The organism is Pantoea cypripedii, assembly GCF_011395035.1.
GTDB classification, from domain to species: Bacteria; Pseudomonadota; Gammaproteobacteria; order Enterobacterales; family Enterobacteriaceae; genus Pantoea; species Pantoea cypripedii_A.
In genome coordinates, this window is record NZ_CP024770.1 from 488,816 (window position 1) to 546,486 (window position 57,671).

54 protein-coding genes and 3 pseudogenes (1 of these 57 cut by a window edge) are annotated in these 57,671 nt (G+C 51.5%); 36 read left to right on the top strand and 21 right to left on the bottom strand.

Translation table 11 applies throughout. The features are described from left to right. Positions 1-233: 233 nt before the first annotated feature. The gene (gene nifJ, locus CUN67_RS25545; protein WP_208718275.1) at positions 234-3,752 is read left to right on the top strand and encodes a pyruvate:ferredoxin (flavodoxin) oxidoreductase; all 3,519 of its coding nucleotides are present in this window, start codon (positions 234-236) and stop codon (positions 3,750-3,752) included. A gap of 27 nt (positions 3,753-3,779) precedes the next feature. Here the strand turns inward: nifJ and CUN67_RS25550 are convergent, their stop codons facing one another. Further along, on the bottom strand, positions 3,780-4,505 hold the full coding sequence (locus CUN67_RS25550) for an HNH endonuclease (protein ID WP_254711482.1): 726 nt from the start codon (positions 4,503-4,505) through the stop codon (positions 3,780-3,782). A 196-nt stretch (positions 4,506-4,701) separates the two neighbouring features. On the opposite strand from CUN67_RS25550, the gene CUN67_RS25555 reads away from it, so the two are divergent. After that, a complete protein-coding gene (locus tag CUN67_RS25555; RefSeq protein WP_208718277.1) occupies positions 4,702-5,022 on the top strand; it encodes a type II toxin-antitoxin system RelE/ParE family toxin in 321 nt (106 codons plus the stop codon). After that, positions 5,019-5,354, top strand: a complete 336-nt coding sequence (locus CUN67_RS25560; protein WP_208718278.1) for a helix-turn-helix domain-containing protein — start codon at positions 5,019-5,021, stop codon at positions 5,352-5,354. Before CUN67_RS25555 ends, CUN67_RS25560 begins: the two co-directional genes overlap by 4 nt. A gap of 107 nt (positions 5,355-5,461) precedes the next feature. Here CUN67_RS25560 and CUN67_RS25565 read toward each other — a convergent pair whose 3' ends face one another. The 3 genes from CUN67_RS25565 to pxpB are packed head-to-tail and all read right to left on the bottom strand — an operon-like array spanning position 5,462 to position 8,095. Further along, positions 5,462-6,388 (bottom strand): dihydrodipicolinate synthase family protein, encoded by a 927-nt coding sequence (locus CUN67_RS25565; protein ID WP_208719485.1) that lies wholly within the window; start codon positions 6,386-6,388, stop codon positions 5,462-5,464. A gap of 31 nt (positions 6,389-6,419) precedes the next feature. After that, positions 6,420-7,367, bottom strand: coding sequence for a biotin-dependent carboxyltransferase family protein (locus CUN67_RS25570; RefSeq protein WP_208718279.1), 948 nt, complete (start codon positions 7,365-7,367; stop codon positions 6,420-6,422). Then, positions 7,364-8,095 (bottom strand): 5-oxoprolinase subunit PxpB, encoded by a 732-nt coding sequence (gene pxpB, locus CUN67_RS25575; protein ID WP_254711483.1) that lies wholly within the window; start codon positions 8,093-8,095, stop codon positions 7,364-7,366. Before pxpB ends, CUN67_RS25570 begins: the two co-directional genes overlap by 4 nt. A 146-nt stretch (positions 8,096-8,241) precedes the next feature. On the opposite strand from pxpB, the gene CUN67_RS25580 reads away from it, so the two are divergent. Then, a complete protein-coding gene (locus tag CUN67_RS25580) occupies positions 8,242-9,021 on the top strand; it encodes a LamB/YcsF family protein (RefSeq protein ID WP_208718280.1) in 780 nt (259 codons plus the stop codon). An 11-nt stretch (positions 9,022-9,032) separates the two neighbouring features. On the opposite strand, the gene CUN67_RS25585 is transcribed toward CUN67_RS25580, so the two are convergent. Next, complete coding sequence (locus CUN67_RS25585; protein WP_208718281.1) at positions 9,033-9,998, bottom strand: hydroxyacid dehydrogenase; 966 nt, start codon at positions 9,996-9,998, stop codon at positions 9,033-9,035. Between the two features lie 109 nt (positions 9,999-10,107). Here CUN67_RS25585 and CUN67_RS25590 point away from each other — a divergent pair, with 109 nt between their 5' ends. From CUN67_RS25590 to CUN67_RS25605, 4 genes are all read left to right on the top strand, one after another. After that, positions 10,108-10,911, top strand: a complete 804-nt coding sequence (locus CUN67_RS25590) for an amino acid ABC transporter ATP-binding protein (RefSeq protein WP_208718282.1) — start codon at positions 10,108-10,110, stop codon at positions 10,909-10,911. Next, positions 10,908-11,564: an amino acid ABC transporter permease gene (locus CUN67_RS25595; RefSeq protein ID WP_208718283.1), complete on the top strand. Its 657-nt coding sequence runs from the start codon at positions 10,908-10,910 to the stop codon at positions 11,562-11,564. The genes CUN67_RS25590 and CUN67_RS25595 overlap by 4 nt, the downstream gene beginning before the upstream one ends. 47 nt (positions 11,565-11,611) lie before the next feature. Beyond that, on the top strand, positions 11,612-12,409 hold the full coding sequence (locus tag CUN67_RS25600) for a transporter substrate-binding domain-containing protein (RefSeq protein ID WP_208718284.1): 798 nt from the start codon (positions 11,612-11,614) through the stop codon (positions 12,407-12,409). A gap of 136 nt (positions 12,410-12,545) precedes the next feature. Continuing rightward, a complete protein-coding gene (locus CUN67_RS25605) occupies positions 12,546-13,217 on the top strand; it encodes a GntR family transcriptional regulator (protein WP_084879076.1) in 672 nt (223 codons plus the stop codon). Here CUN67_RS25605 and CUN67_RS25610 read toward each other — a convergent pair. The 3 genes from CUN67_RS25610 to CUN67_RS25620 all read right to left on the bottom strand — a co-directional run bounded on the left by CUN67_RS25610 (position 13,208) and on the right by CUN67_RS25620 (position 16,255). Next, positions 13,208-14,491 carry a Zn-dependent hydrolase gene (locus CUN67_RS25610; RefSeq protein ID WP_254711484.1) on the bottom strand — a complete coding sequence of 428 codons (1,284 nt, stop codon included), beginning with the start codon at positions 14,489-14,491 and terminating at the stop codon, positions 13,208-13,210. The two genes, CUN67_RS25605 and CUN67_RS25610, sit on opposite strands and share 10 nt — an antisense overlap. Then, positions 14,488-15,705, bottom strand: coding sequence for a pyridoxal phosphate-dependent aminotransferase (locus CUN67_RS25615; protein WP_208718285.1), 1,218 nt, complete (start codon positions 15,703-15,705; stop codon positions 14,488-14,490). The genes CUN67_RS25610 and CUN67_RS25615 overlap by 4 nt, the downstream gene beginning before the upstream one ends. 136 nt (positions 15,706-15,841) lie before the next feature. Continuing rightward, positions 15,842-16,255, bottom strand: a complete 414-nt coding sequence (locus CUN67_RS25620; RefSeq protein ID WP_208718286.1) for a VOC family protein — start codon at positions 16,253-16,255, stop codon at positions 15,842-15,844. A gap of 91 nt (positions 16,256-16,346) precedes the next feature. On the opposite strand from CUN67_RS25620, the gene CUN67_RS25625 reads away from it, so the two are divergent. Then, a complete protein-coding gene (locus CUN67_RS25625; RefSeq protein ID WP_208718287.1) occupies positions 16,347-17,207 on the top strand; it encodes a LysR family transcriptional regulator in 861 nt (286 codons plus the stop codon). Positions 17,208-17,365: 158 nt separating this feature from the next. On the opposite strand, the gene CUN67_RS25630 is transcribed toward CUN67_RS25625, so the two are convergent. Continuing rightward, entirely contained in the window at positions 17,366-18,763 is a 1,398-nt protein-coding gene (locus tag CUN67_RS25630) for an aminopeptidase P family protein (protein ID WP_208718288.1), read from the bottom strand. 25 nt (positions 18,764-18,788) lie between these two features. Beyond that, entirely contained in the window at positions 18,789-19,730 is a 942-nt protein-coding gene (locus CUN67_RS25635; RefSeq protein ID WP_208718289.1) for a LacI family DNA-binding transcriptional regulator, read from the bottom strand. A gap of 258 nt (positions 19,731-19,988) precedes the next feature. Between CUN67_RS25635 and CUN67_RS25640 the strand changes: the two genes are divergently transcribed. Genes CUN67_RS25640 through CUN67_RS25655 form a run of 4 tightly spaced genes read left to right on the top strand, consistent with a single transcriptional unit; the run spans position 19,989 to position 23,351 of the window. Then, a complete protein-coding gene (locus CUN67_RS25640; protein WP_208719491.1) occupies positions 19,989-20,303 on the top strand; it encodes a PTS sugar transporter subunit IIB in 315 nt (104 codons plus the stop codon). Positions 20,304-20,315: 12 nt separating this feature from the next. Further along, entirely contained in the window at positions 20,316-21,671 is a 1,356-nt protein-coding gene (locus tag CUN67_RS25645) for a PTS sugar transporter subunit IIC (protein WP_208718290.1), read from the top strand. Next, positions 21,652-23,052, top strand: a complete 1,401-nt coding sequence (locus tag CUN67_RS25650) for a glycoside hydrolase family 1 protein (protein ID WP_208718291.1) — start codon at positions 21,652-21,654, stop codon at positions 23,050-23,052. The genes CUN67_RS25645 and CUN67_RS25650 overlap by 20 nt, the downstream gene beginning before the upstream one ends. Beyond that, entirely contained in the window at positions 23,049-23,351 is a 303-nt protein-coding gene (locus CUN67_RS25655) for a PTS lactose/cellobiose transporter subunit IIA (protein ID WP_208718292.1), read from the top strand. The genes CUN67_RS25650 and CUN67_RS25655 overlap by 4 nt, the downstream gene beginning before the upstream one ends. Before the next feature lie 37 nt (positions 23,352-23,388). On the opposite strand, the gene CUN67_RS25660 is transcribed toward CUN67_RS25655, so the two are convergent. After that, entirely contained in the window at positions 23,389-23,655 is a 267-nt protein-coding gene (locus CUN67_RS25660; protein ID WP_208718293.1) for a DksA/TraR family C4-type zinc finger protein, read from the bottom strand. Positions 23,656-23,748: 93 nt separating this feature from the next. Here CUN67_RS25660 and CUN67_RS25665 point away from each other — a divergent pair, with 93 nt between their 5' ends. After that, positions 23,749-24,084: a hypothetical protein gene (locus tag CUN67_RS25665; RefSeq protein WP_084879092.1), complete on the top strand. Its 336-nt coding sequence runs from the start codon at positions 23,749-23,751 to the stop codon at positions 24,082-24,084. Positions 24,085-24,113: 29 nt separating this feature from the next. Here the strand turns inward: CUN67_RS25665 and CUN67_RS25670 are convergent, their stop codons facing one another. Further along, a complete protein-coding gene (locus tag CUN67_RS25670) occupies positions 24,114-25,277 on the bottom strand; it encodes an AAA family ATPase (RefSeq protein ID WP_208719493.1) in 1,164 nt (387 codons plus the stop codon). A 330-nt stretch (positions 25,278-25,607) separates the two neighbouring features. Between CUN67_RS25670 and CUN67_RS25675 the strand changes: the two genes are divergently transcribed. After that, positions 25,608-26,123 (top strand): hypothetical protein, encoded by a 516-nt coding sequence (locus CUN67_RS25675; protein WP_208718294.1) that lies wholly within the window; start codon positions 25,608-25,610, stop codon positions 26,121-26,123. 56 nt (positions 26,124-26,179) lie between these two features. On the opposite strand, the gene CUN67_RS25680 is transcribed toward CUN67_RS25675, so the two are convergent. From CUN67_RS25680 to CUN67_RS25690, 3 genes are all read right to left on the bottom strand, one after another. Beyond that, the gene (locus CUN67_RS25680) at positions 26,180-27,253 is read right to left on the bottom strand and encodes an FUSC family protein (protein WP_208718295.1); all 1,074 of its coding nucleotides are present in this window, start codon (positions 27,251-27,253) and stop codon (positions 26,180-26,182) included. Between the two features lie 163 nt (positions 27,254-27,416). Further along, complete coding sequence (locus CUN67_RS25685) at positions 27,417-27,824, bottom strand: DoxX family protein (RefSeq protein WP_208718296.1); 408 nt, start codon at positions 27,822-27,824, stop codon at positions 27,417-27,419. A 98-nt stretch (positions 27,825-27,922) separates the two neighbouring features. Next, entirely contained in the window at positions 27,923-28,837 is a 915-nt protein-coding gene (locus CUN67_RS25690; protein ID WP_208718297.1) for a LysR family transcriptional regulator, read from the bottom strand. Positions 28,838-29,419: 582 nt separating this feature from the next. On the opposite strand from CUN67_RS25690, the gene CUN67_RS25695 reads away from it, so the two are divergent. From CUN67_RS25695 to CUN67_RS25710, 4 genes and pseudogenes are all read left to right on the top strand, one after another. Continuing rightward, positions 29,420-30,538 carry an alpha/beta hydrolase gene (locus CUN67_RS25695; protein WP_208718298.1) on the top strand — a complete coding sequence of 373 codons (1,119 nt, stop codon included), beginning with the start codon at positions 29,420-29,422 and terminating at the stop codon, positions 30,536-30,538. Positions 30,539-30,696: 158 nt separating this feature from the next. After that, positions 30,697-30,855: pseudogene (locus tag CUN67_RS25700) on the top strand (cyclophilin-like fold protein); the annotation flags it as partial. A gap of 111 nt (positions 30,856-30,966) precedes the next feature. Beyond that, positions 30,967-31,857, top strand: coding sequence for an NADP-dependent oxidoreductase (locus CUN67_RS25705; protein ID WP_254711486.1), 891 nt, complete (start codon positions 30,967-30,969; stop codon positions 31,855-31,857). Positions 31,858-31,862: 5 nt separating this feature from the next. Further along, positions 31,863-32,000: pseudogene (locus CUN67_RS25710) on the top strand (MFS transporter); the annotation flags it as partial. Between the two features lie 74 nt (positions 32,001-32,074). On the opposite strand, the gene CUN67_RS25715 reads toward CUN67_RS25710, so the two are convergent. Continuing rightward, a complete protein-coding gene (locus CUN67_RS25715; RefSeq protein ID WP_208718300.1) occupies positions 32,075-32,407 on the bottom strand; it encodes a helix-turn-helix domain-containing protein in 333 nt (110 codons plus the stop codon). Positions 32,408-32,785: 378 nt separating this feature from the next. Beyond that, positions 32,786-33,727: an AraC family transcriptional regulator gene (locus CUN67_RS25720; protein WP_208718301.1), complete on the bottom strand. Its 942-nt coding sequence runs from the start codon at positions 33,725-33,727 to the stop codon at positions 32,786-32,788. Positions 33,728-34,033: 306 nt separating this feature from the next. On the opposite strand from CUN67_RS25720, the gene CUN67_RS25725 reads away from it, so the two are divergent. The 6 genes from CUN67_RS25725 (at position 34,034) to CUN67_RS25750 (ending at position 40,497) form a co-directional block, all read left to right on the top strand. Continuing rightward, complete coding sequence (locus CUN67_RS25725; protein ID WP_208718302.1) at positions 34,034-35,209, top strand: NAD(P)-dependent alcohol dehydrogenase; 1,176 nt, start codon at positions 34,034-34,036, stop codon at positions 35,207-35,209. 377 nt (positions 35,210-35,586) lie between these two features. Beyond that, a complete protein-coding gene (locus tag CUN67_RS25730) occupies positions 35,587-36,462 on the top strand; it encodes an SDR family NAD(P)-dependent oxidoreductase (RefSeq protein WP_254711487.1) in 876 nt (291 codons plus the stop codon). Positions 36,463-36,484: 22 nt separating this feature from the next. Continuing rightward, positions 36,485-37,645 carry an MBL fold metallo-hydrolase gene (locus CUN67_RS25735; RefSeq protein WP_208718303.1) on the top strand — a complete coding sequence of 387 codons (1,161 nt, stop codon included), beginning with the start codon at positions 36,485-36,487 and terminating at the stop codon, positions 37,643-37,645. Beyond that, the gene (locus CUN67_RS25740; protein ID WP_208718304.1) at positions 37,638-38,945 is read left to right on the top strand and encodes an NTP/NDP exchange transporter; all 1,308 of its coding nucleotides are present in this window, start codon (positions 37,638-37,640) and stop codon (positions 38,943-38,945) included. Before CUN67_RS25735 ends, CUN67_RS25740 begins: the two co-directional genes overlap by 8 nt. Before the next feature lie 12 nt (positions 38,946-38,957). Next, positions 38,958-39,683 carry an NADPH-dependent F420 reductase gene (locus tag CUN67_RS25745; RefSeq protein ID WP_208718305.1) on the top strand — a complete coding sequence of 242 codons (726 nt, stop codon included), beginning with the start codon at positions 38,958-38,960 and terminating at the stop codon, positions 39,681-39,683. 70 nt (positions 39,684-39,753) lie between these two features. Then, positions 39,754-40,497, top strand: a complete 744-nt coding sequence (locus tag CUN67_RS25750; RefSeq protein WP_208718306.1) for an SDR family oxidoreductase — start codon at positions 39,754-39,756, stop codon at positions 40,495-40,497. A 108-nt stretch (positions 40,498-40,605) separates the two neighbouring features. Here CUN67_RS25750 and CUN67_RS25755 read toward each other — a convergent pair. From CUN67_RS25755 to CUN67_RS25770, 3 genes and pseudogenes are all read right to left on the bottom strand, one after another. Continuing rightward, positions 40,606-41,662 (bottom strand): annotated as a pseudogene (locus CUN67_RS25755) (NAD(P)-dependent alcohol dehydrogenase). A gap of 10 nt (positions 41,663-41,672) precedes the next feature. Continuing rightward, the gene (locus CUN67_RS25760) at positions 41,673-42,713 is read right to left on the bottom strand and encodes an MFS transporter (protein ID WP_302882928.1); all 1,041 of its coding nucleotides are present in this window, start codon (positions 42,711-42,713) and stop codon (positions 41,673-41,675) included. Between the two features lie 428 nt (positions 42,714-43,141). Beyond that, positions 43,142-44,098, bottom strand: coding sequence for a LysR substrate-binding domain-containing protein (locus tag CUN67_RS25770; protein ID WP_208718309.1), 957 nt, complete (start codon positions 44,096-44,098; stop codon positions 43,142-43,144). Between the two features lie 154 nt (positions 44,099-44,252). On the opposite strand from CUN67_RS25770, the gene CUN67_RS25775 reads away from it, so the two are divergent. The 4 genes from CUN67_RS25775 to CUN67_RS25790 all read left to right on the top strand — a co-directional run bounded on the left by CUN67_RS25775 (position 44,253) and on the right by CUN67_RS25790 (position 47,563). After that, entirely contained in the window at positions 44,253-44,810 is a 558-nt protein-coding gene (locus CUN67_RS25775) for a flavodoxin family protein (RefSeq protein ID WP_208718310.1), read from the top strand. A 21-nt stretch (positions 44,811-44,831) separates the two neighbouring features. Next, complete coding sequence (locus CUN67_RS25780; RefSeq protein WP_208718311.1) at positions 44,832-45,875, top strand: NAD(P)-dependent alcohol dehydrogenase; 1,044 nt, start codon at positions 44,832-44,834, stop codon at positions 45,873-45,875. Positions 45,876-45,936: 61 nt separating this feature from the next. Further along, the gene (locus tag CUN67_RS25785; RefSeq protein ID WP_208718312.1) at positions 45,937-46,329 is read left to right on the top strand and encodes a nuclear transport factor 2 family protein; all 393 of its coding nucleotides are present in this window, start codon (positions 45,937-45,939) and stop codon (positions 46,327-46,329) included. 322 nt (positions 46,330-46,651) lie between these two features. Continuing rightward, a complete protein-coding gene (locus CUN67_RS25790; RefSeq protein WP_208718313.1) occupies positions 46,652-47,563 on the top strand; it encodes a LysR family transcriptional regulator in 912 nt (303 codons plus the stop codon). 53 nt (positions 47,564-47,616) lie between these two features. Here the strand turns inward: CUN67_RS25790 and CUN67_RS25795 are convergent, their stop codons facing one another. Next, positions 47,617-48,591: an XdhC family protein gene (locus CUN67_RS25795; protein WP_208718314.1), complete on the bottom strand. Its 975-nt coding sequence runs from the start codon at positions 48,589-48,591 to the stop codon at positions 47,617-47,619. Positions 48,592-48,936: 345 nt separating this feature from the next. Here CUN67_RS25795 and CUN67_RS25800 point away from each other — a divergent pair, with 345 nt between their 5' ends. The 7 genes from CUN67_RS25800 to CUN67_RS25830 form a co-directional block, all read left to right on the top strand. Beyond that, positions 48,937-50,130 (top strand): MFS transporter, encoded by a 1,194-nt coding sequence (locus CUN67_RS25800; RefSeq protein WP_254711488.1) that lies wholly within the window; start codon positions 48,937-48,939, stop codon positions 50,128-50,130. Between the two features lie 86 nt (positions 50,131-50,216). After that, positions 50,217-50,675 (top strand): (2Fe-2S)-binding protein, encoded by a 459-nt coding sequence (locus CUN67_RS25805; protein ID WP_208718315.1) that lies wholly within the window; start codon positions 50,217-50,219, stop codon positions 50,673-50,675. Beyond that, complete coding sequence (locus CUN67_RS25810) at positions 50,672-52,930, top strand: xanthine dehydrogenase family protein molybdopterin-binding subunit (RefSeq protein ID WP_208718316.1); 2,259 nt, start codon at positions 50,672-50,674, stop codon at positions 52,928-52,930. Before CUN67_RS25805 ends, CUN67_RS25810 begins: the two co-directional genes overlap by 4 nt. Before the next feature lie 28 nt (positions 52,931-52,958). Further along, a complete protein-coding gene (locus tag CUN67_RS25815; protein ID WP_208718317.1) occupies positions 52,959-54,308 on the top strand; it encodes a c-type cytochrome in 1,350 nt (449 codons plus the stop codon). 862 nt (positions 54,309-55,170) lie between these two features. After that, on the top strand, positions 55,171-56,157 hold the full coding sequence (locus CUN67_RS25820; RefSeq protein ID WP_208718318.1) for an aldo/keto reductase: 987 nt from the start codon (positions 55,171-55,173) through the stop codon (positions 56,155-56,157). 53 nt (positions 56,158-56,210) lie between these two features. Next, positions 56,211-57,077: a DUF3737 family protein gene (locus CUN67_RS25825; protein ID WP_208718319.1), complete on the top strand. Its 867-nt coding sequence runs from the start codon at positions 56,211-56,213 to the stop codon at positions 57,075-57,077. Continuing rightward, positions 57,061-57,671, top strand: the 5' portion of a protein-coding gene (locus CUN67_RS25830) for a MalY/PatB family protein (protein ID WP_208718320.1). Its footprint extends 580 nt past the window's final position; 611 of the gene's 1,191 nt are visible here — the first part of the coding sequence; the start codon lies at positions 57,061-57,063; the stop codon falls past the right edge of the window. The genes CUN67_RS25825 and CUN67_RS25830 overlap by 17 nt, the downstream gene beginning before the upstream one ends.

Consider the following 57,671-nt stretch of genomic DNA (forward strand, 5'->3'; position numbering starts at 1 on the left):
CAAAACAAACAGGAAACAATCGCCAGACCAATTGTTGCAAACAGGACAATTCCGGCGTGCCGATCACTTTGTCAGCTGTTCAACAGGTTGTCGGGTTGGCTGTGCTGTTCCGCGCAATGCATCCGGCGCCATACGGCAGGCTGTTCTGCCATCTCATTGTTTTTATTCAGAACAGGCAAACTGGCACAGGCTGTGCTTCGGGCAAGGTCACGACGGTTTTTGAGGAAACAGACATGTCCGGAACAATGAGAACGATGGATGGCAACGCGGCGGCGGCCTGGATCTCCTATGCCTTTACCGATGTGGCGGCGATTTACCCCATCACCCCTTCCACGCCGATGGCAGAAAATGTTGATGAGTGGGCCGCTGCCGGGAAGAAGAACCTGTTTGGTCAACCGGTGCGGGTGATGGAGATGCAATCGGAAGCGGGTGCCGCCGGGGCGGTACACGGTGCGCTCCAGGCGGGGGCACTCACCACCACCTACACCGCCTCGCAGGGCCTGCTGCTGATGATCCCGAATCTCTACAAAATCGCCGGGGAGCTGTTGCCTGGGGTGTTTCATGTCAGCGCCAGGGCGCTGGCGACCAATTCGCTCAATATCTTTGGCGATCATCAGGACGTAATGGCGGTACGTCAGACCGGCTGTGCGATGCTGGCCGAAAGCAATGTGCAGCAGGTGATGGATTTGTCGGCGGTGGCGCATCTTGCCGCCATTAAAGGGCGGGTGCCGTTTATCAACTTTTTTGACGGTTTTCGTACCTCACATGAAATCCAGAAAATCGAAGTGCTGGATTACGATGAACTGGCTCCGCTGCTGGACAGGGACGCGCTGGACCGTTTCCGCCGTAATGCCCTCAACCCGGATCACCCGGTGATTCGCGGCACCGCGCAGAACCCGGATATTTATTTTCAGGAACGCGAAGCCGCCAACGGTTTCTATGCGGCGTTGCCGGACATCGTGGAAAACACCATGGCTGAGATCACCGCCATCACCGGTCGTGAATACCATCTGTTTGATTATTATGGTGCCGATGATGCCGAACAGATCATTATCGCCATGGGATCGGTATGCGACACCATCCAGGATGTGGTGGATGCGCTGCTCGACAGTGGCGAAAAGGTGGGGGTGCTGATGGTCCATTTGTTCCGCCCCTTTTCTTTAACGCACTTTTTTGCCCGCATTCCCGCCAGTGTAAAACGCATCGCCGTACTGGATCGCACCAAAGAACCCGGCGCGCAGGCCGAACCGTTGTGCCTGGATGTGAAAAACGCCTTTTATCAGCGCGACCATGCGCCATTGATTGTTGGCGGACGCTATGCCCTCGGCGGCAAGGACGTGCTGCCGGACCATATCCTTTCCGTATTTGAGAACCTGAAAAAACCGACGCCGCAGGATGGTTTTACCGTGGGGATTTTTGATGACGTCACCCATACTTCGCTGCCGTTGCCGGTCAATGAGGTACAGGTTTCCACCGAGGGGATCACCGCCTGTAAATTCTGGGGATTGGGTTCGGATGGCACGGTGGGTGCCAACAAAAGTGCGATCAAAATCATCGGTGATAAAACGCCGATGTATGCCCAGGCCTATTTCGCCTATGACTCGAAAAAATCCGGCGGGATTACCGTTTCTCACCTGCGTTTTGGTCAGCGTCCCATCAATGCCCCGTATTTGATCCACCGGGCCGATTTTATATCCTGCTCGCAGCAATCCTATGTCGATAAATACGACTTGCTGGAGGGGTTAAACCCGGGCGGAACCTTTCTGCTTAACTGCACCTGGTTTGGCGAGGAGCTGGAAGAGAAGTTGCCCGCAAATATCAAACGTTACATCGCCCGTAATAGCATTCGTTTTTACACCCTTAACGCGGTGGAGATTGCGCGTCGGCTGGGACTGGGCGGACGTTTCAATATGCTGATGCAGGCGGCTTTCTTTAAACTCACCGGCATTATTGCGCCCGCAACCGCAGCGGCCTATTTAAAGCAGGCGGTGGAAAAATCCTATGGCAGCAAAGGGCAAAACGTTATCGATATGAATAATGCCGCCATTGATTTGGGGATGGAGGCGATTCAGGAGGTGATGGTGCCGGAGCGCTGGGCCACACAGCTGGATGCGCCCGCCACGCCGATGATGATGCCCGATTTTATCAGTGACGTCCTTGCCCCGATGAATCGCCAGTGTGGCGACAAACTGCCGGTAAGCGCCTTCGCCGGGATGGAAGACGGTACGTTTCCCACCGGCACATCGGCCTGGGAAAAACGGGGGATCGCGCTGGAGGTGCCGGTGTGGAATCCTGAAGGCTGCACCCAATGTAATCAATGCGCGTTTATCTGCCCCCACGCGGCCGTTCGTCCGGCGCTGCTGACCCATGAAGAACGTTATTTTGCGGTGCCGGAGCTGTTAAGCAAGACAGCCCAGGGGGCGACGGATTATGAGTATCATCTGGCGATCTCCCCGCTGGATTGTTCCGGTTGTGGTAACTGCGTTGATATCTGCCCGGCCAAAGGCAAGGCGCTCAGCATGCAGCCGCTGGAAACGCAGCGTCATATGAGCACGGTCTGGGATTATGCGATGGGACTGTCGCCAAAAACCAATCCCTTCGGCAAAACCTCGGTGAAAGGCAGCCAGTTTGAAACCCCGCTGCTGGAGTTCTCGGGTGCCTGCGCCGGTTGCGGTGAAACGCCCTATGCCCGGCTGGTGACACAGCTGTTTGGTGACCGGATGATGATCGCCAATGCCACCGGCTGTTCCTCTATCTGGGGAGCCAGCGCGCCCTCCATCCCCTGGACCACCAACCATAAAGGGCAGGGTCCCGCCTGGGCAAATTCGCTGTTCGAGGATAACGCCGAGTTTGGTCTGGGTATGATGCTGGGAGGCCGGGCGATCCGTGAGCAACTGGCCCAGTGTGCCAGCGAGGCGCTGCATCTGCCATTGAGTGGCGAACTGCATCAGGCTCTGCATCAGTGGCTGGAACTGAAAGACCGGGGCGAGGGCACACGCGAACGGGGAGAGAAACTCAGTGGGCTGCTGGCAGCAGAAAAGGGTGATGATGCGCTGCTGAACCGCCTCTATCAAAATCAGGACTATTTCGCCAAACGATCTCAGTGGATTTTCGGCGGTGATGGCTGGGCTTACGATATTGGCTTTGGCGGCCTGGACCATGTGCTGGCATCGGGCGAGGACGTTAATGTGCTGGTCTACGATACCGAGGTGTATTCCAATACCGGTGGGCAGTCTTCGAAATCCACCCCTGCCGCGGCGATTGCAAAATTTGCCGCAGAAGGGAAACGCACCCGTAAAAAAGATCTCGGCATGATGGCGGTGAGTTACGGCAATGTTTATGTGGCTCAGATTGCGATGGGCGCGGATAAAGCGCAGACCTTGCGCGCAATCGCCGAGGCGGAGGCCTGGCCGGGTCCGTCGCTGGTGATTGCTTACGCCGCCTGCATCAATCACGGGTTAAAAGCCGGGATGGGGTGCAGCCAGCGAGAGGCGAAGCGCGCTGTCGAGGCGGGATACTGGCACTTGTGGCGCTACAATCCTCAGCTGGTCCAGCGTGGCAAAAATCCGTTTATCCTCGATTCGGAAGAACCCGAAGAAAGTTTCCGTGATTTTCTGATGGGCGAGGTACGTTATGCCTCGTTAGTCCGTACTGCCCCGGAAACCGCGGATCAGTTACTGCAGCAGACGGAACTGGATGCGAAGCAGCGTTTTGAACAGTATCGGCGCATGGCGGGTGAGCTGGATAGTTAAGTGCTGACAGCACCGTCCCCTTGAGGGTCAGGGGGACGAGTGACGGCGAATCCCCATAAACTCGCTGCGTAATTGTTTAATGTTCTGGCCGTAGTGCGCTTTGCGGTGATCATTTGGGCACAACACGATCAGGTTATACGCCTCATCTGCGCCGCCTTCACTCAGTGGGACGATGTGATGTACCTCGGCGAAAATCGCCCCCTGCTGGGTCCGAAAGCCGGGCTGACCGCAATACTCACATTTTCCGCCACTTCTTTTTAACGCGAGCAGCCGTAAGGTCCGGTTACGTTTCGCGGCACTGGATTCATGCGTGCCGGAAGGGAAGCTGACCTCGCCATGCTGGTCAGCAAATTGGTCATCACCACCCCGCACCAGGGAAAGCGTGCCGGTGTGCTCATCATAGGTGGCACTCCATACTTCCGTATCCAGTGCCCGTTTGTAGGTATTTTTAACTTTGAGAATCACACGCACCGGAAGATTGCGACCAATGATCTCCTGATAAATACCATCAACCTGCTCGCCTTTGGCCTGCTGCCCGCGTGCGGTGTATTGCGTGGTATAGGGTTCTCCTGGCACGGTGGGGGCGACAAGTTTGTGCACCCAGACATTCACCACCGCGATATCACCCTCCAGCCACGCCCAGCGCTGATTACGGCTCGGGTCATTCGCATGAGGCCAGTCATGCAGCTGCATACCTGCCTCTTTGAGCAGGTCATAGATGCGCTTGCCTTTTCTAATCGGTGGCAGGTCCATCAACATCTCCGATTGGGGTTTTTAGAGATATCGGCACGCGTGGGATGAGGTTGAGGGTTAAATGAGTACGGATTTTGCTATCGACGGCGCATTCTGTGTGTTGAGTGAGCGTTGATTTCCCCATCGCGAATGTATAAAATTTTATACGGATAATAACTGGAGACGGTATGGATACCAGGCAGGCAAAAAGAATTGAATGGCGGGTCGTTCTCGTGATGACTTGATTGATTTTCCTGAAGATGCGAGGAAGGAGGCTGGCAAAGCCTTACGCAAAATCCAGTTTAATGAAGAACCTTCAGACTGGAAACCCATCACTGATTGGGGGGCGGGTGTAGCTGAAATACGTATCAAAACGGAGGATGGAGCTTTCCGTGTTGTGTATGTTGCCTGTTTTGAGGAGGCTATTTATGTCCTTCATAGCTTCCAGAAAAAGTCACAAAAAACTGCACAAAAGGATGTGAACCTCATTAAGGATCGCTATAAAGCGTTAGTTGATGAACGGAGTAAAAAACCATGAAAGATACAGATAAAATCACTACATATATTACTCGTCCTGAAGACAATATCTTTGCTGATCTGGGATTTGAACCGGATGAAGCAGCCGCACTGCTGGCGGAAACTGATCGCGAGATTGCACAGGCAATTGAATTAAAAAAGCAACTCATGGTAGCCATTAAAAACTGGATGAAAGCCAGCGGACACAAACAAGTCGAAGCGGCTAAATTACTGCATGTTTCTCGCCCTCGACTTTCTGATGCTGTGAATCAAAAAACAGACAAATTTACGATTGATGCCTTGGTTGGCATGGTGCAACACACTGGTAAAACTGTTCGTATGATTGTTGAGTGAAGATTTGCATGTACTCACCCCCGCAGATGTGGGGGTTTTTGTTGGGCCAAAAGATTTCTCCGGCGAGGAACCTGGCACAGCTTCTCGCCAGGCTCTGCGAGGTTGTACTAACGCAGTTGTGCCAGCTTCGCTTCCTGGCGGGCGATAAGGTATTCAACCTCGTGAATCGCTGCACTGCTGAGCACACTACCGGGACGGCGCTGTGAGGCGTGGGCAATGGCACCACGGCGCGCCAGAATGTGTTTTCTGATCGCCAGCCCCAGACCAGGCTGTTGCTCATAGCGCATCAGCGGCAGATACACATCAAAAATATCCTGCGCTAAATTGCGCTGGCGGTTACTGACCAGCCGTGTCACCTCAACCATCATTTCCGGATAGCCGAAACCGGTCATGGCACCGTCGGCACCGCGCGCCATCTCTTCCGGTAAAAACATCCCTGCGTTGCCGCACAGGATAGAGACGCGACGGCTGCCGTCTGCTTCCGACTGACGAATATCGCTGATCTTTTGCAGGCCAGGCCAGTCCTCATGTTTCAGCATCACGATGCTCGGATGTGCAGCGAACAGCCTGATAAGCACCGCTGACGAGATCTGTACGCCGGTGGCAAGCGGGAAATCCTGTAGTACCACGGGCACGTCCGGCCCCAGCGTCTCGATGACGTTGCGGTAGTAGTTGATGATCTGTTCGTCGGTGCGCAACGCAGCAGGGGGCGCGACCATCACCCCGGCAGCTCCGGCCTCCATTACCCGGTTCGATAGCTCACCGATCGCCGCCAGACCCGGCGCGGACACGCCAACAATCACCGGTTTACCCGCTGCCCGTTTCAGCGTCTGGCGGGTAATTGCCACGGATTCTTCCAGCGTCAGCTTAGGTGCTTCACCCATCATGCCGAGGATCGTCAGGCCATCCGCACCCTGATCAAAGTAAAAGTCGGTGACGCTGTCGATGCTGCTGCGATCGATGGCGCCATCCGGTAAAAACGGCGTGACCGCAATAACATAAACGCCTTTCGTCTGGTTAGTAATCAGAGACATCATGGTTTCCTTGTTTCTCAGCGACAGGCAATCACTGCTGATCCAGCGCGGCCCGCGTTTCGTTTAAAATCGCCTGGCGACCCCGCCAGATCTCTTCCGCTTTCTCAACCGATACCGCTTCGAAGCGTACAGCATCGCCCGGCTTCAACTGGCCCAGGCGCGCCAGGTCGGCACGAATCACGGTAGCGATTTTCGGGTATCCGCCGGTGGTCTGCCGATCGTTCATTGCCACGATCGGCAAGCCGTCGCCAGGGATCTGAATGCTGCCATGAGCAATGGCATCGGAAATAATATTGAAACCCCGGGTGTGGCTGAGTGGCTCGCCATGCAGGCGATACCCCATACGGTCGCACTGGGGGGATAACGTATAGGTCTGGGACTGAAAACGGTCGCGCGCCGCATCATCAAAATAACTGTCCTGCGGTCCCCATATCACCCGCACCGGGCGTTTTTCCATCTGTGGAAAAATACGGTCGCTGCGGAGGCCAGGACGTAACTGCCGTATCGGTGAGGCCAGCGGTAACCGGTCATTTTTCTGTACCGGGCGTCCGTCAAAACCTCCCAGCCTGGCCCTGATCAGCGTTGAGACACTGCCCAATTGTGGCTGCACCGCAAAGCCACCGGCGACGGCAAGATAACCGCGCGCGCCGGAGCGCAGGCGCTGTATGGCAAGAACGTCTCCGGGCAGCATTTGCAGGGACTGATAAATCGTGCAGGGCATATCGTTCAACGTTGCCACCGCATCGCCGGTAATGGCGAAGAGGCAGGGTTCATCGCCGCACAGCTTCAGCCTCGGCCCGGTCAGGGTGAATTCGATGGCGCCGGTGTTGGCGGGGTTGCCCACCAGCGCATTGGCGAGGGCAAAGCTTAGTTCATCCATGACCCCCGAAGGCGGCACGCCACGATCCTCGTAACCGATGCGCCCCATATCCTGCAAGGTTGACATGACGCCTGGCGACAGCACCTCGAAATATTTCATGGCAGCAGACTCCATTCAGGCTGGTAATGCCGATCGGCGAGTAGCGTCTGGTAATCATGTTCGCTGACGGGAACAAAACGCACTTCCTCGCCCGCGTTAAATAAAAAAGGCTGTTCGCGCTGCGGATCGAAACTTTTCACCGGCGTGCGTGCCAGCAAATGCCAGCCGCTGGGCGCGGCGACGGAACCGATAGCCGACTGAACCCCACCGATACTGATGCTGCCGCCGGGCACTTCCTGGCGCGGTGATGTGCGTCGCGCGAGATGTAAACGCGGATCGAGTCCACCCAGATAAGCGAAACCCGGCATAAAACCAATCATATAGATGCGATAGGGCTGAGCGCTGTGAATCTCAATCAGTTCGGCGGGTGTCAGGCCCAGGCAAGTTGCCGAGCTGGCCAGATCGATGCCGTAGTCACCGCCGTAACAAGCGGGTATCAGCCAGCACTTGCGAGGTGGCGTGTGCAGCATGTCGGTGTTGAGCAGCAACTCTAACGCCTGGATCAGTTCCCTCTGCCGGATAACGACCGAGTCATAAGTCACCGTCAGTGAGCGGTAGGTCGGAATACAACCCGTGACGCCCGCTATGTTTTGTTGCCTGATGGCTGCCGCTAACGACGTCACGCGCTGATTCACCTGCGCGTCAATAACTTCACCAAAATCGATATTCACCGCCTGATCGGCGATGGTCTGAATCGCCCAGCTCAGCGGCATGCCGGCATCATTCACGTTCGCTTCCTGACATACATTTTCGTTATTTGCATCATGGAATACTTTTGGCATACCATAAAAATGTTGTCAATAAACGCTGTCAGATTAAATACTTATTGCCTGAATAAACAGACGAATAATCAGTAGCCTGGAGTGAAGTTTGAATGTTGATTGACCTGAACTGTGACATGGGAGAGAGCTTCGGCGTCTGGAAGATGGGAGCCGATGAAGAGATGCTGTCGATCGTGACCTCCGCCAATATCGCCTGCGGATTTCACGCCGGTGACCCGGATGTGATGTTCTCAACGTTACAAAATGCCCGACAGCAAAACGTCGCAGTGGGTGCCCATCCCGGCTTCCTCGATCTGGCCGGTTTTGGCCGCAGACCGATCTACGGCTACACGCCACAGCAGATCCGCAACATGGTTACTTACCAGATCGGTGCGCTGAAGGCGCTGGCGGAAAGTCAGGGCTTTTCCCTGCAACATGTCAAAACCCATGGGGCATTTGGCAACATGGCGGCGGAGAACAGTGAATGGGCGATGGCGGTGGCAGAAGCCATTTATCAGGTGGATAAGGATCTGATTATGGTGGTGATGCCGGGGATGTGCACCGAGGCGGCCGCCGTGCAGCAGGGGCTCAGGGTCATAAGAGAAATTTATGTCGATCGTGCTTACGCTGAAAACGGCAATCTGCTTTCCCGCCAGCTGCCCGGCGCGGTGCTGCACGATCCACAGCTCGCCAGCGAGCGCATCCTGCGCATGATTGATCAATCCGCCATCACCACGATAAACGGCAGCAACATTCCGGTTGAGATCGACTCGCTCTGCGTACACGGCGACTCACCCGGCGCGGTAGAGATGGCCCGCGCCGTTCGCAGCCTGCTGGAAGGACGGGGCATCCAGTTTGCCCCGATGGCGCAGGTGCTGGCGGCTAAAGGCTGAAGCACCGCTGATTACTGACGCCGCGTCGGCCAGACTGCCGGGTTGATCAGCGAGAGTGGCAGCTGATGATTCAGCACCGTAACCACCCCCTGTGCTGCCGCCAGAGCTATATTGCGCATCGCGCTATCCGAAGAAGCGGCGGTGTGCGGGGTGAGTATCAGGTTCGGGGCGGTCATCAGCGGAGAATCAGACGCCAGTGGCTCCTGTTCGAATACATCCAGCCCCGCGCCCGCGAGCTCGCCTTGCGTTAAGGCGTCAGCCAGAGCATTTTCGTCGATCAGTGAACCCCGGCTGGTATTGATCAGGCAGGCACTGCGCTTCATCAGTGCCAGACGCTGGCGATCCATCAGGTGATAAGTGTCTGCGGTGGCAGGTGCATGCAGGGAGACAAAATCACTCTCTCGCAGCAGGCTAGCTAAATCAGCGGCTTTACTGCACCCCGCCTGGGCAATGACTTCCGCGGGCTGGCTGGTGTGAACCACTACCTTCATGCCCAGCGCCACGGCCATCCGGGCCAGAATCTGTCCGATTGCGCCATAACCGACAATGCCCAGCGTCAGGCCATAAATCTCCTGAAAACCGCTGGTGTATTTAATCGCCATGTACTGCTGCTGGTGGACGGCACGGTCACAAATCGTCAGACGTTTCGCCAGATCGAACAGCAGGGCGAGGGCGTGTTCCGCCACCGAGCGGCTATTCATGCCTGGCGTATTGAGTACCACGATGCCGTTTTCAGTGGCGGCAGCGAGATCAATGCCGTCCGTTCCAACACCGTGCACCGCAATGACTCTCAGGTGCGGAAATTGCTCCATCATCGTGCGCGTGAATTTTCCGCTACGAAAAATGGCCGCCACGATCTGCTGACGCTGCAGCGGATCCTCGGGTGAATTTTCGGTGGAAACAGCCAGTCCATTTTCTTCCAGGTAATTGATTCCTGATGAGTTTATCGGGTGCGGTGCCCAACATATCTGTTTCATTAAGTTTCCCTGATGGTGTTTAAGATTATTGGCATTCTCTTTGCATTTCTTTGGAATGCCAAGAAAAAACATTATGGCTAAGTATCGAATAACGCACAGGAGTCCCCGTATGAGCGAGGCCAATACACCTTTACTGAAAATCCGCGAGCTAAACAAAAGTTTTGGCGATCTTCACGTGCTGAAGAACGTGGCGCTTGAGGTCCAGCAGGGCGAGGTCGTTTCGATCATCGGCGCCAGTGGCTCAGGCAAAAGCACCTTTTTGCGCTGCCTGAACGTGATGGAAATGCCGCAGAGCGGCTTTATGGATTTCGGCGAGTTTTCGTTTGATTTTCGCGATGGCGCACGCGCTCAGCCGGACCAGCAACAACTGCAACTGCTGCGCCAGCAGATCGGCATGGTGTTTCAGAACTATCACCTGTGGCCACACATGACCGTGCTGGAAAACGTCATTGAAGCGCCGATGCGGGTGAAAAAAATGACGCGCAGCGCAGCGGTAAAAATTGCAGAAGAACTGCTGAACCGGGTGGGCATGTTTGAAAAAAGATTTCAGTACCCGGCACGGCTGTCCGGCGGACAGCAGCAGCGCGTGGCCATTGCGCGTGCGCTGGCGATGAAACCCAAAATGATGTTGTTTGATGAGGCAACCTCCGCGCTCGACCCTGAGCTGGTGGGCGAGGTGCTGGCGCTGATTGCCATGCTGGCAGAAGAAGGCATGACGATGTTGCTGGTCACCCATGAAATCGCCTTTGCGCGGGAAGTCTCGTCGCGCGTGTTGTTTTTTGATCAGGGCGTGATGGCGGTTGACGGTCCCCCGGAAAAAGTCCTGGCCGAGCCGGAAAGTCCACGCCTGCGCCAGTTCCTCAGCCGCATTTTACACGACGATATTAAAGCCATTAAAGGAAACGCCGCATGATGCAGCTTTATCAGGATCTTCAGGATTATGGCAGCGGCTTTCTGACTGCCGCGATTATCGTGCTGGGTATCACCCTGCTGACCATTGTCCTGAGCTGGATATTTGGCTTGCTGGCCGCGCTGGCAAAGCGATCACACATCGTCGCATTGAGAAAAATTGCTGAATTTTATATCTGGTTTATTCGCGGCACGCCGGCACTGATTCAGGTATTTATCATCTATTTTGGTCTGCCGCAGTTTGGCCTTAGCTTCTCGCCTTTTTTTGCTGGCGTGATTGCGCTGGCGCTCAACGGTGGCGCGTATGTCGCTGAAATCATCCGCACCGGCCTGAACGCGATCCCGAAAAGCCAGATCGAGACCTCTTACGCATTGGGTATGTCCAAAAGCGACGTGATGCGTCGCATTATCCTGCCCCAGGTGTTCCGCATCATTCTGCCATCGCTGACCAATGAGGCGATCTCGGCGCTGAAAAACACCTCGCTGCTCTCCACGATTACCGTGATGGACGTGACCTTATATGCACAGACCATTATCTCCAGCACCTTCCGTCCTTTTGAGTTTTACATCGCGGCATCAGTGATTTACCTGGTGATGACCACGCTGCTGACGCGACTGACTGGCTGGCTGGAACGTCGCCAGGAGAGATACGTTTAATCCGCCTTGTTTTGCTACCACACCATCATCCTAATGGGAGTTTTTGCATGAAATTGAAGTCTTTTATTTGCGGTCTTTTACTCACTTCACTGCTGAGTTCGACAGCCGCCCTGGCGGAAGGGGATAAACAGCTGGAACTGCTGACTCCGGGCGAACTGCGCGTCGCCACCGAGGGCACGGCACCGCCGTACAGCATGCGTGGTCCGGGCGGCCAGATCTCCGGTCTGGAAATCGCGGTGATGACCGAAGTCGCGAAACGTCTGCACCTGAAACTGGTGCCGGTGGTGACCAAGTGGGACTCAATTCTGATCGGCTTACAGGCAAACAAGTTTGATATGAGTATGGCCGCCATCGATATCACCCCGGAACGCCAGAAATCCGTGGTCTTTGCTGACGCCTGGATTGAGTCCGGCGGCAGAATCCTCGCACCGAAAGACACCAGCATCAAAACGCCGGACGATCTTAAAGGGAAGAAAATCGGTGCGCAGGTGTCATCCACCTATGCCCGACTGGCCGAAGAACACGGGGCGCAGCTGAAAAACTACAGCGACATCACCTCTGCGGTGCAGGATATGATCAATGGGAATCTTGATGGCGTGATTAACGACTCCATCGGCAACGCCTACCTGATCGAGCATAACCACCTGCCGTTCGCGCAGGTACCTGGCTTCCTGAGCCAGGTGCAGAAAGGCTTCACCTTCGCCAAAGGCAAACCCAACCTGGTGGCGGCGGTGAACAAGGCGCTGGCCGATATGAAAAGTGACGGGACCTTTGCCCGCCTGACGATTCCGATTGTCGGTCTCGATCCTGCCCCGAAGAATCCGGTACTGACACTGCCGCAATAATCCTGAACCGGCCCTGAGCGCATCCGGAATGCGCCAGGGCTTCTCTGTGAAGATAAAAACTCATATCATCGCCGTTAACGGTAATCGAGCGGCCACGACAATGGCGGGGAAGGAAACATAATGCGGGTGATCAATCATGGCGCTGGCTGACCAGTTATTAAAAGAGGCGGATGACGGCGAGCAGAATTTAAGCCAGAAAGCCTATGAAACCATCCTGAATAAAATCATCAGCCGTGAATTTGCGGTCAACACCGTGCTGCAGGAACGACGCCTGGCAGAGATGCTGGATATCTCCCGCACACCGGTGCGTAACGCGCTGAACCGGCTGGAAAATGAAGGTTTTATCGCCCGCAACGGCGGCAGAACGCCGGTGGTCAAAGAGTTTTCCATTCAGGAATTAATTGAAACTCTGCATATCCGGCGCGTGCTGGAGGCCGAGGCGACACGTCTGGCGACCGGTAAAATTCCACTGAGCGAGCTGGATGCGATTCAGACGCTGGTCGAAGGACTATTGATCAAGAAAGTGCCGGATACGGAAGAGGACTGGGCTGCTGATTCGCGCATTCATGAGACCATCGCCTTTTACAGCGGCAACAAGACCATGGCCGATTACATCAAAACCCTGCGCCTGAAAACGCATATGTTCAATTTGAGCGAAGTGCCGGAACGCTTTGAAGCTGGCCATCGCGAGCACCTGCAAATCATTCAGGCGCTGCGCGACAACCAGCCCGATCTGGCACAAAGTCTGGTTGCCGCGCATATCGATAACGTCCGTCAGGGCATTATCAAACGCCTGAGTCAGTTCTGATCCCGGAACATCATCGTGAACAGGGTTTGATTCAGCACCTGGACGGCAAGTGCAAAATCTGAGAACTCCATCGCCTCATCAGGATTGTGGCTGCCGTTCTGGTTACGGACAAACAACATCGCGCCGGGCACGCCGCAGTTCACGAACTGCGCACAATCGTGGCCCGCACCGCTTGGCATCACCTGGGTGTTAATCGCCAGCTCATCTGCCGCATTCTGCAATGCCACCACCAGCCCCGGATCCATCAGGGCTGGTGTACTGCGGCTCTGCTCGCCGAAATCAAAACGTACCCCGTGACGTTGCGTGATTGCCGCGGCGGTCTGTTGCAGATGTGCATCAATGGTCTGCAGCGTCTGCGTATTACGCGAGCGAAAATCAATGGAGAAATCCACCAGCCCGCTGACCTTACTCATATCGGCATCGACGGCATCGGTAAAGAAGCGGCCAAAGGTCACGGTGAGTTCGTGTCCGGCTTTCTCCAGTTCATGCCAGTAACGGTGCATCTCGGTCACCAGTTCCGCTGCCGCGATGACCGCATCCTGGCGGCACCACGAAGGACAGGCACCGGAGTGCGCGTATTGTCCGTATGCCCGGGCAAAACGGTAGCGCAAACTGCCGCAAATGCCGCTGACGATACCGACCGGGATCTCCGCACTTTCCAGTACCGGCCCCTGTTCAATATGGATTTCCAGGAAAGCACGTAACCGCGCTGGCCCAAATAAAGGCGGTTCATCCACCACCTTATCGGGATTGCCGCCACAGTTGATCATGTGTTGCGCGATGGAGATCTGATTGTCCCGGCGCAGGATGGCCAGATCCGGACGGGTCAGTTGCCCCAGCACCGTCTTGCTTCCCAGATAGGAGATGGGGAACCATGCGCTTTCTTCAGCCCGAATCGCAATCAGCATCAGATCGCAGGGTGGCACCAGGCCTGCCGCTTTCCAGCCTGCCAGGATCGCCAGACCGGCCAGCACGCCTGCCGCACCATCGTAGTTACCCCCGGCGGGCACTGAGTCAAGGTGCGAACCGACAACCACTTTCGGCGCATTGCGGTCTGCACCCGGCAGGATGATATAAAGATTGACCGCAGCATCGGTCATCACTTCAAAGCCCAGCTGGCGGGCAAGCTGGCTGACCCGATCATGGGCGCGTTGCTCGCCGGGGCCGTAGGCATCGCGGGTGATGCCTTTGCCGTCAAAACTCATTTCACGCAGCTCGGCAAACAACGCTTCGGCCAGCGACAGGTCAGGTACCGGGAGGGTCGCAGGCATCATTTCAACGTCTCCATTGCGGCGACGATCGCTTTACAGGCTGCGGTCACATCTTCACTGGCGATGCTGAAGGCCAGCCTGAAGTGACCCGACATGCCAAAGGCGCTACCCGGCACCACGGCCACGCTGGCGTGCTCGATCAGGAAGCGGGCGATATCGAGGTCATCAGCCAGCACGCTGCCATCGACCAGGGTTTTTCCCAGTGCCGACTGACAATCAACAAACAGATAAAATGCGCCCTGCGGTTTTTGCAAATTCAGCAGGGAAGAGGCCGCCAGAATGTCACACGCCTCGTCGCGGCGTTTGACCAGAATCTCACGCCAGCCGGTCAGAAATGCGGCATCGCCCATCAGCGCAGTGGCAGCAGCGGCCTGGCTGACGGAACTCGGGTTCGAGGTGCTTTGCGCCTGGATCTTCTCCATCGCCTTGATCAGCCATTCCGGGCCCGCTGCATATCCCAGACGCCAGCCGGTCATCGCGTAGCCCTTAGAGACGCCGTTCAGCGTCAGGGTGCGATCTTTCAGTTCCGGGGCCGCCGTGGCGAACGAGATGAACGGCACATCGTAGGTGAGGGGTTCATAGATATCGTCAGAGAGCACCAGCACGCGCGGATAGTCTTTCAGCACGTCAGCCAGTGACTGCAGTTCCTCACGCGAATATATCGCCCCGGTCGGGTTACCTGGCGAGTTAATCAGCAGCCATTTGGTCTGTGGTGTCAGGGTCGAGCGAAGCTGGTCCGGGGTGATTTTATAACCACTCTCAACCGTGGTGGTAACGGTAACCGGTGTGCCGTCGGCCAGCCTCACCATATCCGGGTAGGACACCCAGTAAGGGGCCGGGATGATCACTTCGTCGTTCTCATCGACGGTCGCCTGCAAGGCGTTGAACAGCAGTTGCTTGGCACCGGTGCCAGCAATGATTTCGCTCAGCCCATAGGAGAGCTGGTTTTCGCGCTGGAATTTTTGCTGAATCGCCTGCGTGAGCGCGGTAGTGCCCCCGACGTTGGTGTAACGGGTCTGCCCCTCCAGAATGCCCTTGATCGCCCCCAGCTTGATGTATTCCGGCGTATCAAAATCCAGCTCACCGGCACCCATATTGATAATTTTCTTACCCTGCGCCTGTAATTCGCGGGCGCGCTGAGCGATTTTAACCGTCATTGACAGCCCAATGCGCGAGACTCGTTTTGCCAGTCGGCTGTCGATATTTTGCTGAGACATCCTTAACCCTTACGTAATGTGATCGTATCTGCGCACGTCGGCGCATTTCTTTGGCATACCAAAGAAATGCAATAATAATGCCAATGTAATTCAGAATGGTGGGTGGGTAACGGCACGCGTTCTGAGTTCCATCAGATTATTTAGCAAACACACGGTCCCAGTCAGAAAATCCTTTGATTTCAATCGGGTTACCTGACGGATCCTGCATAAACATGATCGCCTGTTCACCCGGTTCACCGACGAAGCGTTTTTGTGGTGGCAGGATGAATGCAACGCCAGCCTGTTGCAGTCGGGCGGCCAGCGGTTCCCACTCCGTCATCTCCAGCACCAGCCCCAGATGGGGCATCGGCACCATGTGATCGCCAACCTTACCGGTATTGGTAACCGCGAAGGGTTCACCGAGATGCAGGGAAATCTGATGACCAAAAAAGTCGAAGTCTACCCAGGTGTCAGTGCTGCGCCCTTCGGTACAACCCAGTAATTCACCGTAAAAACGGCGGCTTTCATCGAGATCGGTGACGTGATAGGCAAGGTGAAATGCAGATTTCATGTTCTGTCTCCATTTAAAGATTGAGGCAGAATCTCAAATCACGTACAAAAGCGTTAGCATGTTTTTATGCATTCAATCGTAAGGAATAGTTTTGGATAGTAAGTACCTTGCCAGTCTGATTGCCGCGATTGAATGCGGCTCCATTGCCGAAGCGGCGCGTCGTCAGGGGATTACCGCTGCTGCGGTGAGTCAGCGTATTCAGGTACTGGAGCGGGAGCTGGATACCCCGTTGCTGAATCGGGTAGGGCACACTGCCAGACCCACCGATGCCGCGATGGCAATGTTGACCCGCGCCAGGCGCATTGTGCGCGAAGTGGAACTCCTGAGTAGCGATGTTCATGCCAATGCACTGAGCGGGACGCTGAAGATTGGTGCCATCTCAACCGCGCTGACCGGGATTCTGCCCGGGGCTTTGCTGACGCTACATCGTCAGGCACCGGATGTCAGGCCGCAGATTACTCCCGGCACCTCCACTACGCTGTACGATGCGCTGGCTCGCGAAGCTATCGATGCGGCGATTATGGTCCAGCCGCCGTTTGAAATCCCGAAACGATACCGCTGGCAACCACTGCATCATGAGGAGCTGATTCTGCTGTCCAGCACACCGCTGGAGCGGGATGTTGCCCACGCCCTCAGCACGCTGCCGTACATCAGTTATGACCCGAATTCCTGGGGTGGGCGGCTGGCGCAGCAGTATCTGAATGATCACGACCTGCATCCCCGCCTGTTGCTGGAGCTGGACGGTATCGAAGCGATTTCCCTGCTGGTAAAAGAAAAGATGGGGGTAAGCCTGCTGCCACGCTGGCCGGGTCTCGCCGCGATTTCACAGCACCTGGTACAGACCTCGGTTGGCGGCGGTTACGATCGCAAAATTATTCTGCTGGTGCGCCCGGAGTCGATCAACGAGCAACTGCTTACCCTGTTAATCTCTGCGCTGAGTCCCGCCCAGTGATCGTTCATTACGCCCGATGGTTGCGCATCGGGTGCGTATAAAGGGTGCAGGAATGTTAACCTCAGCAGAGCGAAAGCATTAATGGCAGCAAAAATTCATTAATAAAACGCCAGTTCTAAACGAAAACGTTAATGAGAGCAGGATTAGTGCGGCTCTTATCAGTTCGCCACTTTTACCAGCGCCTCAGACTTGCTCAGCAGATACGGGCGCAGATAACCCACCGTATTTGAGAGCAACAAAACGTCCTGATGCAGCTGAATATGGAGTACCTGCTCAACATATTGCCGCCGCGCCTGCATACGCTGCCAGACATCCGGCCAGGCCAGTGCAATCTCCGCCTGAAGTTGGGTATCCGCCAGCGCCACGGTGTCTTCGATGCTGCATCCACCGTAACCTTTGACGGAAGGAATAATATCGATCTGCAACAGCATGCCGCTGCCAAGCAACGCTTTGGAGCCACTGCTGACTGGTGAACACAGCCATTCTTCATCCGCCACCAGGTGACCGGGATTGAGATGCCAGTGCCAGCGCTCCTTTGGCAGCACATGCTCAACAATCTGGTACAACTCGCCACCCGTCAGGCCGCATCGGAGACTCTCAAGCCAGGTGACGACGGCGTGATAATAAGGCTGAGCAACACGCGGCAGATAATCCGCCACTGCGGCAGGTAATTCCTCCGCTGCGGCGACAACGTAGGCCGCGCGGCTGCTTAATCCACCTTTGTAACCTACCGTCAGTGAGAATTTATCACCCAGCGCGATTAACTTATCGCGCGGATAGAGCGTGGCGTGGGAAAAACGATCGCCGGTGGCTGCGATGGAGATAACGGTCGATGGCTGTCCCGCGGCGGCCAGCAACTGCCCAATCGACTTTTCACTTTTGCCAACCTCGATGGCATCGAGCGCGCTCAGCAGGCAGGTGGAGGCCAGATTGGCACCGTATTCGTAGAATGCCACTTCCGCTGCGCTGTTATGGATACGGACGCCACTTTCCGGCGAGATAAACAGTCCGGTGGCGTTAATCACGTTATGTTTACCGCCACAAGCCTGAAAAACCGCGTCCGCGACGAATGCCGGGACATCGAACAGTTGATTTGACGCACTCAGGCCGGTAAACAATTTCCAGCCCACGATACCGGTACGTGACGACGCCGTGATACCACAGCGTGCCAGCAACGTGTGTAACGGTTGATCGCCGTCCATCGGCTGATTCGGCAGGGAAAAAATGGGGGCATGCAGGCAGTTACCTGCGTTGCGGGCAAACGGCACCAGCTTGAGGTTCTCATTGCCCATAATGTAGCTCAGCGTTCCCTCAGCGCTGATGACCAGTAAGGCTTCCTCAAAGCGGGGAATAAAGCCGGAGAGATATTCAAAGTTGCCGCCGTGTTCTTTGTCGGCATAGATGACCAGAAACTCAAGCCCCTGTGCGCTCATTGCCGAGATAACGTTCGCGAGGCGCTGATGCATCACTGCATCCGGGATCACCGGCGTTGTGATATCCGGAAAGGTGGGAGGAGCCGGTTTCTTCATGAGCCTGTATTCGTATTGCTGCGTCATTTACCGTCTCCTCAACATTCTCGTGTCAGCGAGGAACGAACAGGTCTCCCCGTAGCGTGTAACAACCCAGCATGTCCTGGGTCTTTTTCGTCAGCCAGCCCACAATGCGGGTTGCCAGCGCATCCATTGAATATTCAATCGCCGGAATGGTGGGAAGGCCGGGCAAATGGACGGAACCGGCCAGGCTAAACACCATGATGTCGCCCGGCACCGATTTATTAAATGCCTGTAGCTGCGTAATCACCTGCCGCGCTTCCTGATCGTTCGCCACTAACAGGGCATTAAAATTCAGGGTGCTGGCATTGTTGAGCAGCACCTGCAGCGCCACCGACGAAGAGGGCGAGTCCATCAGCACCAGATTACGATTATAGGGCAGGAGGTTATTTTCCAGCGCCAGTTTGTAACCGAATAACACCTGTTCCCCTGCGTTGCCGGCATCCGGATAGATCAAGGCGATTTGCCGCTTTCCCTGGCTAATCAGGTAATTACAGGCGGTCTCGGCGGCGAAGGCGTGATCAAACTGGAGGCTGTTTGGCCATGCGGTTTCGGCACAATCCACCAGGATGACATTGTCGTCCTGAATATCAAGCGGGAAGCGGGCACCAATGATCAGCACATCATCACACAGCCCGCAGGTCAGCTCATCAAGTGCATTCATGACATCGGTTTTGCTACTGGCAAACCGCAACAACAGATGTTTTTGATGCTGGCTCAGTTGCTTTTCCAGCGCATAGAGATAACCGGTGGTTTGATTGATATTTTCCTGCGCGCAGATCACACCAATGCAACCGGTGGACTGGCTGAACAACGATTGAGCAATAACGTTAGGCCGGTATTTCAGCTCCTCCACCGCTTTCAGTACCGCCAGGCGGCTGGCTTCCTTCACGCCGCGCGAACCACTCAACACCCGAGACACTGTGGCTTTTGATACCCCAGCTAAGCGCGATACATCGTTGATCGTAGACATCTTTCTCCCCGGACACTCTGAACAAACTTTCGCCAGCGGCAGTATAGCGATTTCGATTCTGGATGGAAACCGGATTTCCATTCCTGCATCAAACCCATCCATATTGCCGGTATTTTGTGATGGGAATCTAATAAAAAAACCACCGATTAATAATAAATTGACCGCTATCACATTTCACTGACACCCGAATGGAAACCGGTTTCCGTATGATATCCAATCATAACCACATTGAGGCATATCACTGAAGGATGGATGACGATGGTCAGGATCATGTTGTGTTGTTCGGCTGGGATGTCCACCAGCATGCTGGTGCGCAAAATGCAGGATGTGGCGCAGGAAAGGGGGTTAGCTGTTGAGATTGCCGCCTATGGCATCACCGAATTCGACGAGCAATTTGGGCGTTATCAGGTGGTTTTGCTGGGGCCGCAGGTGAAATACATGCTGAAAACACTGGCGGATAAAGCAGCCAGCGCGGGGATCCCCGTCCAGCCAATCGAGATGATGGACTACGGTATGCAGCGCGGTGACAAAGTGCTGGATTACGCGCTGTCGCTTATTGAGGCAGCTCACTAAAAAGGTGATGGTATGAGCTCGTTATATCAGTCGATGATTACCGTTATCGAGCAATCGATAACGCCGTTAGCCGGACGTCTCGGGCAACAGAAATACATCATTGCGATCCGCGACGGCTTCACCGCCGCGCTGCCGTTTATGATCATCGGTTCGTTCATGCTGGTCTTTATCTTTCCACCGTTCTCCGCCACGACGACCAACGGTTTTGCCCGCGCCTGGCTGGATTTCTCCGCGACTTACCGTGAACAACTGATGCTGCCGTTTTACCTCAGCATGGGCGTGATGACATTTTTTATCTCGGTAGGGATCGGCGCAAGCCTCGGGCGACAGTTCTCGCTGGACCCGGTGATGTCCGGCCTGCTGGCATTTATGGCGTTTCTGCTGGTCGCCGCACCTTACTCCAACGGCACCATCTCCACCGCCTATCTTTCCGGGCAGGGGATTTTCACCGCGCTGATTACCGCTATTTATTCAACGCGCGTCTATGCGTGGCTTAAGCAGAAAAACATCACCATCCGCTTGCCTAAGGAAGTCCCGACCGGTGTTGCCCGCTCTTTTGAAATATTGATTCCGGTGGTGGTGATTATTGGCACCCTGCATCCCCTGAATTTATTTATCCAGGCGCAGACCGGCATGATTATCCCCGAGGCGATCATGCACCTGCTGGGACCACTGGTTTCGGCGTCAGATTCCCTGCCGGCGATTTTACTGTCGGTGCTGCTTTGCCAGCTGTTCTGGTTCGCCGGTATCCACGGTGCGTTGATCGTAACCGGGATTATGAATCCGTTCTGGATGGCGAATCTCTCGGCCAATCAGGCGGCACTGGCGGCAGGTACGGCGCTGCCGCATATCTATCTGCAGGGTTTCTGGGATCACTATCTGTTGATTGGTGGTGTGGGTTCCACCTTGCCGTTGGCGTTCCTGTTGTTACGTAGCCGCGCTACCCATCTGCGTACCATTGGCAAGATGGGCATCGTGCCGAGCTTCTTCAACATCAACGAACCGATCATGTTCGGTGCGCCGATCATCATGAATCCCATGCTGTTTATTCCTTTTGTCTGCGTGCCGATGATTAACGCCATTCTCGCCTGGACGGCCACCAAAATGGGTTGGCTGGCACAGGTGGTGTCACTCACGCCCTGGACGACGCCCGCGCCGATCGGTGCGTCATGGGCCGCCAACTGGGCCATCAGCCCGGTGGTGATGTGCCTGATTTGCATGGCGATGTCGGCCCTGATGTACCTGCCTTTCCTGCGCGCGTATGAACGTTCGCTGCTGAAGGCAGAAGAACAAAAAGCACAGGACAACACCGTGGCACCTCTGACTAACAAATCCGGAGATAAGCGTAATGAAGTATCAGTTTCCTGAGAATTTCTGGTGGGGTAGCGCCAGCTCGGCTCTGCAAACCGAAGGGGCGAGTCTGTCTGGCGGTAAAAGTGCCACTACCTGGGATCACTGGTTTGAGCAGCAACCGTGGCGCTTTCATCAGCAGGTCGGCCCTGGAGAGACCTCAACCTTTTATCAACACTGGCAGCAGGATATCGCCTTATTACGCCAGCTGAATCACAACAGCTTTCGCACCTCACTGAGCTGGTCACGCTTAATTCCAGACGGGACGGGTGAAGTGAATCCCGACGCGGTAGCCTTTTATCATCGCGTCATTGATGAACTGCTGGCGCAGGGCATCAAACCCTTCTTCACCCTGTTCCATTTCGATATGCCACTGGCGATGCAGGAGAAAGGTGGCTGGGAGAGCCGTGAGGTGGTAGAGGCATTCGGCCGCTACGCTCAGGTGTGCTTTGACCTGTTTGGTGACCGGGTACTGCACTGGTTCACCTTCAACGAACCGATCGTGCCGGTTGAGGGCGGCTATCTTTATGATTTCCACTATCCCAACGTGGTTGATTTCAGGCGCGCCGCGACGGTGGCGTATCACACCGTGCTGGCCCATGCCACGGCGGTAGGCGCGTATCGGGCAGGGGGCTATGGTGGCGAAATCGGCATCATTCTTAACCTGACGCCGTCCTATCCGCGTTCACAACACCCGGCCGATCTTAACGCGTCGCATCATGCTGACCTGCTGTTTAACCGCAGCTTCCTTGACCCGGTGCTGCTGGGCGAATATCCGGCGGATCTGGTGGCTTTGCTGAAGCAATACGATCAACTGCCTGCCTGTTTACCGGGTGACAGCACATTGATGGCGGCAGGCAAAATTGATCTGCTGGGCATCAATTATTATCAGCCGCGCCGGGTTAAATGTCGGGAAAATGCGGTGAACCCGGCCTCGCCGTTCATGCCGGAATGGTTTTTTGACCATTATGAGATGCCGGGTCGCACGATGAATCCCTGGCGCGGCTGGGAGATCTACCCGCCCGGTATTTATGACATTCTCACCAATCTGCGGGTGAACTACGGCAATCCACGCTGCTTTATTTCAGAGAACGGCATGGGGGTGGAGAATGAACAGCGCTTTGCCGCAGAGGGTCAGATTGACGATCAGTACCGCATCGATTTTATTTCCGATCACCTTAAATGGCTGCACAAGGGGATAAGCGAGGGCAGCAACTGCCTTGGTTACCATATGTGGACCTTTATTGATAACTGGTCATGGTGCAACGGCTACAAAAACCGCTACGGCTTTGTGCAGCTCGATCTCACCAGCCAGAAGCGCACCGTGAAAAAAAGCGGGGAGTGGTTTGCTGCCACCGCCGCGAATAATGGTTTTGGTGAGCAGGAGGCCGCATCATGATCGACTTAGAGGAAGCGGTGATGGAAATCATCGTCAATGCCGGTCAGTCGCGCAGTTTGTGCTTTGAGGCGTTACAGGCTGCCCGTCAGGGGGATTTTGACGCAGCAAAACAGCTGCTGCAGGAAGCGGATACCTTCTCCCGTCAGGCCCATAAAATGCAAACCCGGCTGATTGAACAGGATGCGGGCGAGGCCCGCCAGCCGATGTCATTGATTATGGTGCATGCCCAGGACCATTTGATGACATCTCTGCTGGCGCGCGAGTTGTCCGAAGAGATTGTGCATCTATATCAACGCTGATGCGGTGCGGCTGGACGATCGCGGTCGTCCAGCTTGCTTATCTTAACTGACTGTCTTTGCTGCCGCGTCGGTTGTAACCGCTGTGACTTGCCTCGCGCTTATCCCGCTCGCTCTGGCATTTAATGCAATAGCGCACGCCGGGTAAGGCCTGCCGACGCGCCTCGGGGATTGGCTCTCCGCATTCATAGCAATACTCAGCGCTTTCGCCGTGCGCCAGGTGACTTCGCGCCCTGGCCACCGCATCATCGACAGTGGCGTCAATCTGATCCTGAACCGCACCATCGCCAGACCAGCCGCTAGCCATATTCCGCCTCCTCTGTCTCCGTTAACCTTAAAAGAGTACAGTTAATCGCCCGTATTTGAGAAATCGGACGTTGCTCTTTTTAAGGTGACTGTGATGATCAAACCAAAAACCAATAACCGGCTCGACGAAGATATCTGCGTGCATATTTTCACCGCTTCGGCGGCGATGGTCGGCGTCTGTATCACCGTCATCGGTATTTTCCAGGTGATTACCGCCTTAAGGCGGGAAGATACGCTGGGTGACGATATGCTGGCCGTCAATGCCATTCTGTATCTGGTGACGACCATTATGTCCTACTGGGCGCTGCGCACCCGCAACCAGCGGCGCAATCATAAGCTGGAAAAGATGGTCGATATCCTTTTCCTTGTCGCATTAACCTTTACCACGGTGGCCGCCGGGGTGATCACCTGGGCAATGACGTTCACATAACATATCTGGATAAATCGCGCTGCTACAGATCACTCATCCGGCCATCGCCAGGCAGGCACGTCCAGCATGTTCTGTCCCTTGATTCGCGTTTGTCCCAGCTCTTTTTCCAGTTCAATGATGTGGCATTCCGGGTCGCGCATCAGTGCATTCACCAGCCGGTTGGCATGTGATATCACCCAAATCTGCGTGTGCTGCGATGCCTGCAGAATCAACCGCGCCAGTGCGGGCAACAGGTCTGGATGCAGGCTGGTTTCCGGTTCGTTAAGCACCATCAGTTCAGGTGGGCGTGGCGTCATCAGCGCCGCAACCCAGAGGATAAAGCGCAACGTGCCATCAGATAATTCGGCAGCAGACAGAGGGCGCAACAGTCCCTTTTGGTGGAAGGCCAGCGAACTGCGCCCCTCCGAATGATGGATGACTTCGAGACGGCTGCCAGGAAAAGCATCATCAATTGCATGAGCCAGCGCGTGCCGGTCGCCGATTTCCATAATGGTCTGAAGCGCCGATGCCAGATCCCGCCCGTCATGATGCAGGACGGGCGTCCGCGTGAGCAGCTGTGCCTGGCGGGCGGGTGCATCTTTATCCGTGCGAAAATGATCGTAAAAGCGCCAGTTACGGATCGTTTCGCGTACCTGGAACACTTCAGGGGCGGCATGGGGATCGGCCAGCTGATCAAACATGCTGCCAAAAACAGGGACTTGCTGAGAGACGACTTGCCACTGCCGGTCTTCCCGGATCTTAATGAGGCTGGCTTTTCGTTCCACTAAGGAGGAAGCGGGGCGATAATACGGGCCACTAAAAATGACTTCGCGCTTGATTTCCGGGTCATGGGCAAAGGCTGATGAACTCGGCGTTGGCAGACCGAGTGTGATGGCGTAGCCGAAATGGTCACTGGCGAATCCCAGTTTCAGCCGCAGCACATTGTGGCGCGGCCCGCCTTCAATCGGCACCTCTCCACGCCTCATGCCAGGTGACAGCGTTTCTGGTCCGGCCCAGTATGTTGACGTCAGCCCGCCTTCTTCAGCCAGAGAACCAATCACCCCCTCTTTGGCCGTCTCCGCAAGCAGGCGCAGCGCCTTGTAGAGATTGGATTTCCCGCTGCCATTTTCTCCCGTGATGACGTTCAGCCGCCCTAATGGCAGGGTGAGTTCGCAGATAGAACGATAATTGGCGATAGAAAAGCAGGTCAACATAGGCTCGGTTTTTCCCTGGGTAGTGATGCCAGCTGAGTTATCGGCAGGCAGGGTTTGCTCTGACATTCTTTGAAAGAGGGGCGACAGTGTTCCCACTCATACAAACCGTTAACTTATTGATGCTTCATTTGTTAGTCATAAAATTTCAGCATGAAATTCCCGTTCAGGATTTGCCAACTTATCCCTTCTGCGTGACAGTGTAACAAATGGAGGCTGGGTAACTCTGCTCTTGCCTGAATTTTGCAAGTAAACATGTATTTTACTGTGGGTTACATGGGTAAGTGGTACTGTGACGACATTACCCTTCCTGTCAGTACCCAAAGGAAAAGCATGTTAACCGGAAAATTTTTAATCAAGCCACTGTTAGTGGCATTAACTCTTTATACCTTCTTTTCATCCTTCGCTGTTGCTGCTCCTATGCCTGCCAATCGCGCAGAAGCACAAAAAGTCAGTAAGCATGTTGATTCAAACCTGCAAAATCAATGGGTTAATTGCAGTTCGCAAGGCGAGATGAGTCAGGATAACTGCATGTATGGTTATATGGCGTTAACCTTCGATGATGCGATGAAAAAGGAAGGTTATAGCTATAAAGATACGCTGCATCAGATTGCGCAAAGCAATTCGATGACCAGTTATATGGATTCGGGCCTGAAGTCTATGTTCTCGCCAATGGCCGCTTTACAAACCAAACAGGGGACAAAGTTTTTTGTCCAGCATGATCTGGTCTACAAAAAAGATGTGAAGGCATTACGTGGCATTTTTGCTGAGAATTACCCGGATGCGATCAAACAAAAGCAAGGGAAGCATCATTCCCGGAGATATGAAAACCTGTCAGATAGTCTGTAGCCTCATCGCCCAGCCAGATATGGCTGGGGGTTCCTCAGGATGGGAATTAATACCTTTCAGGATGCAGCGGATCGCAAAAAACGGGCACTTAACGACATCGTTAAAGCCAGTAATACAATCCCAATAATAATACTGGCCACCCGAGTAGCCGCAGTGGACGGCTCTGTTCGCCAGACTTCATCCTGAATATAAACAATCAGCCAGGCCACAGTGAACTGGCTGCCAAAGTAACTTGCCTTTGTTCCCTGCTGCAGGATGCAACCCACGCCAAGCCCGACGACAAGTGTCATCAGATACAGTATCGGCCGCCCCTGTAATACGGGCATCATTACTAAGCTGAGCAGCGCCGCGGTAAGACAACCGAGCAACCGCTGTTTCATACGAGATACAACCTGCTGATTTGTGTCGGTTACGCCTTCCGGGAGGGTGAGTAACGCCAGCACAGTGATGATCGCTTGCCAAAAACCGGCAAGATTAAACGTGAGCAGAAGGGCGGTAACGAGGGTGATCGTCACACCACCCTGTAAAGCCAGCATTATCCGCATCCGGGCCTTAAGTGCCTCTTTGTGACCGGGAGGCTTAACGGCAGCGGCAGGGGCAGGGGCAAATTTACCTGTAAATCGCTGTAGCGATTTAAATAGCAGGTGAGTCAGTACGCATAGCGAGCAACCCAACGTGACCTCTGCGACACGTGCCCCGATAAAAATTTGTAAGTGGTGAATGTCGAGGGTGTGCTGCGCTTCTGCCATCACCATTATGGCTGTCACACCGCCAAGCACCCATGCATAAGAAAAGGCAGAACCATTTGCCAGCCAGACAGTCATTCCGCCTGTAAGCGCGGCTAACAGCGTTAAAGCAATGGGATTGTGAGCGACGAGGGGCAACAAAATTAATGCAAGGCCACCTCCAGCCAGGGTTCCCAGTACCCGCTGAATGGCACGAACTAAACTGTCAACGGTGGTGTTTTTCATCACTGCGAAGCTGCTCAACGCTGCCCAGCCGGGATACGTCATTCCAGATGCATCAGAAATCAAAACGGTGAGAAGCACTGCGACGATGACCTGTAATGAGAACAACAGATGCGCCGGTGGGATCTGCCAGTCATTCCGCATAGTTTGAAAATGCATCATTTGATCTCCTCACACCCGGCATCCGACATCGGTGGCCACTCCCGATTTTGCAGCACTGCTAATGACGAAGGGGCTGACATAGTCAGCCCCTTCAATATCATTCTTAGCCTGCCAGGGATACCCTTCGAGGGTCTATTTCCCGTTTAGCAGCATATTCTTTTTCTCAGCGCGTATGGAAAGTTGGCTTCAGGGCATATTTACCGTCACCCGTCAGAGCAAGAACGATCAGACCCACAATCCAGAAAGCAGGGAATTCCCAGCCACCATTCGGATTAGTAAAGAAGAAACCGGCTGGGCCGTGGACGGTAAAAATGGCACCCAGTAAAACCGGAATTAACACTACGGCCACTACGCGAGCATAAACACCGAGGATAAGTGCAATGGCACCCACAAATTCTACGGTCATAGTGACATAGGCCAGGCCACCAGGCAGGCCAAGTGAGGCGAAGAATTTTGCTGTCCCGGCGGGTGTGAAAACAAAAAACTTCAGACCGAAATGGGCCAGGAACAGGATACCCAGCGCGATGCGCATGATAAGGGCGGCGTAAGGGGTGGTACGGTTGTCAGTCATGGTTATATCCTCTCAGGTAGTTGATAAGGAGAATGTACCTTCTTTCCGGAGAGAGTATTATCCGCCTCAAAAGGGCATGTTTATTTCCATTTTGGAAATTATTGCCAACCCTTATCCCATTCAGGCTGACCAGCAAACACATTAACCATGAAATCAATCAGGACGCGTGACTTGTGTGCAAGGTATTTGGCGGGTGGGAAAACAGCAAATAACCCCAGCGGCTGCGCCTCATAATGCTCAAGAACGGGTACGAGAAGCCCCTGTTTCAATGCGTCACTGACGATAAAAGAGGGGAGACGGGTGATACCTAACCCGGAGCAGGCCGCCTGGAGGCAGACTTCAGCGTTTGAGAACTTCAGCCTGCCATGGACTGCCTGTAGCAGTTGCTCATTATGTTCATCGCGAAAAGGCCAATGCCAGGGATCGCGAAAATTGGTATCCACAATGCATTCATGCTGTGAGAGTTGTTCCTGATGGAGCAGGGGAGCATGTTGTGACAGATATGCCGGAGAGGCCACCAGCACAATACGAATGTCAGATAACTTGCGGGCGATGAGGGTACTGTCAGTCAGATTACCGATGCGAATTGCAAGGTCAAAACCTTCATCAACGACGTTAACAGGACGATCGGAAAAACTGACATCTAATTCAATATCCGGAAATTTTTCGGCGAAACTGACGAGCGGCTTTGCAAGCTGAACAGACCCAAAGGAAACCGGAGCCGATATTCTCAGTATGCCTGACGGAGAGGCATGTGTATGGCGTATTGTATCGCTTAGTTCATCATAATCGGTCAGGATCTGCCGGACTCGCTCGTAATAGGCTTTACCCACTTCAGTCGAGGTTAGCGAACGAGTACTACGCCTGAAGAGGCTCGTTCCCAGCTCCTTCTCCAGCCGCGATATAAGCTTTGATGCCTGACCATGACTGGTACCTATACGCTGAGCTGCGGCAGTAAAACTACCTGTTTCCATGACTGCGATAAACATACGATCGCATTCCATTCTTTCCATCTTAGTCTCCTGCGATTAAGCCAGAAATCATTTTAAATGATTACTCCTTCATTTTGTTGAGCTTTTAACGAAGAGTGTGCTGGTAATTGATCGCGGCCATGCTGTTTCCAGCGTGGCATCACGTCTTGATATCACTACCCCCAGCCTCTAGGCCTGGATAAAAAAAGTGGGCAATGCTGCCGTAGATCGCAAGCGATTCGTTATAGACCAACTATTTGTTAATTTTTCATAATGAGAGAGGTTAAAATGTATTGTTGTTTTAACTTAAATAATGCATTTTTTAACTAAATTGCTCCTCGTTTTTTTCTGGGTTTTTATTTTAAATGATAATTATAAAAATCCCCTGGGTTTCTTCTTCAAATCCGGTTCTTAAGGTAATAATCAATAGTCAATTTCAATCCCTTATTTATAAGTAATATTTATAAGTGAATTAAATATTAATCATCTAATCAATGCCATCTAATTGTGAAAGAATATCTTTTAATCGAATGAATCCTGGGAACGCATGCTTAATGGGAACGTCAAGTATCGCTTTGTAATCGATAACTCCACCCTGGCAACAGCAGAATGAGAGGAACACAAATGGAAAAGGATCTGAAACAAATTAGGGCTGATGCCCGCATTGAAGAAAATGGATTACCTCGCAGAAAATTCCTGCAGGGTGCAGCGCTGGGCTCAGCGGCTTTGCTGGTAGCTAAATCAGGAATAGTAAATGCCGCTCCGGTGGTAACTAAAGCTGACCTGCCGTTGACACAAAAATGGGACAAAGTGTTCCCCCAAAGCAAAAAGGTTGACCATCAGAAGGTGACGTTCCTCAACCGTTATGGGATCACCCTGGCGGCCGATTTGTACCTGCCGAAAAACCGGGCCGGTCAACGTCTGCCGGCTATTGCTGTCGGAGGCCCGTTTGGTGCTGTCAAAGAACAGTCATCCGGTTTATATGCCCAGACCATGGCCGAACGTGGTTTCATTACCCTGGCTTTTGATCCTTCCTACACCGGTGAGAGTGGTGGTGAGCCGCGAAATGTCGCCTCACCGGACATCAATACGGAAGACTTCAGTGCCGCCATTGACTATATCGGTCTGCATCCTTCGGTCGATCGGGAACGCATTGGCATTATCGGGGTATGTGGCTGGGGCGGAATGGCACTGAATGCAGTTGCTGTTGATAAAAGAGTGAAGGCTGTGGTCGCCAGCACTATGTACGACATGACCCGGGTCATGTCAAAGGGCTATAACGACAGTGTAACCCTCGCGCAGCGTACCCAGACGCTGGAAAATCTGGGCCGTCAGCGCTGGGTGGATGCTGAGAATGGCGAGCCAGCCTACCAGCCACCTTATAACCTATTAAAGGGGGGCGAGCCCCAGTTTATGGTGGACTATCACGATTACTATATGACGCCCCGGGGTTACCATCCGCGGGCTGTTAACTCGGGTAACGCCTGGACAATGACCACCCCTCTTTCCTTTATGAACATGCCAATACTGACCTACATCGCCGAAATTTCTCCCCGGCCGGTGTTGTTCATTCATGGCGAAAAAGCCCATTCACTTTATTTCAGTCAAACTGCTTATGCAGCGGCCGCTGAGCCGAAAGAACTGATGATCATCCCGGGGGCTAACCATACCGACCTGTATGACCGAGTTGATAAGATCCCGTTTGATAAACTGACTGACTTTTTCACCACACACCTCGTCTGAGTGAGACCGAAACGAGGCCTGAATTTTCCATTATGCCTCGTTAAAACACACAACAAACGTACAGCACCTGCAATCATAAGGAATCATGAGCATCGTACCAGGTCCCGGGTGCCGGCCACGTCGATCTCTACGAAGATGGGGCTCCGACGGAGGCTGCCGGCGACATTGCTTATTACGCCCCGTGGGGAAACATGGCGTTTTACCGGGGACAGGGTCCGGATTCGCCGGGCGTCATTAGCATCGGGAAAATCCTCAATGGCTCTGTCGCAGAGCGTCAGCCAGGCTGGATCAATACAACTATCTCACGGGTTGAGTGAACCCGTTCAACAGGAGGAATCAACATGTTTGCAATGGGACTGAATATTTATGGAGGCCCCGAAGTTCTGCGACCCGTAGAGCTTCCAACACCCCATCCTTTACCGGGGCAGGTGCGGGTAAAAGTTCGTGCGGCAGGGATAAATCCCGTCGATATCATGGTTCGTGAAGGTTCTCTGGCTGACTGGTTTGCCGGGGCACAGCTTCCGTATGTCCCCGGTATGGACATAGCCGGTACGATTGATGAAGTCGGTGATGACGTGGAGGTCGCATTGGGACTTACTGCTGGCCTGGCGGTAACGGGCGTGGTCGATAACTTTGGCAGTTACGGGGGATACAGTGAGTATGTGTGTTTACCCGCCGCATCCGTAATTCCGATCCCTGCAGGAGCAACATTCCCGGCCGCAGCCTCTTTTCTGATGAATGCCTTAACAGCCCGCACCGCGCTGGATACGCTGGATTTGCCACCCGGAGCTGTCGTTCTGGTCACTGGTGCTGCAGGGGCCGTGGGCACCAGTACTGTCGCACTTGGGAGTCATGGCAACCTTACCATGCTGGCCGTTGCGTCACCGGCAGACGAGCCTTTCATGCGTTCAGTGGGTGCGAAAAGTGTGATTGCACGTGGCGGTGATTTGGTGGCGAGTATCCTCAGTGTCTGTGCCCATGGTGTGGACGCAGTGGTCGATACAGCCGGTCTGGGAGAGCAGATAATTCCCGCCGTCCGTTCTGGCGGGACAGTGATCACGCTTCGTCCTGGCAATACAGACGGCTTTGAACGTGAAATTAAGGCGGTATTTGTTAATGTCAGGGAGCGCATTACGGACCATGCTGCCCTTTCCCAGCTCGGGAAACTGACTGAAGAGGGGGGGGTATTGCCATTGAGGGTGGCAGCGGTCTATCCGGCTGTAGAAGCAGCGGCCGCGCATCGCCGCGTGGAAGAGGGGAGCCTGCGAGGGCGGATAATTCTTGATTTTACGGTTGCAGGTATCCCAGATAGGCAATGAAGATGATGAACCATCACTCCCGATCCCGCCTTGCCAGGGGATCGGTACTGGCTTTGTCACTCTCGGCGTTTGCTTGGGTGGCATCGGAGTTCATGCCGGTCAGCCTGCGCACGTCGATTGCCGCCGATCTGCATAGCAGTGAAGCATTAATCTGATGTTTAACTCCTGACTCACCTGGGAGTGTTCCTCTATAAAGTAACTTTTGTAATAATTCTATTTATTGAAAATTGAGACGCCGCCAGGTTGCTGGAGGTATATTGTATTTCTTTGAAAATGAACGAGTAAATGCTTGCTGTGAGTCGTAACCATATTTGAGGGAAATGTCCAGCACGCTCTCATTGCTACCGCTGAGGTCAAGAGCTGCTAAAGCTAATCTTTTATCGCGAATATAATGAGCTAAAGTAATATTCATTGTACATTGAAACATGCGTTGAAGGTGCCACTTAGAGTAGCCGGATTTTTTCGCGACCTCCTCAATTTTGAGATTTCCTGTTAGATTGTTATCAATCCATTCAGTTAGCTCAATAATTATCTTTTCATTTCTATTCATTTTTGCACCTATTCATAATTTCAGGAATTATGCCAGCTATTTTATTTCCTGAAGCATCAGGAATAACATCAATAGCAAATGCCCTAACAGTAAAAAGTGAAATGGAGAGTGGAAAATGAAACAATACCCAATACCCAATACCCAATACCCAATACCCAATACCCAATACCCAATACCCAATACCCAATACCCAATACCCAATACCCAGTATCCATGTAAACGTTGTTCATTAATAATGAATTTTATTTGCACCGGTTTCAGAATGGTTTAAGAGTATCACTAAAAGATACATTACATTATAGGATTTTATTCATTACCTTAGTGAATATTACTAATTAATTGAGATTTGATGTGAAAAATTAAAGTATTCTTGTTGTGTCATTTTTTAAATCGACTGCGTAGGTTTTCAATGTCGCGCTTAGGGGATAAGCCAAACAGAGTACCATATTCACGGCTGAAATGTGATGGGCTTTGATACCCGACCATAAAAGCTGCACTTGATGCGTTGAGACCTTCCTCGAACATCAGGCGTCTTGCTTCATTCAGGCGTAACCATTTCTGATATTGTAACGGGGTCATGTCTGTGAGTTCGCGAAAATGCTGATATAAGCTCGACTTACTCATTTGCACATGCCTTGTCAGGGCACCCATATGCAATTCCTGTCGGTAATGTTCTCTTAACCAATCAATCGCTTTGGCAATGCGTCGTTCTTTACTCCCTACCATTGCGATCTGAATCAAATATCGACCTACATCGCTTCGCAAAAGATGATAATGAATTTCATATTCAATTAGCGGGGCCAAAAATTGAATTGATTCAGGCTCTTGCAGTAAATTAATCATCCTCATTAAAGCATACAGTAAATCATATTCCAAAGTGCCAAGACCAATACTGACGAAACTTCCAGCAGGACGAGCACATGGCAATTGAATAAAACCGCGTGCAATGATATCAGCCATGGTGCGCATGTTGAGTTTTAATGTAAGACCAAGGCATGGGGATTCCGCACTTGCCTCAAGTACCTGAGAATTCGCGGGCATAGCCATAGATGTTACCAGGAACTTCGCGGCACTGTAAGGGTATGCTTTGCCTGCTGACAACATCTGCTTCTGCCCCTGGACCGCCACCACTATGCTGGTCTCGACAAAACAGGGGTTAGGCGGTTGAGGTTTATCACGACGGAAAAGTGTCAGGCCAGGTACAAGACTTTCATAGTCCTGTTCTCGTTCAATTAGTCCTTCAATAGTGTGCGCAATCGAGATGCGCGTAGTCTCGAAGTCGCGGAAAAAGACTGGTGCTGGACGATCACCTATTAACATATCACCCCCGATATTCATATATGCAGCGCAGTATAATGATTTGTCATTCGGGAAGTAGTTTAAAATTCAAAACATGGAGTATCAGGCAATAAATTTGGTTTTTTTGTCTATCTGCGGTCACCAGGGCCGGACTATATTGATTTAATCGTCATTTTCACTGGCTGAAAGTAAATGATTTGGTGCAAGTAACATGTCTGATTTTGTGTTTACTGCTGGATAGAAGCGTTTTCTAACATCCGAATCATGAAACACTCAGCTATTTTTTTTGTGCTTATCTATTTCATCAATACTCCAGAGGGAATGTAAATGACTGAAAGTAAAGATATAAGTCGCAGAGACTTCGTGGTTCGCACCGGAGGGGTGTTAGGTGCAGGATTACTCTTAACCAGTCCCTTACGCGCTATTGCTGCTGATTCTGGCAAACACGCAAATATCAAATCCCGGGGTTATGCTGCGTTTGATGCATCAGGTAAGCTTGCACCCTGGTCTTTTGAACGCCGTTCGCCAGGCGATAATGATATTCTCATCGAAACGAAATTTGCCAGTATTTGTCATTCTGATATTCATCAGATGAAGGGGCATTGGGGAAAACAGCAGTATCCTCAGGTTCCGGGACACGAGATAGTAGGTATTGTTGCCGCAGTGGGAAAAAATGTCACTCGTTTCAGGGTCGGCGATCGGGTTGGTGTCGGCTGTATGGTAAATAGTACACTTCATCGTGAACAACTAGACCAGCTGGAAAATACCGAGCAATATAGCCCGCAAACCATTTTCACCTATGGATATCCGGAAACGACTTCCCCCACAGGAATATCGCAAGGTGGTTATTCAACAAATATTGTTGTACGCGATCATTTTGCAGTTCATATTCCTCAAAATATCACCTTTGAGGAAGCTGCACCGCTGCTTTGTGCAGGAATTACTACCTATTCTCCTCTAATGAAGGCGGAAATTCATAAAGGTATGAAGGTTGGTGTTGCCGGTATTGGCGGTCTTGGCCACATGGCTATAAAACTCGCTGTTTCAAAAGGTGCAGAGGTGTATGCTTTCACTACTTCCGCCTCTAAAGAACAAGATATTCTTGCTTTCGGAGCGAAGGAAGCCATTGTCGTTGACTCTCCTGAAAAGTTGGCAAATTATAAAGCAAAACTTGACTATATGATTTCAACTATTCCTTATCAATATGACACTTCCAGTTACATTGCTCTTGTAAGACCTGAGGGTACTTTTACACAAGTTGGTATGCCAGAAGCATTCCAGCTTTCAGTCTCGGCGCTTGCTCTCGCAGCTGCTCGTGTTAATTTCAATGCCTCTCTGATTGGAGGAATGAAAGAAACTCAGGAAGTGGTGAATTATTGCGCTGATAAAAGAATACTCCCAACGATTCAGGTTATCAAAGCGGAAGAAATAAATCAGGCATGGGAGAATGTTGTGAATAAGAAAGCACGCTATCGTTATGTTATAGATGCATCAACTATCTGATATTATGTGAACCTTTATAATGAATTATTGACAACTCATGGGGTTTATTTCTACGAATCCATAGGTTGATCGATCTTAATTTGTAGTGTGTGAAATTATTCTTTTTAATTATGGGGGTATTTTTCATACGATGTGATTGAAAATTAATTGAATATTAATGTGTCATGTTTATAACGACATATTGCTTCAATCTATTCCTGGGGAGGTGATCATGGAAAAATTAGATTTTCTTATAAGCGTATTAAGTTTTTAGCATCTAATATAATCACATTTATTCATCCAAAATATTCATAGTAGCTCGCGGCCCGATTTGGGTTAATTATGGATATTCAGGAACTCATGATTCTTCCACACCCATCAGTCTGGAGAGCAGAAAGTTGGAACGTCGCAAGTTCATAGAGGTTATGGGAAGAGGTTTAGTTACAGGTTCATTGCTCAATATCTCCACTGCAATGGCACAGGTATCTTCCATCGCTAATAAGGAACTTTCCATGAACTCTGTAAATTCAGTTTCTACCGGAAAATCACGCATCTTCATCACGGGGTCTTCCGATGGTCTGGGGTTGGCTGCGGCCACGAGTTTGCTTGAACAGGGACACGATGTCGTGGTTCACGTCCGCACGAAAGCCAGGTTATCAGCTGTTAAGACGCTACTGGATAAAGGGGCCGTGGCGACAATTGGAGATCTCTCCGATACCGCACAAATCCGGGTGCTGGCACAGCAAGTAAACGCGATCGGTAAAATGGATGCAGTTATTCATAATGCCGGGATTATATCGGGTACTGCATTGCTGGTCGTAAATGTCGTGGCTCCATATATGCTGACATCCCTGATTGAGCGCCCGCAACGAATTATTTATCTGAGTAGCAGTATGCACTCGGGAGGAAGTGAAAACCTGAATGGTCTGGACTGGACGGGTCACACAAGCACTGCTTCTTACTCAGATAGCAAACTCTTTGTTACTACACTCGCAATAGCTGTAGCGAGACTCTGGCCTGAGGTTTACAGCAATGCTGTGGATCCGGGCTGGGTTCCTACCAAAATGGGCGGGGCTAATGCTCCTGATGACCTGACACTGGGCCATGTGACGCAGGAATGGCTTGCCACAAGCCATGATCCCGCTGCTCTCACCTCAGGTAATTACTGGTATCACCAGCAGAAAAAGCAGCCAAATCCGGCAGTGAAAAATATCGACTTTCAGAACAATTTATTGGCTCAACTTGCGCACGCAACTGGTATCCAACTGGTATGAATATTTGCAGAGAAAGCCATTCATGAAGAAAACTGGATTGAAAACAATAATGATTTTCGCCGCAGCCATTGCATTGATCGTAGCCGGTGTTTTTATCTATCTGCAACAACCTCAGTTCGGGGCACTTCCAAAAGGAGAGCGGCTGGCACGAATAGAGCGATCACCTAATTATGTGAATGGAACTTTCCGCAACCAGATTAATACGCCCATGCTAACCACAGAACAATCAGAATGGTCCATGTGGATGGAGACGCTTTTTACCGGTCAAGGGCAAACTCGCCCGCCCGGCCCCATTCCTGCAATTAAAACTGATCTCAAATCTCTTGACCTCTCAAGGGATCTTGTTATCTGGCTTGGACATTCCTCTTTTTACGTGCAACTGGCAGGTAAGCGCTTTCTGATCGATCCGGTTTTTAGCCATAACGCGGCCCCGCTGCCTTGGATCAATACAGAATTTAAAGGGTCTGGCCTCTACACGGTCGATGATATCCCCCCTATAGATGTTCTACTAATCAGTCATGACCATTATGACCATCTGGACTACAACAGTATTGTCTCTCTGAAGCCTAAAGTCCGTCAGGTTATCGTGGGCTTAGGCGTAGGTGCGGATTTCGAAGCCTGGGGATATGACATGACCGCAGTTCATGAGGCTGACTGGAAAGAGGCCATAACCATTGCCCCGGGATTGCAGGTTCATGTTATGCCTGCACGTCACTTCTCAGGACGCACTTTTATAAGGAATAAGACGTTATGGGTGAGTTTTGCTCTTATCTCTCCCCAGAGACGGCTTTTCTTTAGCGGAGACACTGGCTACGGGCCACATTTTGCTGAAATTGGTCGCCAGTTTGGCCCATTTGACCTGGTTGCGCTCGACATGGGGCAGTACGATCCCCGCTGGGCGAATGTTCACATGAATCCGGAACAGGCAGCCCAGGCAGCTGAAGAACTCCGAACGCACGCTCTGCTTCCTCAGCACGTAGGCCGATTTTCCCTTGCACCGCATGACTGGAATGATCCTTTCAAACGTATTCTCGCTGCCAGCCAGAAGCATCACTATGCCCTCTGGACCCCGCAGCCTGGCCAGCCTGTTTATCTTGATGCGCAGGAGCAAAAATTTTCACACTGGTGGGAATCTATTCCTGTGAACGCACCAGCAGCACAACCAGGCAACGAGAATGGATAAATCTGTTCGCCGACTGATGCAGAGGCTTGTTGGCATTCATCCATCTGAATTCAGCGCAGTGATATGGTCGCTGTTATATGTCGTCTCTCTGTTCCTGGCTTATTACGTATTACGTCCCCTGCGGGATGAGTCTGGGGTGGCAGGGGGTGTTGATAATCTCCCGTGGTTGTTCACGGGAACACTCATCGTGATGCTAATAGCCAGCCCGTTGTTCGCCCTGGCAGTGCGTAATCTGACACGCGGGCAATTTATCGCGCTGTCGTACCGTTTTTTCGCTATGAATCTGGTTGTTTTTGCATTGTTAATGCAATTTTCCCCCCCGGACTGGCAGGTTTGGGTTGGACGGGGGTTTTTTATCTGGGTATCGGTTTTTAACCTGTTTGTGGTTTCCGTCTTTTGGTCATTTATCGTTGATATCTTTACTGGCGAACAGGGAAAGAAATTTTTTGGCTTGATTGCTGCTGGCGCAACTATCGGGGGAATGCTCGGTTCCGCACTGACTTCCGGGATGATCGAAGCAATCGGTCGTTCCTGGCTCATCTGTATCTCAATTGTATTACTTGAACTCGCCGTGTTGGCTTCTCGCCGATTATGTGTGATTGCGGAAATGTTAAAACATCCTGGGCGAGAATCTGAACAGGGAAAGCCTTTAGGAGGAGGGATCATGGCAGGGATGATCCATACCTTCCGCTCGCCATATCTTGCCGGACTGGCGATATTTATCCTTTTATATTCAGTTACATCGACGTTTATCTACTATCAGCAAGCTGGTATCGCACAACAGGATTTCCCTGATCGGGCGGCCAGAACAGCATTCTTTGCCAACATTGACCTCTGGGTCAATTCAGTCACGTTGTTCATTCAGGTTTTCGTCACCGGTCGGTTCATTAGCAAGCTGGGTGTTATGGCGACACTCGCTATCCTGCCCCTTGTGAGTATTGCAGGTTTCGCTGCATTGGCTCTATACCCAGGTACAACTGTTCTTGTCGCTGTTCAGGTTGCCCGCAGAGCGGCGAATTTCGCGCTTGCACGCCCTGCACGAGAGATACTTTTTACCTCATGCGAACGAGAAGATAGGTACAAGTCAAAAAACTTTATAGACACCGTTATCTATAGGGGTGGCGATCAGGTCGCCAGCTGGAGCTACATCGGCCTGATGGGGTTTGGGCTTGGTCTGCCTCAATTGGCAGTGATTGCGGTTCCAATCTCAATTGTCTGGTTCGCTTTAAGTATCTGGCTGGGCCGGGCACATCAGAAGGGAGAGGTAAGCGCAAAGAGCGCAGAAGTTTCTTATGATTAGAAGGAAACACTTATGAAGCTCAGTCGCCGGTCATTAATAAAAAGTCTTGGTGTCATGTCTGTTCTGCCAGGATTTTTATCGCGTCAGGCTCAGGCATCATCACCATTGCGCATCGGTGTGATTGGTGCAGGCTGGTTAGGAAGTACCGTGGGAAGACTCTGGGTGGGGGCGGGGCATGCCGTGATGTTTTCTTCCCGACATCCCGAAGATTTGGCCCCTATGGCCCGGGAAATCGGTTCGCTTGCTTCTACTGGCTCACCCGCTGAAGCCGCCACATTTGGCACTGTTTTGTTGCTGGCGGTGCCATTCGATGCGGTACCCCAGGTTGGTCAGCAGTTGAAGAGTGCTTATCGGGGGAAAATCGTATTGGATGCCACCAATCCATGGGGGGGAAGCGATAGCGAGATCTATCGTGAAGCTCGGGAGTCAGGCGTTGCTCAAGCGGTCGAAAAGTATTTTTCGGGAGCGCGTTTAGTACGGGCTTTTAGTGCTGTTGATGCCACGGTCGTGGCCTCTTCCGCAAGAGGAACCGGGGAAAGGATTGGTATGCCAATTGCCAGCGATGATGCCAGAGCGATCAAGTTAGCTGCCCAACTGGTTCGTGATGCCGGCTGCGATCCTGTGATTACCGGTAATCTGGCATCGGCAGCTAGTTTCCAGCCGGGAGGGCCCGGTTTTCGCGCGCATCTTACCGCACATGAGTTGCGTCGTCGTTTGGGTTTGTCTGACATAAGTTAAGCCCCGAATCTGGCTTGGTTTCACAGGTTCAATTGCAGTTAATACCATCTGAACAGAAGCAGGAATTATTATGATCAAAGATAAAGTCATTATCATCACCGGAGCCTCTTCCGGTATCGGTGAATCTACGGCCAGACTTCTCGCCAGCAAGGGGGCGAAAGTGGTGTTAGGCGCAAGACGTGAAGATAAACTCAAGCAACTTGCTGAAGATATTAAACAGCACGGTGGCGAGGCTGTTTATAAGGTGCTGGATGTGACCAGCCAGTCTGAGAACGACGCTATTGTCAAACTTGCTTTGGACACCTTTGGTCGTTTAGATGTCATTTTCCTCAACGCGGGTCTGATGCCAGTATCACCTCTCTCCGCTTTGAAGACCGATGACTGGCATCAAATGGTTGATGTCAATGTTAAGGGCGTTTTAAATGGCGTGGCTGCGGTGTTGCCAACATTTCTGTCCCAGAAATCAGGCCATGTTATTGCCACGTCTTCGGTAGCTGGGCTTAAAGCTTATCCCGGTGGCGCTGTGTATGGTGGCACGAAATGGTTTGTACGCGATTTTATGGAAGTTTTGCGTATGGAATCGGCGATGGAAGGAACGAATATTCGTACTGCCACCATCTATCCGGCGGCAATTAACACCGAACTCCTGACGACCATCAAAGACAAAGATGCTCTCGAACAAATGCAGGGGATCTATGACACTTATGGCATATCTCCAGACCGTATCGCGAATGTTGTTGCTTTCGCAATAGAGCAACCAGAAGACACCACGATCAACGAATTCACTATTGGGCCAGCTAATCAACCCTGGTAATACAATTCGATTTTGGGTCAGAACAGAAGTATTTTCCGATGTTCTGACCCTTAAAACGCGGAGGCTATTTTACCCGCCCCCGATTACTTAGCGCGGTTAAGTTTTGAGTCAGGGCATCGCCAGTGTCGCCATATCGATAACGAAGCGATAGCGTACATCGGCGTTCTCCATGCGTTTGAAAGCTTCATTAATATCCTGAATAGCAATGATCTCACATTCTGGCAGAATGCCTTTTTCGGCACAGAAATCGAGCATCTCCTGAGTTTGTGCAATCCCCCCCCACCGGACTACCGGTGATATGCCGGCGGCCAAAAACTAACGGCGAGCTGTCAAACCCTTCCATCGCGCCAATCTGACCCACCATAACCAAGGTGGCATTAAGATCGAGCAGGGGAAGATAAACAGAAAGGTCGTGTTTGACGGGAATGGTATCAATGATAACGTCAAAGCTATTTTGCGCGGCGCCCATCGCTTCTTCGTCAGTAGACAATAGCACCGCATCGGCACCAAGTGCGCGCGCATCTTCTGCTTTATCAGGGCTGCGGCTGATCATGGTTACGGTTGCATCCATTCCGTGAGCAAGTTTAACGCCCATGTGACCCAGGCCGCCGAGACCAATAATACCGACTCGTGTCCCAGGCCCAACGTTCAGGGAACGAAGCGGGGTGTAACAGGTAATGCCAGCGCATAACAGGGGAGCTGCCCGGCTAATGTCGAGACTTGACGGAACTTTTAGTACGAAGCTGTCACGCACGACAATATGCCGGGAGTAGCCTCCATAAGTGATTGCGCCGGTCTGGCGGTCATGCCCGTTGTAAGTGACGGTGACTCCCTGGCGGCAGAGTGTTTCTTCATGCGCATGACATTGATCACACTCGCCACAGCTATCTACCAGGCAACCAACTGCAACCATGTCTCCGATTTTATAGCGGGAGACAGCACTACCGACCGCGCTGACTTTGCCGACGATTTCATGTCCTGGTACGCAAGGATAGAGTGTAGGAGCCCATGCCCAGTCACTGCGCGTCTGATGCAGGTCTGAATGACATACACCGCAATAGAGAATATCAATGGCAACATCGTCTTCGCGCAGATCGCGGCGCTCAAACGAAAAAGGAGACAGGGCACTCTGGGCGTCCTGTGCAGCATATCCAATGGTACGCATAGGTTTCACCTTATGTTGATGAGCGATAGTTTGCTGGACTGGACGTCTTCGGAAAGGCGTAACGGTTGCTTTTCACCACAATTAACAGGGAAATAGCAATGGTAAATAGCGAAACCAGCGTAAGGTTTAAAACGTTATAATGGCTAATTACCAGACCACCGACAGCACCTCCACCGAAAATGCCCAGATTATAGACTGTGGTTAGCATAGCCGTTGCCAGTTCAGCATTGCTTCCAGCTACTCGTCCTGTTGCAGACTGAAACACGGTTGGCATGGCACCGAACGACGCTCCCCACAAGAACAATGCTGGTGAAGCCAGTAGCAGATGCGGCTGGCTCCACAATGTCATCATCATAAGAGCGGTACATATCAGTGCGGCTAAGGTCAGTATTCTCAGTCGCTTATCAATGTAGCGTCCGGCAATGATGACGCCGCTCAGTGCACCAAAGCCAAAAAGTAGCAGTCCGCCAGTTGTGCTTCCTGGCAGGCGTAAAGACTCAGCGAGAGGAGCCATATAGGTGTAAAGGTTATAGTGCGCAAGGATGGTGAAAAATGCGGTAATCAGGATCGGTAGCAGGCCCTGGGTGCGAATAACCCTGTAGACGGAATCTCTGGATTTTTTGTTTTCACCGGGTCTCGATGGAACGGTTGCAAGCACCCATAAAACGATGAAAAATGCCAAAATTGACAGAAGAGCAAAGCAGTAACGCCAACCCAGCAGAACACCCAGTAGGGTACCCACTGGCAAACCTGCGACCATTGCAATTGTGCTGCCTGCGAGGGTAATCGCTACGGCACGCCCCATTTTACTGGGTGCAACAAGGCTTATGGCATATCCACAAATTACGGGCCATGCAACACCGGCAGCAAGGCCAGCCAATACACGGGAGGCTGCGGTTAAAGCATAAGATGTTGAAAAGGCCGTAACCATATTGGCCACGGCGAAAGTTAGCACCAAAATGACATATAATGGCCTGCGAGGAAAAGTACGAGTAACAGCAACGACAGGGTTGCGGCTACTGCTGAAGACAGGGCATACAACGAAACTAATTGACCGATACCGGCGCGTGAATGTCCCAGACTATCTGCCATCGCAGGCATAAGTGCTGCTGGCATAGTTTCAGTTAATATAATTAAAAATGCCGTCGTCGATAGCGCAAGCAGTTTATAGAGTGGGAAACTTGCTGTGTATTCAGATTTGGACATATTGGTGATATAGACTCCTGATATTACAACCAGTCCAACAGAGTAGTGCGTGATAATCTGGTAGTTGATTGGATAGGCTTTTGTATTCTCGTCATCAGAACGTTAACTTTAGCTAAAATAACGTAATAAAGGTTCCGGCATTAATTAGTTTTCCTACTATCCCCTTTAAGTGATCATGCAGGGCGGGAAGAAAAAATATTTCATTACGGTCGTAGTGACTGTATCCATAAGCATTAATCGTTACTCTGTATCGCTGATGAAAAAGACCAAACGTCATGCAGAGTAAGAGACAAGCGATTCCAGAGGCACATGTAACGCTTCATTAGCGGCAAACATTTCTAGCAGATAATCCACAGTCACTCTTACGCGAGGAGCGATCAGGGCTCGGTGTGGATATTGGAGCACCATTTCATAGTTTCCTGGGTGATGCTGTTCATGCATAACAACTTTAAGCTTACCCGATAATAAATGCTCCCATGCGAGATGTACGGCAGCCTGAGCCACACCAATACCATCCAGGGCTGCTCCAACAATTGCTTCAGGTGCAGAGAGTGTCAGAACAGCGCTTTCAGCAGGCATCATAGTCGTTATGCTGCCATCGGAAGACATGAAGTTCCACGGATCGACGACTCCCCCCAGAAAACGACGCGCAATAAAATTATGATGCTCCAGCTCTGGAAGAGTTCGGGGCACGCCATACCGGGAAAGGTACTCAGTTGAGGCAACGAGCACCGAGTTGAGACGACATATAGGGCGTGAAATCAGTGCGGAATCGTGAATACGTCCTCCTCGTAATGCGAGGTCATAACCGTCACGAACAAGATCTACCATGCGGTCATCAAAGTCGACAGCTACGGAGAGACCTTTATGACGGGAAAGAAGTCCGGGAATCAGTGGCATGAGTTGCCCTTGCCCGATTGCCACGCTCGTGGAAATCCGCACCCGACCCTGTGGTTCTGAGCGTTGCGCCGTGACCTTATCAATCGCTGCATCCAGGGCGTTCAATGCCATTCTCGCGTCATGCAAAAAAGCGGCTCCTTCTTCGGTCAACTTGAGTGTTCGCGTGGTCCGATTGAACAGACGCACACCGAGCGTTTTTTCCAGACTGGCGACATTTTTACTGACTGCTGCCGAGGTAATCCCCTGTATTCGGCCTGCGGCTGCAAAACTTCCAGCATCCGCTGCGTTAATAAAGGAATTAATTGTTCGAACCTGATTCGATGAATCCATACGCTCCTCCAGAACATTCCCACGTTTTCATGCTGCACACAGCCAGTGCTGATTATCAACTTAAAGTTGATATTTGTTCAACTAACCATCTACTTCCAGTTGAGTTTATATCAGGGCAGAATTGCTGAACTATTCATCATTCAGGAACAGAAACATGATTGTTTCAATTGTCTACGATAGCGGTTATGGCCATACCAAAAAACAAGCAGAAGCAGTCGCTGAGGGTGTGAGCAGCGTTGCAAACACTGAAGCACGATTGATCGCCGTGGCTGACGGCCCAGTTGACTGGGATAATCTTGCCAGCAGCGATGCGATCATTTTTGGTTCTCCGACCTATAACGGAACGGTCAGCGCCCGATTTAAGCAATTCATGGAAGATTCGACCAGAACCGCATGGGTACCGCAGACATGGCGTAATAAGTTTGCCGCTGGTTTTACGAATTCTGGTTCACAGCATGGCGATAAGCTTAACTCGCTAATTACGTTGTCCCTGTTTGCCGCTCAACACGGCATGGTGTGGGCAGGGCTGGATCTTTTCCCCGGTAAAAGTGATGAAGAACTTAACCGTGTTGGCAGCTGGCTGGGTGCCATGGCCTTTTCAAAGGACGAATCCCCGGAACTTTCACCGATTAAGAGCGACCTGGATACAGCCAGGTATTTAGGTAAACGAGTTGCAGAACTTACTCAGCAGTTTGTCGCAGGAAAGCGCTGAGAACATCCGGAAGGTTTTAATATGAAAATTCTTGGTTATGCTGCTCACTCCGCGGATCAGGACCTGGTTCCCTTCTCTTTTGAACGGCGTGAACCGCGGCAGGATGATATTGTTCTGGATGTTCTCTATTGTGGTGTCTGTCATACCGATCTTCATATTGCACGAAATCACGGTGGGTATACGCGCTATCCAGTTGTGCCTGGGCATGAAATTATCGGGAAAGTAGTAAAGGTTGGTGACGCCGTTACCCGGTTTAAACCAGGCGATACTATTGGTGTCGGTTGTATGATTGATTCCTGCCAGCATTGCAATCCATGTCGTCAGGGGTTTGAACAGCATTGTGTTGAAGGTGCGACCTTCACCTATAACAGCACTGACAGACATGATCATAATCCCACTTTTGGTGGTTATTCAAAACAGATGGTTGTGCAGGAGAAGTTTGTACTTCGCATTCCTGAAGGATTAGATCCGGCTGGCGCTGCACCGCTATTGTGTGCAGGAATAACCACCTGGGAACCGCTTCAGCAATGGAAGATTAGCCGCGGTAGCCGTGTTGCTGTTGTCGGGCTGGGTGGGCTTGGTCATATGGCTCTGAAGCTTGCTAAAGCACTCGGTGCTGAAGTTACGCTTTTTACCCGGTCACCTGGCAAGGAAAATGATGCCCGCCAACTTGGTGCTGATCATGTGGTGCTTTCGACAGATCCTCAGCAGATGACGTCTGTAGCGGGAAGCTTCGATTTAATCATTGATACCGTTCCCTATGAACATGATGTCAATCCGTACCTGCCAACGCTCAATTTTAATGGCACTCTGGTACTTGTTGGGTATATGGGGCCGCTTAATGAACCGGTTTCTGCAGGATCATTGGTATTTGGACGCAAATCAATTGCAGGTTCATTCATTGGTGGTCTCGCATCAACGCAGGCAATGCTGAATTTCTGTGGCGAACATGGTGTGACTTCAGATGTTGAAGTCATTCAAATCCAACAGATCAATGAGGCATATGAACGCATGCTCAAAGGGGATGTCAAATATCGGTTTGTCATCGATATGTCATCGCTTTAGATCGCCAATGTAAACGTAATTACGCATTTTTGATTACTCGAGTAGAAATTAAGGAGTAAAGATGTCTAAGGCTGAAAATATTTCCCTTGTGCGTCGTCTCTACGAGTCCGGTGCTGCCCCGGAAATCATTAAAGAGCTGTTCTCATCGGACATCGTCTGGGATATCGCACCCGGATTCCCGAAAGGCGGTATCTATTATGGGCACGACAGTACGATGAAGGATTTTTTTGGACAATTCATGCCATTGTTTGCATCCTGGAGCACAGAACCACGGGAATACTATGGCGATGAGGACAATCATGTATTTGTCTTAGGCGAATATCACGGTGTTGGTAAAGATGGAAGAAAAGCAGATGTGCGCTTTTCCCACCTTTGGACTGTACGGGATGGAAAACTCATCGCTCTGAAACAATGTGCGGATAGTTATCCTGCTCAACAACTGTTGACTAACTGACAGCACTTGACCAGATGGACTTGAGAAGAGTTCCTCTGGTTTTACCGATACTTTAGCAATTGCATCGGTCCAGGTTTGTATTATCTTCACTGCCTTGTTTTTATCCCCCCCTCCTGGATAATAAACATATTCTTCTTTAACCTTTCTGGTAATAATTTCAGCTGGAAAAACATTCATTGAAGTAGCTCAATTGATTAATTACATCAGCTTCCTGTAAGGTAAAATCTTCCGCGATCCCTTAACCATTCGCTTGAAGTCAGTGAATTAAGTCATTTTAAATGAAGCTATAAGCAGGGTTTAAAGTTTTTCCCGAGGAAAAGATATGATAAAGCGCAACCTGAACGACCTGGTTTCTTTTATCGCCGTTGCGCGTGAGGGCAGTTTTACCCGAGCTGCAGCAATGCTGGGCGTGACTCAGTCTGCTTTAAGCCAGTCTGTAACGGCGTTAGAGGCCAGATTAAAGATTCGTCTTCTGACCCGAACCACGAGGAGTGTCGCACCAACGGCTGCTGGTGAAAAACTACTGCAGTCAATCGGGCCACATATTGATGAGATAGAGATGGAACTGGAGAACCTGACAGAGCTGCGCGAAAAACCTGCCGGTACGGTGCGCATTACCTGTGGTGATCACGTTCTGCGCACGACGCTATTGCCAAAACTCTCCCCACTTATGCACCAATACCCCGATATTAATATTGAATTCAATGTCAATTATGGTTTTACCGATATCGTGGCCGATCGATTTGATGCTGGGGTAAGACTCGGGGACACCATTGACAAAGATATGGTCGCAGTGCCAATTGGTCCTGCTCTACGTATGGCTGTGGTTGCGTCACCCAAATATTTTGCAGACAACCCTCTTCCTCAAAATCCCCGAGAGCTGACTCATCATAGATGTATAAATCTGCGCATGGTGAGTGCTGGTGGACTTTATATCTGGGAATTTGAACATGACGATAAGCAGGTCAATGTACGTGTTGATGGTCAGGTTATTTTTAATACATCGGTGCATGTAGTGGATGCCGCGCTCGCGGGCCATGGTATTGCCTGGCTACCTGAAGAAGAGTTTTCGCCTTATCTGGAAGAAGGAAAACTGACGCGCGTACTTGAAGACTGGTGTCCATCATTTTCGGGTTATTATCTTTATTATCCCAGCCGTCGTCAGCCTTCTACCGCTTTCTCAATGGTAGTAGATGCTCTGCGGTACAGTGCGCCCTCGATAAATTTAAAGTAAGCGGATTACTCTCCATATTTGTATAACGTATTCTTTACCAATGGAATGGGTGGCTATTTGTCACCCGATTTCCCATTCTTATGTCGAACAATATCCGCCATGACTGATAATGCTATCTCAGCAGGGGTTTTACTGGCTATTTGTAAACCTATCGGTGCATGAATTCGCTGCAAATCAACATCAGTTAATTCTGCAATACCGCGCAAACGTTCGCGACGACGCAGGCTATTTTTTATCGACCCCATCGCTCCAATGTAGAATGCAGGTGTGTGGACTGCTTCCATCATGGTTAAATCATCCATCCGCGGATCGTGTGTCAAAGAAACAATCGCTGTATTAGCATGACAGCTATATTTCTCAAGATAACTGGCTGGAAATTGCTCAATGATTTTGACCTCACTCACCAGGCTTGTGGAAAAATTCGCTAATGCGTCCGGTCGGTTTTCACAGACCAGCGTCTCAAATCCCAGCGAAACGGCATAGTTGGCACAAAAAATGGCGACCACCGACAACCCGGCAATAATCAACCTGGGGGCAGCTGCCAATGTCAGATGTACCTGGCGATCATCATAATGCGCAATGGTGCTACTGGAATACTCGCAAGGTTGAAGGTAGGTGCAGGAACCGGGTAACTGAATAATCTTTTTTAGCGTCAAAGCGCCGCTGATTGCTTCTTTCATGTGCATAAGGTAAGCAATGCTTATTTCACCTTTGGGAAGCCTCTCAACGAGAATATCTAATACACCACCACATGGAAGTGCGCGGTCAGGTGTTAAGCCCCCATCACCATAACGAATGACTTGTGAAGCAAGACTGAATTCTGAACGTAGCATTCGCGCCAGAAAATCCTCTTCCACACACCCCCCTGATAATGATCCGCACAATTTTCCATCATGTCGGATGACCATCATGGTTCCAGGTGGGCGAGGTGAGGAACCAAAAGTGCTCAATACAGTACAGAGCCAGATCTCTTGGTTTTCTGCCCAGTTCAATGCTTCATTTAATACCTGAATATCGAGATTTTGCACAAAGTTTTTCCTGGGAAGAGGGTTAGCAAAACTATGATTTATATCCTGAAATATCGTTTGCGATGACATTTTAAATACTAATGTGAATCATTCTCTTTAAATCAGTTGCATCACTAATTGCTCATCTATGATGGCATTTCCTGCGTAAACACATTAATTAAAATAGCTAATAGCCAATATTAGCCATTCTGACTTCTAAGCCACCTGATTAATAGTTATAGTCATTGTTACATATGAAAATATGAATTCGAGAAAGTCTCTACATCCCTGCAAACTTTTGCTAATTCTCCTGAAACTACTCATGTCTATCACGACGTAGGTGAAAACCTTTTTTAAGAGGAATTTATGACGATTCCAACGTCAATTTCTGCCCACACCCGAAGTCAAATGTGGAACGCTGTCGGTTCAATGACGCTTTGTGTTGCCATGCTGATTGCTTCGGAATTTATGCCAGTCAGTTTACTGACCCCAATCGCGAATGACCTTCATGCCACCCAGGGTATGGCAGGACAGGCCATTTCCGTGTCAGGATTTTTTGCGGTCCTGACCAGCCTGCTGATCGCGCCATTCTCGGGGCGATTTGACCGTCGCCACATTCTGCTGGCAATGACCTTATTAATGCTAAGCTCATTAGTATTGATTGCACTGGCACCCAATTTCACCCTGCTTATGATTGCCCGTGCATTTCTGGGAATGGCAATTGGTGGATTCTGGTCACTTTCTACCGCCACGGTGTTGCAGCTGGTACCGGAAAATCTTGTTCCGCGAGCATTGGGGATGATTTATATGGGAAATTCGCTGGCTACTGCGTTTGCGGCCCCCATCGGTGCCTGGCTGGGCGGTGTGCTCGGCTGGCGTGAGGTGTTCTGGGGTTTAGTTCCTTTAGTGATCCTGAATCTGATCTGGCAGTTATTCAGCCTGCCAGCCATGCCGCCCAAAAAAGCGATTCCGGTGTCACGTGTATTTGGTTTGCTTAAGCGACGTAATGTGGGCTTTGGCATGCTGGCGGTGATGTTCAGTTTTGCAGGTGCATTTACCACTTTTACTTATCTTCGCCCTTTTCTGGAAACCAAAACCGGTGCTGGTCCTGAGCAGCTTTCATTGCTGTTGCTGGGATTAGGTGCCGCAGGATTTATCGGCACCTGGGGGGCGGGCCGCTTACTGGAGAAAGAACATCTCTATGGCATGTTGCGCTGGCTGCCTGTCGTCATGGCTGCTGCGACACTTGGCATGCTGGTGATGGACACGTCCATTGCAGGAGTCGCCTGCATGATGGTGCTGTGGGGAGCGGTAAATGCGGCAGTGCCGGTTTGCTGGTCAACCTGGCTGGCTAAAGTCATGAGTGATGAGCCGGAAAGCGGTGGCGGATTAATGGTTGCCTGTATTCAGCTATCGATCATGCTCGGCGGGGCTTTTGGTGGTGTACTTCTGGATCGTATTTCTGTCGTTGCTTCCTTTACCGGCGGCATCATTCTGCTGGTGATTTCCTCACTGGTGATTGGCCGTGGAAGCCGGGTTTCTCACGCTTCTGCTTTGTAACTATCGGTCCTGACCCTGAGCAGCAGGAATGTCTTCTGATGCAGCGAAGATTTTAAAAATAACAACCTGACTTTTACTGGAGCAATATGGAACTTCTCATCAATAATCAGACCGTTCAGGTCGATGCTGAGGCTGATACCCCCTTGCTATGGGTAATCAGAGATGACCTCGGTATGACCGGAACCAAATATGGTTGCGGACTTTCGCAATGTGGTGCCTGTCCCGTGATGGTGGACGGGCAGTTAGTTCGTTCCTGTGTCACTCCGATTGATAAGCTCGCAGGTAAGCGCATCACGACGATTGAAGCCATTGAAGCTGATGATGTCGGTAAACGGGTGGTTGCTGCCTGGGTCAAACATCAGGTTCCACAGTGCGGTTATTGCCAGTCTGGGCAGGTTATCGCGGCAACGGCACTGTTGAAGCAGGTTGCCCACCCAACAGACGCTGAAATTGCCGCTGCAATGGTTAACCTCTGCCGCTGTGGCACCTATAACGCGATAAGCGCGGCGATTCATGAGATTGCAGGTGAGGGAGGCGATGTATGAAACGACTCCCTGAGTTTCTCTCCCTGAAACTGAGCCAGATGAAAGAGGGGCAGGCTGCCAATCTCTCACGTCGTCGCTTTTTGCTGGCCTCGGCCGGGACAGTTGCGGGTGCTTTTGTCCTTGGCTTCGGTTTACCCGTTGGCGAGGCACGGGCGCAGGGAACAGCTGCGCCGACTCCCCCAGGAACACGCGTGCCTGCTTTTCTTGAAATTCGTCCGGATAACAGCATCCGTTTTCTCTGCCCATTTGTTGAAGGTGGGCAGGGCATTTTTACCGGTATGGCGCAAATTGTCGGTGAGGAGCTGGACGCCGATCCATCAACCTTCATCGTGGAGAATGCCCCGGCTGGTGCTGACTACAAGGTTATGGACATTGGTATCCGCATTACCGGCGGCAGTATGTCCGTGCGAATGAGTTACAACACCATGCGCCGACTGGGAGCGCTGGCCCGTCAGATGCTGCTCCAGGCAGCCGCAGATGAATTGAATGTCCCTGTGGCATCGTTGATCACTGAACCTGGCAAAGTTATTGATACGGCTTCGGGCCGAACTCTGTCCTATGGTCAGCTTGCGGGCCGGGCAATGAATATGGCGGTGCCCGACCCTGCCACGGTTAAACTTAAGGACCCCAGTCAATTTCGCTGGATTGGCAAACCGGTGCCTCGCCTGGATATGCATAGCAAAGCCACAGGGCGGGCTATCTACAGTATCGATTGTAAAGTTGATGGTATGTTACATGCAGCCGTGCAACATGCACCGCGTATAGGTTTAATGCCGGGTGATATCCGCAATGAGGCTCAGGTAGCAGTGATGAAGGGCGTTCATTCGGTTCACCGTTTACCTGGTGCGGTTGCCGTAGTTGCTGAACGCTGGTGGCACGCAAAACGTGCTGCAGAGGCGTTGCAGGTAGCCTGGATTGAACCCGCAGAGAATGAACGTGACCGTTATATGCCAGCAGATTTCTCTTCAGATAAATTTGCCGAACAACTGGCTAATGAGCCTGGTCGCGGGGATGAGGCTGAGGCTAAGGGCGATGTGAGCGATGCACTGGCCAAAGCGCACACCAAAATCGAAGCGACTTACCACTCGCAGTACCTGAATCATGCCCAGCTGGAGCCGCCGTCTACACTCGCTCGTTTTAATGGCGATGGTTCCCTTGAGCTATGGATGCCAAATCAGGCACCTGAGATGTTTCAGGCTGATGCAGCAAAACGCACCGGCCTCCCTCCGGAAAAGATCTTCATTCATTCTCCATTGCTGGGCGGTTTTTTTGGCAGACACTTTGTTTATGACACGGCCATGGTATATCCCCAGGCGATACAGTTAGCTAAGGCGGTAGGGCGGCCTGTTAAGGTTATCTGGAGTCGTGAGGAGGAATTTTTACGTGACACGCGCCGCCCGATGGCCGCCGTGCGTTTTCATGCCGGGCTGGACGCAGCAGGTTATCCGGTCGCACTTGACGTTGTCAGCATTACCGAAGGACCCACAGAAGGGATCGCGGGGAAACGTGGAGAAAAACTGGACGAGACAGCCGTAGAAGGTCTCACCAACAAGGCCTATGCGATCCCAAACCGTCGTATTGCGCAAATCTATAAAAAGGGACCGGTATTGCTTGGCTACTGGCGTTCAGTCGGTAATTCCATGAATGATTTCCTCTATGAAAGTTTCCTTGATGAAATCGCACAGGCTGGCGGCAAGGATCCCTTCGAATTACGTTTGCATTTATTGCAGGGCAATAAAAGGCTGACAAACCTGCTACATGCGGTGGTGGATCTCTCGGGAGGGTGGAAACCCGGACCTTTCACAGCGCCTGACGGGTCCCTGCGAGCGCGTGGCATTGCGATGGCCTCTCCTTTTGGAACTGAAGCGGCAGCAGTTGCCGAGGTATCTATCGTCAATGGCAAGGTCAGGGTTCATGACGTATGGGAAGCGATTGATCCTGGAAGTATCGTCAATCCGGCAATTATTGAGGCGCAGGTGAACAGTGCTGTGGCGCTGGGATTATCCCAGGTTCTGCTGGAAGAAAGTGTCTTTGAGCAGGGTAAACCGGTGGCTCGTAACTATGACCTGTACCCCATTTTACCCCCCTCGGCGATGGCAAAAGTCCATGTAAAAATTGTTGAAAGTGGGGAAAAGATGGGCGGTATTGGTGAACCGCCGCTTCCGGCTGTTCCTCCGGCAGTCGCCAACGCCGTGTTCAGGCTCACCGGCAAACGCGTGCGTAGCATGCCGTTATCCCGTTACGACTTTACCTGATCCTGTTCAGACACGGAGGAATGACAATATGACAAAACGCAGGATTGGTATTGCACTGATCATTTTACTGATCGTTATCATTGCCGTTGCAGCCTGGGCGTTGCGGACACCTTCTTCGCCTTTTGCTTCCAGTGATCAGGTTGATACATCAACGGCTGAGCTGCTTAAACAGGGTGAATATGTTGCCCGCCTGAGTGACTGTGTGGCCTGTCACAGTATACCGGAAGGCGCGCCTTTCGCGGGTGGGCTGAAAATGGCTACTCCGGTAGGGAATATCTACACCACCAACATTACCCCGGACAATGCGACAGGTATCGGTACCTACAGCCTCGCAGATTTCGATCGTGCTGTGCGGAAAGGGGTAGCGAAGGACGGGCATCGGTTATATCCCGCTATGCCATATCCTTCATACGTGAAACTCAGTGATGAGGATATTCGCGCACTTTATGCCTGGTTCAAACATGATGTAAAACCGGTGAGTCAGGAAAATAAACCCAGTGAAATACCCTGGCCATTGAATATGCGCTGGCCGCTGGCATTCTGGAATACCGCGTTTACCCCAACTGACTCATGGCAGCCAAAAGTGGGCCAGGATGAGCAATGGAATCGTGGCGCATATCTGGTCGAAGGTCCGGGACATTGTGGCAGTTGCCATACCCCCCGCACACTGGCTTTCAACGAAAAAGGCCTGGATGATTCCAGTGAACATTTCCTGGCGGGGGCATCTCTGGATGGCTGGTATGCACCGAGTCTGCGAGGTGACGTTAACACGGGCATGTCACGCTGGAGTGAAGAGGATGTCTTTACCTTCCTGAAAGCCGGGCGTAATCAACATGGTGTTGTTTTCGGATCAATGGCGGATGTTTTCAATAACTCAACGCAATATATGAGCGATGATGATCTGAAAGCGATTGCGCATTACCTGAAATCACTACCGGCTGGCAGCAATAACCAATCACAGGCATGGCAATATGATGGTTCAACCATGAGCAAGTTGACCCTGTCAGAAAGATTAAAAACGCCTGGTGCCCAAACATTTATGGCGCGTTGTAGTAGCTGTCATGGTGCTGATGGCCGGGGGCAGGCCCCGTGGATACCGCCGCTGGCAGGAGCGACCTCTATGCTTGTGGATGATTCGTCGTCAATAAATGTGACCCTCAATGGTTCCGCCAGGGTTGTAGCTGATGGGATGCCAGACGCCTATCGTATGCCGCCATTCCGTAAACAGCTGTCTGATAAGGAAATTGCTGATGTGCTCAGTTTTATTCGCTCATCCTGGGGTAATACCGGTACGCCGGTCAAACAGGAAACGGTGACTGAACTACGGGAACGCACCGATCCTGCAAGTAGTAACGTCATTATTCTGCAAATGAGATAGTACGATAAACAGCCCATCTTTTCAGATGGGCTGTTTATCAAAACTCAGGTGAAAGTACCTTGTCGTAGTCTTTATAAGACCGAATTCATATAGCCTATAATTTATTTACTCTTTGATATAAATAAGATGGGTTTCAGCATTCTCATTTATAATTCCCTCTGGGATAATATGTTCAATCCATTAATTACATGGATGCATCGTTGATTAACTTAATTTTCATTAGGGAAATAAGCAGTGATTTAATCATTTTTTTAGTCTATTGATTTCTTGATTTATTGTTATTTTCGAATAACTTTATTTTTCACCTTCTTCTGAAGTAAGAGCTAAGTTTATGGAAGAGATACTGATTGTTGAGCCGGTTTTTTTCAATCTATAAATATGAAATAAGAACTAACCTAACAGTTTTGTGCTGATATACCAAGACACACTGAAATTTCGGTGAAGAATTGATCTGACGATCAGTTTACTCCTCAGTTCATAGCCCACTCCTGGTCTCAAACTATAAGGTGGATATTTCGGCGGGCATGGGTTTAATCCGCATTAGTGAATCTCACTCAAAATGGCATCAAGTTTACCGCTATTAATCTTTCAACCACCACTTACTACACTTCCAGTCATTCCTGGTAAGCAGTTGTATCTCAGCCAGCATTATTTCTTGTCACCTGCAGAATGATTAACAGTAGGAGCAAATGAGAATGCCGGATGGCGCAATCCGTTCCCGCCTGGTTCCGCAGTTTGGCTTCTGTCAGCCGTGTTTGCCCCGGTGGTTCATCTAAACATGACTAAAAGCGAAAACGAAATCTCTCTCCGCTCCGGCAACGGAACAACCACATTGATGATTTCAAATATATTGGAGGATAGCATGCAATATACATTTTTGGGCCGTACCGGCCTGCGGGTCAGCCGCATTGCTCTGGGGACCATGAATTTCGGTGAACTCACTGATGAGACAACCAGCTTCCGCATCATGGATGAAGCCTTCGATGCTGGCATCAATTTCTTCGACACCGCCGACGTCTATGGCGGTCCGCAGTCGCCGGATATGGAAAAAGGCTATGGTACATCGGAAGAAATTATCGGTCGCTGGCTGGCCAAAGGTGGAAAACGCGACAGCATCGTACTGGCTACCAAAGCGTACCAGCCTATGGGCACTGGTCCCAACGATAAATACCTGTCCGCCTATCATATCAAGCGCGCCTGCGAAGCGAGCCTGAAACGACTAAACACCGACCACATTGACCTCTACCAGATGCATCACATCGATCGTTCGACACCGTGGGAAGAGATCTGGCAGGCGATGGAGCAACTGATCCGTGAGGGCAAGATAACCTACGTCGGCAGTAGCAATTTTGCTGGCTGGGATATCGCCACTGCGCAATGCACCGCCACTGCGCGCAATCTGCTGGGTCTGGCGTCAGAGCAGAGCCTGTACAACCTGACACAACGTACTATCGAACTGGAAGTGATCCCGGCGCTACGTCATTTTGGCGTTGGGCTTATTCCCTGGAGTCCGATCGGAATGGGGTTACTGGGCGGAGTACTGCGTAAGATCGCTGACGGTCGCAGGGCCACACCTGCCTTACAACAACAGATCAATCGGCTACGTCCGCGACTGGAAGCGTATGAGTCATTATGCGACGAACTGGGTGAATCTCCGGCCGACGTAGCGTTGGCCTGGCTGCTGCACAACCCGGTGGTAACCGCAACGATAAGCGGACCGCGCACCGTCGAACAGTTGCAACAGAACCTTAACGCCCTGTCAGTCAAACTAACAGAAGAAACGCTGAATAAACTCGACGAAATCTGGCCTGGCCCGGGCGGCGAAGCGCCAGTGGCTTACGCCTGGTAATCCCCCCTTTTTTAATCAGCCGGTTCATTGGACCGGCTGAGGAATCATGTAACATGAATACAATTACTGATCAGACATTTGAAGGTGAACGTGCTTTATTCGGACTACAGGATACTCGTTTATTCCGTTTGACGTTTTTGCCGGGAGAATCTCCAGTTAAGCAGGCCTGGAATATTGTAGCCAGTCACTGCCAGTTCAGGGGGAAATATCCTTTCTGGCACAATACGAACCTCGTCATTGAGGATTGTGAATTTACCTCTGATGCCCGTGCAGCTATCTGGTATTCCGGTAATGTCAGCATGAAACGTTGTCAGGTCGATGCCCCTAAAATGTTCCGGGAAGTAACCGGACTGACCCTTGAAGATACTGTCTTTCCGGATGCCGCAGAATTTCTCTGGAACTGCAGTGATGTAACGCTCCGTCGTGTTGAAGTGAGTCGGGGTGATTATATTTTCATGAACGGCCGTAACATTCGCATAGATGGGTTCCGGTTGCAGGGAAACTATTCTTTTCAGGATGCCCGGGATGTGGTGATACGGCATGCCCGGATTGACTCAAAAGATGCTTTCTGGAATTCCGAAAATGTGACCGTAATTGACAGCGTCATCACCGGTGAATATCTCGGCTGGCATTCCCGCAACCTCCGGTTAATCAACTGTGTCATCACGGGTACGCAACCCCTGTGCTATGCCTCCGGTCTGGTGATGGAAAACTGTACCATGAAGGATGCCGATTTGTGTTTTGAATACAGTACGCTGAATGCGGATATCTGCAGCGATGTTATCAGTATTAAAAATCCGGCAGGCGGTATTATCAGGGTACAGAAAGTTGAACATATCATTATTGATGATTTCTGTCCGGAACCAGGAGACTGTGAAATCATCGAAACGGCCGGGGTGATGTATGCATCCCCTGTTTGATACACCGGTAAATCGAAAAGGAACGAATGCCTGGAAATGGGATGTGGCAGGAAAACAGGATATGCTTCCGTTCCACGTTGCTGATATGGATTTCCGGGTTGCTACTCCTATTCAGAAGGCACTGGTTCAGAAGGCACAGGGCGGCATTTTTGGCTACAACACTGTACCTGATGCGTACTTTGCCGCCATTCAGACCTGGTTCAGACAACGCTATCAGTTCAGGATAGAGAAGGACTGGATTATTTACACCACCGGTGTGCTGGCTGCCATCACGGCAACCCTGAAAGCGGCTACCTTGCCGGGGGATGGTGTGATTATACAATCGCCTGTTTACCATCATTTCTTTACCTGTATAAGAAACAGTGGCTGTCAGGTAGTGGAGAATCCGCTGGTCTACAGGGACGGTATTTATTCTGTCGATTTTGATGGTCTGGAAAGGTTGGCTGCACATCCCTCAAACAAAGTGCTGTTATTATGCCATCCACATAATCCTGTCGGGCGTCGCTGGACAGCATCAGAACTGGAAAAAATTGCCGGTATTTGTGTCCGGCATCAGGTCCTGATCATTTCGGATGAAATTCACTGTGACCTTGT

What these genes read in the sequence shown, in the direction of transcription:
- CUN67_RS25620 (WP_208718286.1), bottom strand. Translation starts at nt 16,255, where the DNA reads ATGAAATCTGCATTTCACCTTGCCTATCACGTCACCGATCTCGATGAA.
- CUN67_RS25610 (WP_254711484.1), bottom strand. Translation starts at nt 14,491, where the DNA reads ATGATGCCTGCGACCCTCCCGGTACCTGACCTGTCGCTGGCCGAAGCG.
- CUN67_RS25565 (WP_208719485.1), bottom strand. Translation starts at nt 6,388, where the DNA reads ATGTCTCTGATTACTAACCAGACGAAAGGCGTTTATGTTATTGCGGTC.
- CUN67_RS25665 (WP_084879092.1), top strand. Translation starts at nt 23,749, where the DNA reads ATGATCAAACCAAAAACCAATAACCGGCTCGACGAAGATATCTGCGTG.
- CUN67_RS25570 (WP_208718279.1), bottom strand. Translation starts at nt 7,367, where the DNA reads ATGAAATATTTCGAGGTGCTGTCGCCAGGCGTCATGTCAACCTTGCAG.
- CUN67_RS25775 (WP_208718310.1), top strand. Translation starts at nt 44,253, where the DNA reads ATGATTGTTTCAATTGTCTACGATAGCGGTTATGGCCATACCAAAAAA.
- CUN67_RS25580 (WP_208718280.1), top strand. Translation starts at nt 8,242, where the DNA reads ATGTTGATTGACCTGAACTGTGACATGGGAGAGAGCTTCGGCGTCTGG.
- nifJ (WP_208718275.1), top strand. Translation starts at nt 234, where the DNA reads ATGTCCGGAACAATGAGAACGATGGATGGCAACGCGGCGGCGGCCTGG.
- CUN67_RS25650 (WP_208718291.1), top strand. Translation starts at nt 21,652, where the DNA reads ATGAAGTATCAGTTTCCTGAGAATTTCTGGTGGGGTAGCGCCAGCTCG.
- CUN67_RS25680 (WP_208718295.1), bottom strand. Translation starts at nt 27,253, where the DNA reads ATGATGCATTTTCAAACTATGCGGAATGACTGGCAGATCCCACCGGCG.
- CUN67_RS25690 (WP_208718297.1), bottom strand. Translation starts at nt 28,837, where the DNA reads ATGGAAAGAATGGAATGCGATCGTATGTTTATCGCAGTCATGGAAACA.
- CUN67_RS25720 (WP_208718301.1), bottom strand. Translation starts at nt 33,727, where the DNA reads ATGTTAATAGGTGATCGTCCAGCACCAGTCTTTTTCCGCGACTTCGAG.
- CUN67_RS25655 (WP_208718292.1), top strand. Translation starts at nt 23,049, where the DNA reads ATGATCGACTTAGAGGAAGCGGTGATGGAAATCATCGTCAATGCCGGT.
- CUN67_RS25635 (WP_208718289.1), bottom strand. Translation starts at nt 19,730, where the DNA reads ATGTCTACGATCAACGATGTATCGCGCTTAGCTGGGGTATCAAAAGCC.
- CUN67_RS25560 (WP_208718278.1), top strand. Translation starts at nt 5,019, where the DNA reads ATGAAAGATACAGATAAAATCACTACATATATTACTCGTCCTGAAGAC.
- CUN67_RS25800 (WP_254711488.1), top strand. Translation starts at nt 48,937, where the DNA reads ATGACGATTCCAACGTCAATTTCTGCCCACACCCGAAGTCAAATGTGG.
- CUN67_RS25600 (WP_208718284.1), top strand. Translation starts at nt 11,612, where the DNA reads ATGAAATTGAAGTCTTTTATTTGCGGTCTTTTACTCACTTCACTGCTG.
- CUN67_RS25585 (WP_208718281.1), bottom strand. Translation starts at nt 9,998, where the DNA reads ATGAAACAGATATGTTGGGCACCGCACCCGATAAACTCATCAGGAATC.
- CUN67_RS25725 (WP_208718302.1), top strand. Translation starts at nt 34,034, where the DNA reads ATGACTGAAAGTAAAGATATAAGTCGCAGAGACTTCGTGGTTCGCACC.
- CUN67_RS25825 (WP_208718319.1), top strand. Translation starts at nt 56,211, where the DNA reads ATGAATACAATTACTGATCAGACATTTGAAGGTGAACGTGCTTTATTC.
- CUN67_RS25670 (WP_208719493.1), bottom strand. Translation starts at nt 25,277, where the DNA reads ATGTTGACCTGCTTTTCTATCGCCAATTATCGTTCTATCTGCGAACTC.
- CUN67_RS25780 (WP_208718311.1), top strand. Translation starts at nt 44,832, where the DNA reads ATGAAAATTCTTGGTTATGCTGCTCACTCCGCGGATCAGGACCTGGTT.
- CUN67_RS25685 (WP_208718296.1), bottom strand. Translation starts at nt 27,824, where the DNA reads ATGACTGACAACCGTACCACCCCTTACGCCGCCCTTATCATGCGCATC.
- CUN67_RS25790 (WP_208718313.1), top strand. Translation starts at nt 46,652, where the DNA reads ATGATAAAGCGCAACCTGAACGACCTGGTTTCTTTTATCGCCGTTGCG.
- CUN67_RS25785 (WP_208718312.1), top strand. Translation starts at nt 45,937, where the DNA reads ATGTCTAAGGCTGAAAATATTTCCCTTGTGCGTCGTCTCTACGAGTCC.
- CUN67_RS25630 (WP_208718288.1), bottom strand. Translation starts at nt 18,763, where the DNA reads ATGACGCAGCAATACGAATACAGGCTCATGAAGAAACCGGCTCCTCCC.
- CUN67_RS25660 (WP_208718293.1), bottom strand. Translation starts at nt 23,655, where the DNA reads ATGGCTAGCGGCTGGTCTGGCGATGGTGCGGTTCAGGATCAGATTGAC.
- CUN67_RS25645 (WP_208718290.1), top strand. Translation starts at nt 20,316, where the DNA reads ATGAGCTCGTTATATCAGTCGATGATTACCGTTATCGAGCAATCGATA.
- CUN67_RS25745 (WP_208718305.1), top strand. Translation starts at nt 38,958, where the DNA reads ATGAAGCTCAGTCGCCGGTCATTAATAAAAAGTCTTGGTGTCATGTCT.
- CUN67_RS25740 (WP_208718304.1), top strand. Translation starts at nt 37,638, where the DNA reads ATGGATAAATCTGTTCGCCGACTGATGCAGAGGCTTGTTGGCATTCAT.
- CUN67_RS25695 (WP_208718298.1), top strand. Translation starts at nt 29,420, where the DNA reads ATGGAAAAGGATCTGAAACAAATTAGGGCTGATGCCCGCATTGAAGAA.
- CUN67_RS25555 (WP_208718277.1), top strand. Translation starts at nt 4,702, where the DNA reads ATGGCGGGTCGTTCTCGTGATGACTTGATTGATTTTCCTGAAGATGCG.
- CUN67_RS25615 (WP_208718285.1), bottom strand. Translation starts at nt 15,705, where the DNA reads ATGTCTCAGCAAAATATCGACAGCCGACTGGCAAAACGAGTCTCGCGC.
- CUN67_RS25595 (WP_208718283.1), top strand. Translation starts at nt 10,908, where the DNA reads ATGATGCAGCTTTATCAGGATCTTCAGGATTATGGCAGCGGCTTTCTG.
- CUN67_RS25750 (WP_208718306.1), top strand. Translation starts at nt 39,754, where the DNA reads ATGATCAAAGATAAAGTCATTATCATCACCGGAGCCTCTTCCGGTATC.
- CUN67_RS25715 (WP_208718300.1), bottom strand. Translation starts at nt 32,407, where the DNA reads ATGAATAGAAATGAAAAGATAATTATTGAGCTAACTGAATGGATTGAT.
- CUN67_RS25550 (WP_254711482.1), bottom strand. Translation starts at nt 4,505, where the DNA reads ATGGACCTGCCACCGATTAGAAAAGGCAAGCGCATCTATGACCTGCTC.
- CUN67_RS25590 (WP_208718282.1), top strand. Translation starts at nt 10,108, where the DNA reads ATGAGCGAGGCCAATACACCTTTACTGAAAATCCGCGAGCTAAACAAA.
- CUN67_RS25675 (WP_208718294.1), top strand. Translation starts at nt 25,608, where the DNA reads ATGTTAACCGGAAAATTTTTAATCAAGCCACTGTTAGTGGCATTAACT.
- CUN67_RS25770 (WP_208718309.1), bottom strand. Translation starts at nt 44,098, where the DNA reads ATGGATTCATCGAATCAGGTTCGAACAATTAATTCCTTTATTAACGCA.
- CUN67_RS25815 (WP_208718317.1), top strand. Translation starts at nt 52,959, where the DNA reads ATGACAAAACGCAGGATTGGTATTGCACTGATCATTTTACTGATCGTT.
- CUN67_RS25820 (WP_208718318.1), top strand. Translation starts at nt 55,171, where the DNA reads ATGCAATATACATTTTTGGGCCGTACCGGCCTGCGGGTCAGCCGCATT.
- CUN67_RS25735 (WP_208718303.1), top strand. Translation starts at nt 36,485, where the DNA reads ATGAAGAAAACTGGATTGAAAACAATAATGATTTTCGCCGCAGCCATT.
- CUN67_RS25810 (WP_208718316.1), top strand. Translation starts at nt 50,672, where the DNA reads ATGAAACGACTCCCTGAGTTTCTCTCCCTGAAACTGAGCCAGATGAAA.
- CUN67_RS25605 (WP_084879076.1), top strand. Translation starts at nt 12,546, where the DNA reads ATGGCGCTGGCTGACCAGTTATTAAAAGAGGCGGATGACGGCGAGCAG.
- CUN67_RS25640 (WP_208719491.1), top strand. Translation starts at nt 19,989, where the DNA reads ATGGTCAGGATCATGTTGTGTTGTTCGGCTGGGATGTCCACCAGCATG.
- CUN67_RS25805 (WP_208718315.1), top strand. Translation starts at nt 50,217, where the DNA reads ATGGAACTTCTCATCAATAATCAGACCGTTCAGGTCGATGCTGAGGCT.